Annotated in this window: 57 protein-coding genes and 1 tRNA gene (2 of these 58 cut by a window edge); 33 read left to right on the forward strand and 25 right to left on the reverse strand. The window is 52.5% G+C overall.

Annotation, left to right across the window (positions count from 1 at the left end; translation table 11 throughout):
- Positions 1 to 248 carry the 5' end (the start) of a bifunctional UDP-N-acetylglucosamine diphosphorylase/glucosamine-1-phosphate N-acetyltransferase GlmU gene (glmU, locus tag N7326_RS04725; protein ID WP_263088247.1) on the reverse strand. 1207 nt of this gene lie to the left of the window's left edge, so the window shows 248 of its 1455 coding nt (coding positions 1–248); its start codon is at positions 246 to 248; the stop codon falls past the left edge of the window.
- Between the two features lie 405 nt (positions 249 to 653).
- Here glmU and N7326_RS04730 point away from each other — a divergent pair, with 405 nt between their 5' ends.
- Both N7326_RS04730 and mfd read left to right on the forward strand, forming a co-directional pair.
- The gene (locus N7326_RS04730) at positions 654 to 1268 is read left to right on the forward strand and encodes a TetR/AcrR family transcriptional regulator (protein ID WP_259078451.1); all 615 of its coding nucleotides are present in this window, start codon (positions 654 to 656) and stop codon (positions 1266 to 1268) included.
- 51 nt (positions 1269 to 1319) lie between these two features.
- Positions 1320 to 5093, forward strand: coding sequence for a transcription-repair coupling factor (mfd, locus tag N7326_RS04735; RefSeq protein WP_263088248.1), 3774 nt, complete (start codon positions 1320 to 1322; stop codon positions 5091 to 5093).
- Between the two features lie 88 nt (positions 5094 to 5181).
- On the opposite strand, the gene N7326_RS04740 is transcribed toward mfd, so the two are convergent.
- Positions 5182 to 6660 (reverse strand): amino acid permease, encoded by a 1479-nt coding sequence (locus tag N7326_RS04740; RefSeq protein ID WP_263088249.1) that lies wholly within the window; start codon positions 6658 to 6660, stop codon positions 5182 to 5184.
- 246 nt (positions 6661 to 6906) lie between these two features.
- On the opposite strand from N7326_RS04740, the gene N7326_RS04745 reads away from it, so the two are divergent.
- From N7326_RS04745 to N7326_RS04760, 4 genes are all read left to right on the forward strand, one after another.
- Entirely contained in the window at positions 6907 to 7347 is a 441-nt protein-coding gene (locus tag N7326_RS04745) for a YbjN domain-containing protein (RefSeq protein ID WP_259078241.1), read from the forward strand.
- Between the two features lie 2 nt (positions 7348 to 7349).
- Positions 7350 to 7811, forward strand: a complete 462-nt coding sequence (locus N7326_RS04750; protein ID WP_263088250.1) for a YbjN domain-containing protein — start codon at positions 7350 to 7352, stop codon at positions 7809 to 7811.
- A 148-nt stretch (positions 7812 to 7959) separates the two neighbouring features.
- Positions 7960 to 10455, forward strand: a complete 2496-nt coding sequence (locus tag N7326_RS04755; RefSeq protein WP_263088251.1) for a hypothetical protein — start codon at positions 7960 to 7962, stop codon at positions 10453 to 10455.
- A gap of 73 nt (positions 10456 to 10528) precedes the next feature.
- Positions 10529 to 11164, forward strand: coding sequence for a MazG nucleotide pyrophosphohydrolase domain-containing protein (locus N7326_RS04760; protein WP_259078236.1), 636 nt, complete (start codon positions 10529 to 10531; stop codon positions 11162 to 11164).
- Positions 11165 to 11191: 27 nt separating this feature from the next.
- Here N7326_RS04760 and N7326_RS04765 read toward each other — a convergent pair whose 3' ends face one another.
- Positions 11192 to 11644, reverse strand: a complete 453-nt coding sequence (locus tag N7326_RS04765; protein WP_259078235.1) for a hypothetical protein — start codon at positions 11642 to 11644, stop codon at positions 11192 to 11194.
- A gap of 166 nt (positions 11645 to 11810) precedes the next feature.
- On the opposite strand from N7326_RS04765, the gene N7326_RS04770 reads away from it, so the two are divergent.
- The 10 genes from N7326_RS04770 to N7326_RS04815 all read left to right on the forward strand — a co-directional run bounded on the left by N7326_RS04770 (position 11811) and on the right by N7326_RS04815 (position 19091).
- Positions 11811 to 12599: a lytic transglycosylase domain-containing protein gene (locus N7326_RS04770; protein WP_259158274.1), complete on the forward strand. Its 789-nt coding sequence runs from the start codon at positions 11811 to 11813 to the stop codon at positions 12597 to 12599.
- A 48-nt stretch (positions 12600 to 12647) separates the two neighbouring features.
- Positions 12648 to 12773, forward strand: a complete 126-nt coding sequence (locus N7326_RS04775) for a hypothetical protein (protein WP_259078232.1) — start codon at positions 12648 to 12650, stop codon at positions 12771 to 12773.
- 131 nt (positions 12774 to 12904) lie between these two features.
- A complete protein-coding gene (gene eno / locus N7326_RS04780) occupies positions 12905 to 14182 on the forward strand; it encodes a phosphopyruvate hydratase (protein ID WP_259078230.1) in 1278 nt (425 codons plus the stop codon).
- Positions 14183 to 14339: 157 nt separating this feature from the next.
- A complete protein-coding gene (locus N7326_RS04785) occupies positions 14340 to 14879 on the forward strand; it encodes an FtsB family cell division protein (protein ID WP_263088252.1) in 540 nt (179 codons plus the stop codon).
- Positions 14880 to 14913: 34 nt separating this feature from the next.
- Complete coding sequence (locus N7326_RS04790) at positions 14914 to 15474, forward strand: DUF501 domain-containing protein (protein WP_259078228.1); 561 nt, start codon at positions 14914 to 14916, stop codon at positions 15472 to 15474.
- Entirely contained in the window at positions 15471 to 16436 is a 966-nt protein-coding gene (locus N7326_RS04795; protein WP_263088253.1) for a Ppx/GppA phosphatase family protein, read from the forward strand. The genes N7326_RS04790 and N7326_RS04795 overlap by 4 nt, the downstream gene beginning before the upstream one ends.
- Positions 16437 to 16508: 72 nt before the next feature.
- Positions 16509 to 16582, forward strand: a tRNA-Leu gene (locus tag N7326_RS04800).
- 267 nt (positions 16583 to 16849) lie between these two features.
- Positions 16850 to 17071 (forward strand): hypothetical protein, encoded by a 222-nt coding sequence (locus N7326_RS04805; RefSeq protein ID WP_259078226.1) that lies wholly within the window; start codon positions 16850 to 16852, stop codon positions 17069 to 17071.
- A 104-nt stretch (positions 17072 to 17175) separates the two neighbouring features.
- Positions 17176 to 18159, forward strand: a complete 984-nt coding sequence (locus N7326_RS04810) for a helix-turn-helix transcriptional regulator (protein WP_259078225.1) — start codon at positions 17176 to 17178, stop codon at positions 18157 to 18159.
- 119 nt (positions 18160 to 18278) lie between these two features.
- The gene (locus N7326_RS04815; RefSeq protein WP_259289436.1) at positions 18279 to 19091 is read left to right on the forward strand and encodes a Bax inhibitor-1/YccA family protein; all 813 of its coding nucleotides are present in this window, start codon (positions 18279 to 18281) and stop codon (positions 19089 to 19091) included.
- 53 nt (positions 19092 to 19144) lie between these two features.
- On the opposite strand, the gene N7326_RS04820 is transcribed toward N7326_RS04815, so the two are convergent.
- The 3 genes from N7326_RS04820 to N7326_RS04830 all read right to left on the reverse strand — a co-directional run bounded on the left by N7326_RS04820 (position 19145) and on the right by N7326_RS04830 (position 20720).
- Positions 19145 to 19621, reverse strand: coding sequence for a hypothetical protein (locus N7326_RS04820; protein ID WP_263088254.1), 477 nt, complete (start codon positions 19619 to 19621; stop codon positions 19145 to 19147).
- Positions 19622 to 19629: 8 nt separating this feature from the next.
- Complete coding sequence (gene greA, locus N7326_RS04825; RefSeq protein ID WP_259078220.1) at positions 19630 to 20151, reverse strand: transcription elongation factor GreA; 522 nt, start codon at positions 20149 to 20151, stop codon at positions 19630 to 19632.
- 146 nt (positions 20152 to 20297) lie between these two features.
- Positions 20298 to 20720, reverse strand: a complete 423-nt coding sequence (locus tag N7326_RS04830; protein ID WP_259078449.1) for a DUF4307 domain-containing protein — start codon at positions 20718 to 20720, stop codon at positions 20298 to 20300.
- Positions 20721 to 20989: 269 nt separating this feature from the next.
- On the opposite strand from N7326_RS04830, the gene mca reads away from it, so the two are divergent.
- The 4 genes from mca to N7326_RS04850 all read left to right on the forward strand — a co-directional run bounded on the left by mca (position 20990) and on the right by N7326_RS04850 (position 23746).
- Positions 20990 to 21868 carry a mycothiol conjugate amidase Mca gene (mca, locus tag N7326_RS04835; protein ID WP_259289437.1) on the forward strand — a complete coding sequence of 293 codons (879 nt, stop codon included), beginning with the start codon at positions 20990 to 20992 and terminating at the stop codon, positions 21866 to 21868.
- Between the two features lie 279 nt (positions 21869 to 22147).
- Entirely contained in the window at positions 22148 to 22423 is a 276-nt protein-coding gene (locus N7326_RS04840) for a hypothetical protein (protein ID WP_259078217.1), read from the forward strand.
- A gap of 5 nt (positions 22424 to 22428) precedes the next feature.
- Positions 22429 to 23202, forward strand: a complete 774-nt coding sequence (locus N7326_RS04845) for an isoprenyl transferase (RefSeq protein ID WP_259078215.1) — start codon at positions 22429 to 22431, stop codon at positions 23200 to 23202.
- Positions 23203 to 23242: 40 nt separating this feature from the next.
- Positions 23243 to 23746 (forward strand): flavodoxin domain-containing protein, encoded by a 504-nt coding sequence (locus tag N7326_RS04850; RefSeq protein ID WP_259078213.1) that lies wholly within the window; start codon positions 23243 to 23245, stop codon positions 23744 to 23746.
- Here the strand turns inward: N7326_RS04850 and coaA are convergent.
- Positions 23743 to 24669, reverse strand: coding sequence for a type I pantothenate kinase (gene coaA, locus N7326_RS04855; protein WP_259078211.1), 927 nt, complete (start codon positions 24667 to 24669; stop codon positions 23743 to 23745). The genes N7326_RS04850 and coaA overlap by 4 nt on opposite strands.
- Positions 24670 to 24886: 217 nt before the next feature.
- Between coaA and glyA the strand changes: the two genes are divergently transcribed.
- The 3 genes from glyA (at position 24887) to N7326_RS04870 (ending at position 28968) form a co-directional block, all read left to right on the forward strand.
- A complete protein-coding gene (glyA, locus tag N7326_RS04860) occupies positions 24887 to 26170 on the forward strand; it encodes a serine hydroxymethyltransferase (protein ID WP_259078209.1) in 1284 nt (427 codons plus the stop codon).
- A 100-nt stretch (positions 26171 to 26270) separates the two neighbouring features.
- Positions 26271 to 28265, forward strand: coding sequence for an aminodeoxychorismate synthase component I (gene pabB, locus N7326_RS04865; RefSeq protein WP_259078207.1), 1995 nt, complete (start codon positions 26271 to 26273; stop codon positions 28263 to 28265).
- Entirely contained in the window at positions 28255 to 28968 is a 714-nt protein-coding gene (locus N7326_RS04870) for an aminotransferase class IV (protein ID WP_259078205.1), read from the forward strand. Before pabB ends, N7326_RS04870 begins: the two co-directional genes overlap by 11 nt.
- Positions 28969 to 28970: 2 nt before the next feature.
- Here the strand turns inward: N7326_RS04870 and N7326_RS04875 are convergent, their stop codons facing one another.
- Positions 28971 to 29291: a DUF5997 family protein gene (locus N7326_RS04875; protein ID WP_259078203.1), complete on the reverse strand. Its 321-nt coding sequence runs from the start codon at positions 29289 to 29291 to the stop codon at positions 28971 to 28973.
- A 62-nt stretch (positions 29292 to 29353) separates the two neighbouring features.
- Here N7326_RS04875 and N7326_RS04880 point away from each other — a divergent pair, with 62 nt between their 5' ends.
- Positions 29354 to 30010: a LysR family transcriptional regulator substrate-binding protein gene (locus N7326_RS04880; protein ID WP_259078201.1), complete on the forward strand. Its 657-nt coding sequence runs from the start codon at positions 29354 to 29356 to the stop codon at positions 30008 to 30010.
- A 6-nt stretch (positions 30011 to 30016) separates the two neighbouring features.
- On the opposite strand, the gene N7326_RS04885 is transcribed toward N7326_RS04880, so the two are convergent.
- Positions 30017 to 31414 carry a class II fumarate hydratase gene (locus tag N7326_RS04885; RefSeq protein WP_259078199.1) on the reverse strand — a complete coding sequence of 466 codons (1398 nt, stop codon included), beginning with the start codon at positions 31412 to 31414 and terminating at the stop codon, positions 30017 to 30019.
- Positions 31415 to 31613: 199 nt separating this feature from the next.
- Positions 31614 to 32633 (reverse strand): class II fructose-bisphosphatase, encoded by a 1020-nt coding sequence (gene glpX, locus N7326_RS04890; RefSeq protein WP_263088255.1) that lies wholly within the window; start codon positions 32631 to 32633, stop codon positions 31614 to 31616.
- A gap of 229 nt (positions 32634 to 32862) precedes the next feature.
- Between glpX and N7326_RS04895 the strand changes: the two genes are divergently transcribed.
- On the forward strand, positions 32863 to 33435 hold the full coding sequence (locus N7326_RS04895; RefSeq protein ID WP_263088256.1) for a DUF4245 domain-containing protein: 573 nt from the start codon (positions 32863 to 32865) through the stop codon (positions 33433 to 33435).
- On the opposite strand, the gene N7326_RS04900 is transcribed toward N7326_RS04895, so the two are convergent.
- The gene (locus N7326_RS04900; protein ID WP_259078192.1) at positions 33432 to 33686 is read right to left on the reverse strand and encodes an exodeoxyribonuclease VII small subunit; all 255 of its coding nucleotides are present in this window, start codon (positions 33684 to 33686) and stop codon (positions 33432 to 33434) included. The two genes, N7326_RS04895 and N7326_RS04900, sit on opposite strands and share 4 nt — an antisense overlap.
- Positions 33687 to 33706: 20 nt before the next feature.
- A complete protein-coding gene (xseA, locus tag N7326_RS04905; protein WP_396124738.1) occupies positions 33707 to 34933 on the reverse strand; it encodes an exodeoxyribonuclease VII large subunit in 1227 nt (408 codons plus the stop codon).
- Between the two features lie 40 nt (positions 34934 to 34973).
- On the opposite strand from xseA, the gene N7326_RS04910 reads away from it, so the two are divergent.
- The gene (locus tag N7326_RS04910) at positions 34974 to 35930 is read left to right on the forward strand and encodes a 4-hydroxy-3-methylbut-2-enyl diphosphate reductase (protein ID WP_259078190.1); all 957 of its coding nucleotides are present in this window, start codon (positions 34974 to 34976) and stop codon (positions 35928 to 35930) included.
- 25 nt (positions 35931 to 35955) lie between these two features.
- Here N7326_RS04910 and N7326_RS04915 read toward each other — a convergent pair whose 3' ends face one another.
- The 4 genes from N7326_RS04915 to N7326_RS04930 all read right to left on the reverse strand — a co-directional run bounded on the left by N7326_RS04915 (position 35956) and on the right by N7326_RS04930 (position 39884).
- A complete protein-coding gene (locus N7326_RS04915) occupies positions 35956 to 36735 on the reverse strand; it encodes a DUF6542 domain-containing protein (protein WP_263088257.1) in 780 nt (259 codons plus the stop codon).
- Positions 36736 to 36752: 17 nt separating this feature from the next.
- Positions 36753 to 37964, reverse strand: coding sequence for an AI-2E family transporter (locus tag N7326_RS04920; RefSeq protein WP_263088258.1), 1212 nt, complete (start codon positions 37962 to 37964; stop codon positions 36753 to 36755).
- Between the two features lie 96 nt (positions 37965 to 38060).
- Complete coding sequence (gene metS, locus N7326_RS04925; protein ID WP_259078184.1) at positions 38061 to 38240, reverse strand: methionine/alanine import NSS transporter subunit MetS; 180 nt, start codon at positions 38238 to 38240, stop codon at positions 38061 to 38063.
- Positions 38241 to 38258: 18 nt separating this feature from the next.
- Complete coding sequence (locus N7326_RS04930) at positions 38259 to 39884, reverse strand: sodium-dependent transporter (protein WP_263088259.1); 1626 nt, start codon at positions 39882 to 39884, stop codon at positions 38259 to 38261.
- A gap of 270 nt (positions 39885 to 40154) precedes the next feature.
- On the opposite strand from N7326_RS04930, the gene ychF reads away from it, so the two are divergent.
- Together ychF and N7326_RS04940 are read left to right on the forward strand one after the other, a co-directional pair.
- Positions 40155 to 41237, forward strand: coding sequence for a redox-regulated ATPase YchF (gene ychF / locus N7326_RS04935; RefSeq protein ID WP_259078181.1), 1083 nt, complete (start codon positions 40155 to 40157; stop codon positions 41235 to 41237).
- Between the two features lie 445 nt (positions 41238 to 41682).
- Entirely contained in the window at positions 41683 to 42543 is an 861-nt protein-coding gene (locus tag N7326_RS04940; protein WP_263088260.1) for an SDR family NAD(P)-dependent oxidoreductase, read from the forward strand.
- A gap of 499 nt (positions 42544 to 43042) precedes the next feature.
- On the opposite strand, the gene N7326_RS04945 is transcribed toward N7326_RS04940, so the two are convergent.
- Positions 43043 to 43450, reverse strand: a complete 408-nt coding sequence (locus N7326_RS04945) for a DoxX family protein (protein WP_259289441.1) — start codon at positions 43448 to 43450, stop codon at positions 43043 to 43045.
- Between the two features lie 79 nt (positions 43451 to 43529).
- On the opposite strand from N7326_RS04945, the gene N7326_RS04950 reads away from it, so the two are divergent.
- Together N7326_RS04950 and phoU are read left to right on the forward strand one after the other, a co-directional pair.
- Entirely contained in the window at positions 43530 to 44384 is an 855-nt protein-coding gene (locus tag N7326_RS04950; RefSeq protein ID WP_259078170.1) for an alpha/beta hydrolase, read from the forward strand.
- Positions 44385 to 44441: 57 nt separating this feature from the next.
- On the forward strand, positions 44442 to 45170 hold the full coding sequence (gene phoU / locus N7326_RS04955) for a phosphate signaling complex protein PhoU (protein WP_263088261.1): 729 nt from the start codon (positions 44442 to 44444) through the stop codon (positions 45168 to 45170).
- A 70-nt stretch (positions 45171 to 45240) separates the two neighbouring features.
- Here phoU and pstB read toward each other — a convergent pair whose 3' ends face one another.
- The 4 genes from pstB to pstS form a co-directional block, all read right to left on the reverse strand.
- Positions 45241 to 46017: a phosphate ABC transporter ATP-binding protein PstB gene (gene pstB, locus N7326_RS04960; protein WP_259078166.1), complete on the reverse strand. Its 777-nt coding sequence runs from the start codon at positions 46015 to 46017 to the stop codon at positions 45241 to 45243.
- Between the two features lie 36 nt (positions 46018 to 46053).
- Positions 46054 to 46953 carry a phosphate ABC transporter permease PstA gene (gene pstA / locus N7326_RS04965; protein ID WP_263088262.1) on the reverse strand — a complete coding sequence of 300 codons (900 nt, stop codon included), beginning with the start codon at positions 46951 to 46953 and terminating at the stop codon, positions 46054 to 46056.
- Between the two features lie 17 nt (positions 46954 to 46970).
- Positions 46971 to 47963 carry a phosphate ABC transporter permease subunit PstC gene (gene pstC, locus N7326_RS04970; protein ID WP_259078446.1) on the reverse strand — a complete coding sequence of 331 codons (993 nt, stop codon included), beginning with the start codon at positions 47961 to 47963 and terminating at the stop codon, positions 46971 to 46973.
- A 118-nt stretch (positions 47964 to 48081) separates the two neighbouring features.
- Positions 48082 to 49200 carry a phosphate ABC transporter substrate-binding protein PstS gene (gene pstS / locus N7326_RS04975; RefSeq protein WP_263088263.1) on the reverse strand — a complete coding sequence of 373 codons (1119 nt, stop codon included), beginning with the start codon at positions 49198 to 49200 and terminating at the stop codon, positions 48082 to 48084.
- A gap of 1605 nt (positions 49201 to 50805) precedes the next feature.
- Here pstS and N7326_RS04980 point away from each other — a divergent pair.
- Together N7326_RS04980 and N7326_RS04985 are read left to right on the forward strand one after the other, a co-directional pair.
- Positions 50806 to 50967: a hypothetical protein gene (locus N7326_RS04980; protein ID WP_259078160.1), complete on the forward strand. Its 162-nt coding sequence runs from the start codon at positions 50806 to 50808 to the stop codon at positions 50965 to 50967.
- An 18-nt stretch (positions 50968 to 50985) separates the two neighbouring features.
- A complete protein-coding gene (locus N7326_RS04985; protein WP_263088264.1) occupies positions 50986 to 51549 on the forward strand; it encodes a hypothetical protein in 564 nt (187 codons plus the stop codon).
- Positions 51550 to 51582: 33 nt separating this feature from the next.
- Here N7326_RS04985 and N7326_RS04990 read toward each other — a convergent pair whose 3' ends face one another.
- The 3 genes from N7326_RS04990 to N7326_RS05000 all read right to left on the reverse strand — a co-directional run bounded on the left by N7326_RS04990 (position 51583) and on the right by N7326_RS05000 (position 56353).
- Positions 51583 to 52716, reverse strand: a complete 1134-nt coding sequence (locus N7326_RS04990) for a hypothetical protein (RefSeq protein ID WP_259078156.1) — start codon at positions 52714 to 52716, stop codon at positions 51583 to 51585.
- 78 nt (positions 52717 to 52794) lie between these two features.
- Complete coding sequence (locus N7326_RS04995; RefSeq protein WP_259078155.1) at positions 52795 to 55341, reverse strand: fibronectin type III domain-containing protein; 2547 nt, start codon at positions 55339 to 55341, stop codon at positions 52795 to 52797.
- 64 nt (positions 55342 to 55405) lie between these two features.
- On the reverse strand, positions 55406 to 56353 hold the full coding sequence (locus N7326_RS05000; RefSeq protein ID WP_259078153.1) for a DUF808 domain-containing protein: 948 nt from the start codon (positions 56351 to 56353) through the stop codon (positions 55406 to 55408).
- A gap of 275 nt (positions 56354 to 56628) precedes the next feature.
- Between N7326_RS05000 and N7326_RS05005 the strand changes: the two genes are divergently transcribed.
- The gene (locus N7326_RS05005) at positions 56629 to 57210 is read left to right on the forward strand and encodes an ECF transporter S component (protein ID WP_259078151.1); all 582 of its coding nucleotides are present in this window, start codon (positions 56629 to 56631) and stop codon (positions 57208 to 57210) included.
- Between the two features lie 10 nt (positions 57211 to 57220).
- Here N7326_RS05005 and N7326_RS05010 read toward each other — a convergent pair whose 3' ends face one another.
- A protein-coding gene (locus tag N7326_RS05010; protein WP_259078148.1) for a chloride channel protein crosses the window boundary here: on the reverse strand, positions 57221 to 57224 show its final stretch. The gene runs 1124 nt beyond the window's last position; the window shows 4 of its 1128 coding nt (coding positions 1125–1128); its start codon lies off the right edge, out of view; the stop codon is at positions 57221 to 57223.

A 57224-nucleotide genomic window follows, 5' to 3' on the forward strand; every position in this document is an offset into this window, starting at 1 on the left:
CCTTTTTGCTCCTCCTGAATAGCCTGGACAACATCGATACCGATTGCATCAATGGCGGGGCCGACCTGGTCGCGACAGTGGCCAATGACGGCAACAATATAATCTGGGTCGATTCCAGCAGCGGCGTGGAGGGAGTGACTGAGTAAGCTGCGCCCGCCAATCGTATGCAACGTTTTTTGTAGCTTGGACTTCATTCGAGTTCCAGCGCCTGCAGCTAGAACGATGACGGCGGTTTTATGCGCATTCACTTTCGAGGTACTCCTTTGAGGAAAATAGCGAATATGTCTATGGTGCCACTGTAGTCGGGTCGGACTGGCTTCGGTAAGATTCACACTCTGCTGATCCTCTACCGGTTGACCAAAAACCTCAGCTCTAGCTTGCGTGCCTGAGTGGAGACTTTTCCCTGCTCAAAGAACCAGGAGAGATAATTGGCACTCCGGGCTCAAGCTATGTATAATGAGGAAGTCCAATCGCGACATTGTTTGGATTTTTCCCTGTGGTGTAATCGGCAACACTACGGTTTTTGGTACCGTCATTCGAGGTTCGAGTCCTTGCAGGGAAGCATTATTATCCCCACCCCTTGGTAGTATCAGGGGTGGGGATATTGTTTTCGGTGTCCCATCCTCGAAGGGTTAAAGACTGCCATGACACGTATGACCGGAAAAGAACGCCGAGAACAACTCATTGCGGTTGGGCGCAGTACTTTCGCCGAGCGCGGTTACGAAGGCACCGCAGTCGAAGAATTAGCGGCGCGCGCCGGGGTCTCTAAACCCGTCATCTATGAGCACTTCGGAGGAAAAGAAGGTCTCTACGCAGTTGTCATTGACCGCGAAATGACGAGGCTGGAGACGGTGATCACTCAGGCCCTTACCTCAGGCACATCTCGCCAACGCATCGAGCAAGCAACCTTGGCCCTACTGAGTTACGTAGACGCTGAGACCGATGGTTTTCAAATCCTCGTGCGCGATATGCGTCCGGGCTCACAACGCAGTTATTCGACGTTGCTCAACGATGCGGTCAGCCAAGTGTCCCATATCCTGGGGCGAGCCTTCGAACGCAATAACCTCCACCCCGAATTAGCCACACTCTATGGTCAAGCCTTAGTTGGAACGGTCAGCATGACAGCTCAATGGTGGCTCGATCAGCGTAGCGGCGACAACGCTCTTGCCAAGGAAGACGTGGCCGCGCATATTGTTAATTTATGTTGGAATGGACTTGCCGGCATTGAGCGAGATCCGCATCTGGGCATTCTAGAATCGAGGCAATAGGGATCGGCTAGACTCTTCTAGGTTGAGTTTAATCTAGGGGAGAGAATATTAATGTCGAGCCAACCGCTCATGCTGTCCGGCCTACTCAAAGTAGCTGCAACTGATCCTAAGCTGAAGGGCTTACGTTCATCAATTGGGGAGAAGTCCCTGCACATAACGGGGATCACCCAGGCACGCCCGTGGGCGATTGGAACCATTGCTCAAGACGTTCCTACCCTCGTCATCGCGGCAACTGGGCGGCAGGCGGAAGATATCCACGCCGAATTAGTGGCCATGTACGGTGACAAAGTGGGATTCTTCCCCGCGTGGGAAACTCTCCCTCATGAGAGATTGAGCCCCGCCAGTGATGTTGCGGGCAGACGCGCACAGGTGCTCGAGAACCTCGATACTTATAAGATCATTGTCACCCCTGCACGCGGTGCTTGCCAGCCGATTGTCCGATCCGTCGCGGGGCGCGAGGCTCTCATTCTCGAAAGTGGAAAAGAATATGACCTCAATGAGGTTGTGGAAGGTCTAGTATTCCGTGCGTATGCACCCGTTGACCTGGTGGCCAAGCGAGGGGAATTCGCGGTACGCGGTGGTATCGTAGATATTTTTCCCACCACCATGGACAATCCTGTGCGCGTGGAATTTTGGGGTGATGAGATCTCGGAGATGAAACCCTTTTCTCCAGCAGATCAGCGCAGTTACCTCGATGGCGATATCACTTCGCTGGAGATCTACACTGCCCGGGAATTGCCCATTACAGACGAGATTGCCCAGCGAGCCCAGGAACTTGGCAGGACCTTTGAATCTCACCCCATCCTGCAAGATCTCCTTGTGAAGATTGCCGATAAGATGCCCTCCGATGGCATGGAAGCTCTGATCCCAGCTCTGGTGGAGTCGCCTCTGGTTACCCTTGCCGAGATGATGCCCCAAGGCACCCACGTCGTGGTTCTAGACCCCGAGAAAGCGCGATCGAGGATCGCAGATTTGCAATCCACCGATAAGGAATTTCTCCTCGCCAGTTGGGAAGCTGCCGCCATGGGGGCAGATGGTCCGATTTCGGTGCCGGAGCTCGATCTCGAGGGATCTACATACCGCAGTTACGAGGCGCTAGAGATAGCCGCGCATCAAGCTGGACATGCGTGGTGGACATGTGCTCCTCAGGGCATGTTTGAAGCGGCAGAAACGCAGACCCTAGAGCTCAATTTCGAGCAGGGTCCAACCCCGCGCGGCGATGCTGATCAGATCGCCGAGATGATGACAAAATTACGTGCCCATACGATTGGTGGTGGGCGGGCCGCCTTTATTGCACCAGCAGAAGGGGCGATCAAACGGATGGTCGCCCGCTTTAAAGAGAATGGTATTGCTCATAGGGTTGCCAGCCCCGGGTGGGAACCGAATCCCGGAGAAATAACCCTCTACCAGGCTTTAAGCCATGCTGGTTTGGTTTTTCCTCGAGTGCGTAAGCATCGCGATGCTGAGGCTTTACCGTTAGTGGTGATTACCGAAACCGATCTCACAGGTAATAGAGTCGGTGATATCGCTGGTCAACGTCATAAGCGCACCAAAAAGCGGCACCGGGTGGATCCGCTGGCGCTCACGGTGGGGGATTATGTTGTTCACGAAACTCATGGCATAGGTCGATTTCTCACCATGACAGAGCGAACCGTGGTGGTCGGGGACGAAACCTCCAGGCGCGAGTATATTGTGCTCGAATACGCGTCGTCGAAACGCGGGCAGCCAGCCGATCAACTTTATGTTCCCATGGATTCCCTCGACCTGCTCAGCAAATACGTCGGTGGAGAGAAACCCAGCTTATCGAAGATGGGGGGTGCGGACTGGAAAAATACCAAGAAAAAAGCACGCAATGCGGTGCGAGAGATCGCTGGCGAGCTTGTAGAGTTATACGCCAAACGCCAGGCATCACCGGGTCATGCTTTCGCCCCCGATAGCCCGTGGCAGCGTGAAATGGAAGATAACTTCCCCTTTGCGGAAACCGAGGATCAGCTACTCGCCATTGAATCAGTGAAGAACGACATGGAAAAAGCTGTACCCATGGATCGCGTGATTGTTGGCGATGTCGGCTATGGCAAAACCGAGGTAGCGGTACGCGCGGCCTTCAAGGCGGTGCAAGATGGCAAACAGGTGGCTGTGTTGGTTCCCACAACCTTGCTTGCCCAACAACATCTGAGCACTTTTGCCGAACGAATGGCAGGATTTCCCGTAACTGTGCGAGGGCTATCGAGATTTACCTCAGCATCAGAATCGCGCGAGATCATCCAGGGCCTTGCCGACGGCGGAGTCGATATCGTCATCGGAACCCACCGACTGCTGCAAACGGGTGTGCAGTGGAAAAATCTCGGCCTCGTTATTGTCGACGAAGAGCAGCGCTTTGGCGTGGAACACAAAGAACATATCAAGGCGATGCGGGCGCACGTGGATATGCTGACGATGTCGGCCACCCCGATCCCACGCACCCTCGAAATGTCGATGGCGGGCATTCGAGAAATGTCGACGATTTTAACGCCACCGCAGGACCGCTATCCCATTTTGACCTACGTAGGCCAATATGAGCACAAACAAGTAGCAGCTGCCATCCGGCGCGAACTCTTGCGCGATGGTCAAATTTTCTTCGTGCATAACAAGGTCGCCGATATCGAAAAACGAGCTCAGGAATTGCGAGACTTAGTTCCAGAAGCTCGTGTGGTGGTCGCTCATGGGCAAATGAATGAGGAGCTCCTCGAGCGGACTGTCCAAGGTTTTTGGGATCGTGAATACGATGTTTTGGTATGCACGACCATTGTAGAAACTGGGCTCGATATTGCTAATGCCAATACCTTGATTGTAGAAAATGCACACCATATGGGCCTTTCGCAGCTCCATCAATTGCGTGGACGTGTGGGACGTTCACGATCGCGGGGTTATGCCTATTTCTTGTACCCCAAAGGAGCAATCTTGACCGAGACCTCCTATGATCGCCTCGCAACTATCGCCCAAAATAATGATTTGGGAGCTGGTATGGCAGTGGCTATGAAAGATCTCGAAATGCGTGGTGCCGGCAATATTCTTGGAGCTGAACAATCAGGCCATATTGCCGGAGTTGGTTTCGACCTTTATATTCGACTCGTAGGCGAAGCTGTGGAAGCGTATCGAGCTCTAGCCTCCGGAGAGGTGGTAGACGCCTCCGACCAAGGCCCTAAGGAAATTCGCATTGACCTCCCCGTGGATGCTCATATCCCCGAGGAGTATATTGACGTGGAGCGGCTGCGATTAGAGCTCTACCGATCGCTAGCAGCAAGCGCTAATGAAGCGGATTTAGGCGCCGTTATGGAAGAGATGACCGACCGTTTTGGGGCGCTGCCAGATCCGGTCAAACGGCTCATAGCGGTGGCGCGCCTACGCCATATATGTCGTTCGCTCGGGATCGGTGAGATGATCATGCAGGGAAATAGGGTCAAAATTCATCCCGTGCAGTTAGCTGATTCGAAACAACTCCGCCTCAAGCGCCTCTACCCAGGAGCGACACACCGCCCGGCAGCCCAAGCTATTACGGTGCCTCTGCCTAAGGCGGGGCCGAAGTTCACTGATCCACCCCTGCGTGATCTCCCACTGGTGCAGTGGTGCGCTGATTTCTTGGCGGCCATGTGGGATAGTCAACGCATCGATGTCTCGAATGGGCATCAGCTGGCAGGAGAGATTATATCTGTTGTGGAAGAACCTCACTCTAAGGTCTCAACTCCTAGCCGCCCCAGCACTCGAGTAGCGGGTCGACGGCGCCTATCAGATATGGATGATGACGAACGCCGCGAGGAAAGGCGGCGCCGCTACCGGCTGCGGTAGAAACGTTTCCGCACCCACGATTCGCTTTACCCCTGCTCTGCGAACCTTAAAGCGAAAACCACACCGCGATTTACGGTGTGGTTTTTCCCTATAGGCTCAAAGAGCCAGTGTAGAGCCCTATTATTGCTGCGATTGAAAAGATAACAAGAATCCCAACCACTCCTATTTCGAAAGAATTGAAAATCTTCTTTCTGTAGTGCCATCGAGTCCAGATATAGGGAATAAGACCTGGAAGGACCGCTAATGCCCCAAAAAGGACAAATACTGGATCCGCAGCGTAAACCAACCAAAGAGAATACGTTAGGGCAAGTATCCCAACCCCTAAATGCCTACGATTAAGTTGTGCTGAGATTTGCACTGTGTCATATCCAATTGAGGGCACGAGATCGTCTTCGCTAAAGCCGCGCCCACGCACCGCCAATAAAATGAGGTAGAACGAGGAAAAAATATAGGGAACTAGGTAGAGCACCGTAGCCAACTGCACCATGAAAATATAGGTCGTCTCATTGAGATAGAACACAATGATGCAGATCTGAATAACGGCGGTGCAGATCAGTTGCGCCAACCATGGGGCCCCCTGGTTAGTCAGAGAACCAATCTTACGCGGCAGCAGCCTATCATAAGCCATCATGGCAAGTGGTTCAGCACAGAGCATCTGCCAAGAAATATATGCTCCCAAGACTGAAAGACATAGACCGACGGAAATCAGCGCGCCGCCCCACGGTCCCACCACAGCTTCGAGAACTCCCGCCATTGAATTATCGGGTAGGGCCGCAAGTTCCTCTTGGCTGAGAACACCAAAAGAGAGAGTTGCTACGGTGACGAGGAGTAAAAGAACTGTAAAAAATCCAATGACTGTGGCGCGGCCGACATCAGCGCGAGAGTGCGCCTGCTTGGAATAGACCGAGGCCCCCTCGACACCAATAAACACCCACACTGTAAAGAGCATGATCCCCTGAACCTGCTCAAATACCGATCCAGCTGCAGCGTGGCCCCAAAAATCAACAGTGAATGTGTCCCAGCTAAAACCGAGGAAAAGTACGAGGATAATAAAAGCGAGAATGGGAAGTAATTTGGCCACAGTAGTGACCCCATTCATTATCTTTGCCTGTTGGATACCGCGAGCTAGAACTGCAAAGACTATCCACGTCATCGCAGAGACACATATAGCCTGGAAGAGCCTATTATCGCTGCTGAAGACCGGAAAATAGTGTCCCAGCGTACCAAAAAATAAAGTGGCATAACCTACCTGGGCGATTACTGAGCCTAGCCAATAGCCCCAGCCCGACGTGAAGCCTATATAATTTCCCAGCCCAGCACGTACGTAGGCATAGACACCAGAATCGAGGTGCGGTTTGCGATAAGCCAAGATGTGGAAAACAAAAGCTACCGAAAGCATACCGATGCCGGCGATTATCCAGCCGATGAGCATTGCGCCTGGACCCGCCACAGAGGCGATATTTTGGGGTAAAGCAAAAATCCCCGAACCTACAGTCGATCCAACAATGATGGCAACGAGCGCCCAGAGTCGAACGGTATTAGGTTGCCGCTGCTCAGATTTATTCACCGCGCTGAGTCTAGTACATACCTATTCCACAAACGAAAAAGTTTCAGGCGAATTAACACGCTTGGGTGCAGCTCATAGCGCTGATGAGAGAGCTGAACTTTGAGATTCAGGCCGCAATCTTAAATAATTCCTCTACACTTAGTTGACAGGTCTAGAGGGTGCTCGGTTGAAGAGAGGGCGGAATCAAGTCCTTCATATCATATCTGGACTAATCCTAATTTAAAACAATGAAGGAGCTTAAATTTTATGGCTTTAGCACAATATAATCACCAGCGGCTGGAGGCCGCTCTCGAACGAGCTAATCTGCTCTTCGACCAACAAGAAGGGTTTATCGGAGTCGGCTTCGATGAAGGCTGGTTCGGCTTCGATATTCTCGGTGAGAGTCAAATCTTGCGCTGCTTCGGACGTTGGTTCGGTGAGGCGAAGGAACCTCATGATATCGCCACGCTACGCGAACTAGCCGCGCACCTTAACTCTGATAGCTATCTGTTTAAGCACTATCCCCTTGAACTCGACAACGGTGTCACAGTATTGCAGTTTGAGCACTGTCTACCGATCACAGCTGGGATTAGTGATGAACAGATAGATTCCTTTATTGACGCAATGTTCACTGCAGGCCACAGCGTATTCACTAATGCCGCTAAGGAACTGCCCAGCTTGGCACCTGCTACGGGTGAGGAGAAATAATAATGGCTTGGTTTAAAAAGACTGAAGAGACTACTCCCGTTACCAAAGATCGACTCGAACAGTGGTTTAGTTCCATAGGATACTCGATGAGCTGGGAAGACGACACTGCATATGCCATTTTCGACGGTTTCTATACTCGTTTCGATGTCGGTCATGATGCTCTGACAACGGTAGGCGTCCACTACCCTGAATTGCCTATCCCGCCAGAGCGTATCGATGAACTCACATCTTTTGTCGAAACGCGCAATCGAGAAGGTAGCCTCGGCATTTGCTACCTCAAAGAAAACGAGGGCCACGTAGACTTCGTGTCCGATCACTCTTTCATTACGGTGAAAGGCGCCTCGGACGAGCAAATAGATGAGTGGATTGACGCCGGCATCTCCGCTCAGCTCGGTCATGCCATGGCTTTATGTGAACAATTTGGTATACAGCCACCGGTGGAACCGCCCAGTGATGACGCCTAAGGGCGCTTAGAGTTTTCTCAAAAAGGATAGAGTGCTTCCTAGGTGATCTCATACTGTGGTCACAGCCTTAACGTGTAGGAGTTGAGGGGGAAGCACTCTTTTTTAAAAAATAACCAAGCAAAGTGCGACCTTAAATAGAAAGTAGTATATGAGCAGTCAATTTGAAACCGATGAACTCCGCGACCTGATGGAGCGCGCCTATGCTGCTCCTTATGGTAAGTCATGTTCGTCTTTGTGGGCTGAGGCAGTTCAGCTAGCTCACGATGAGGGGCGCTGCGAAGAGGAATTCGAGTGCTATGTCCATCTAGCATCATCCCTTGGACAAGGTGGGGAGATCACTCGCATGATTGCCCCGTTTTTGTGGGTGGATAAGACACGCAAGGTTCATCCAGAGTACTTCACCCCGGATCTTGCAGAATCATTTGCATGGTCGTATAAATACCTCATGTCGGCAGTGCGTGCAGTGCCGACGATTAGCGCCCAGCAATGCCTAGACAGCTTGGCCGAGATGAAAAAGCTCTACCTTGACATGGGAGACCCGCTCAAGGCGTATTATATGCGCGAATACTACCTATACAAAGAGCTAGGTATGGATGAGCAAGCGGAAGAATCCTTCAGCCAGTGGCAGGCTGCTGAGGGGAGTGAACTCTCCGACTGCGCTGGCTGCGATCCCTCGCACTTGGTGGGCTACCACGAATTAAACGGTGACTATGAATCAGCAGTGAAGGTAGGCGAGAGAGCTTTGGCTGGGGAAGAGGAAACCTGCCCTTCCCAGCCAGAGTCGCTCTATACCGAACTGCTCATACCGTGGTTAATGACCGGTAGAGACGATAAGGCATGGCGTGCCCATACCCGCAGTATGCAGCGCTTTAGTTACGACAAGCACTTTCTCTCCGATTTTGCAGTCCACATCAACTACTTAGTGATCTCAGGTCTCGCTAATCGGCCGGAACGATTAAAGCGCGGTTTAGAATATTTCATCCGTTTCTTGCCATGGTGGCTAGAAGCGGAATCTCCCGCGGAGTTACTTCTTCTCTCACGCTCATTCGCTGGGCTATTACGCCATATCCCCCAACAAGATGTCGCTCTCGGGGTAGATCTTCCTGGCAGTTTACTGCCATGGGTAAAAGCCCCCGATATTAAGGATCCCACTATTGCAGATGCAGCGCAGTGGTGCACTGATATCGCTGTGACCCTAGCCCAAGAATTCGATGAAAGACCCGGTATCGTGCGTCCCCACCACGTGGAGGCAACGCGCGAGATCATCTTCTCCCCACCTCGTATTGATCCCCTTCCTGATCCCGTCGTCCACGATGCAGCAGGCGGCTTCACAACGGTAGACACTGTTGACTACCGGGTAGATACCGGCAATTTTTCGGATATGGAACGACTGACGGTCGCTGCTGAGGAATCGGAGGAGCAGCCTCTCACGCTCATTTCTCTACACGGAGACTGGAAAGAATTAAGTGACGAGGAACTGGACGCACGTCATGAGGTTCTGCAGACACAATTACCAACCATTTATACTATGGTGCAGGCCGAAAAGCACAAGCGTGGCCTTACGTGGCCGGAGCAGCTTGATACCGAAACTGACCCAGCTCGGAAACTTCTTGCGAACGCTATTACCAGTTTTAACGAGCGCGATTTCCGTTCCGCGGCAATCCAGGCTGACGAGGCTATGCGCACCCCAACTGCTGAGCCTATCGGAGTGCGTCTGACTGGTATGTCCCTGCTAGGCGCTGCAGCCATGCACGCTGGATATGCCAGCGAGGCGATTGAACCACTGCGTCACTGGTTGAATCTGGTGGCCGCTTATGAATTAAGTTGGCAGCGAGAAGCAGCCGCAACAGCGCTTGCCGATGCCCTCATCGCCACCAAGCAATACTCGGAGGCCGCCGAGGTTATTTCGATGACGCTCGACGCCCTCAGCGATCGACCTGCTGTCAAACTTCGCGCCATGCTCGTAACCAGCCTAACTGCGCTCGACCTAGCGCGGGCTGCCTGCAGCGCTGCTTTCGACTTAGCGAAGAATAGCGAAGATCGCGAGGTCATCGTTGATGCCTATCAAAAAGCCTTCCAGAGCGCTTATCAAGAGCGCGAATTTGACGTAGCGATTTCTATCGCTGATGAAATCGCTCAGATCTCCCGCGTTAGCTATCGTGATAATCCAACAGATGACAACGCAGCGCAACTCGACTCCGCCCTGGTCCGATCCATCTTCGCACGCACTTCAGCACCTGGCACTCTTGACGATGCGGAATTTGCCGTGGTTGAATCGCTCACCGAGGAGCGACGCGATATAGCGAAGCAGAGAAACGACGATGAGCGTCGACTGGCAGGGGCTCTCGCTGATATCAACGAGGACCTTGCCCTAGGTGCGGTACGGTCAGCGCGCTCCATGGATTTTACTCTCCATATGGAAAATGCCCTTGAAAGTTTCGCGGAGTATCGGTTCTTCCCGGAGGCTGCACGCTGTGCGCTGACACTTGGCGAAGTCGCCGCGGGGGAGCAACGGTGGGTGGAGGCCCGGGCTCGGCTGCAGGAGGCCCGAACGTTTATGGATCAGACAGCAGTTGTCCCAAGCGCCCTGCGTTCACGTGAAAAAGGCCTGGAAGAATTTCTTAATCAGACCTTAGACGACTAGAAGCGCTTGTCCGCTAGCCCACGTATACCCACCATATAAGGGGTGTCGGCCATACGTGGGCTAGCATGATCTCATGACTCAAGCCCATCTCACTGTGCTCATCCTCGACCCGCGCTGGCCCACTATGGTCCCTCTTAATATCCTCAAAGGCCTTCGAGGGTCGATTGAAGTGACCGAGGATATTCCAGAGCAGCTGCTTTCCTTGCTCAAAGATCTAATACCCGCTGGGCCTGAGATACTTCTAGTGAGCAGCCAGCCCAACCATCCTGCGGTCAAAACCTTTATGGATCAGGATGCTGTATTAATCTGCGCTCCCTCGCTGGAGGATCCTGTTGATCAAGCTGTACAGACAATGAGACGAGCTTTGGAGATAGGAGAGTGGGAGAGAGCCCAAACTCATCGTTCTCTGATTCCTTACCTGCGTGAAGAGACGGCCGAAGTCATCGAGGCCATTGAATCAGAATCCGGGGATGACCAGATTCGAAACGAGTTATCGGATGTGCTTTTGCAGGTTTTTTTCCACGCCGAAATAGCCGCCCGACGCGGAGCTTTTGACTTCGCCGATATAGCGTCAAGCTTTACGGCGAAAATGCGTCGGCGCGCACCTTATCTTTTCGATGGAACCACTGAGACCATTCCTACCGAAAAGCAGCAGGACATATGGCAAAAGGCAAAGCTAATGGAAAGTGAAAAACAGGCGCAACCATAGGGTTACGCCTGCTTCTTCATCGTTGATCTATGAGCTCAGTAAAGATAAGGCCGAAGAGCCCAGGGAACTGGTGGAATTCGAGGAGCCCGAATCAGACGAACCTGAGTTGGACGACGCTGAAGGGGCATCCGGAGAGACAATTTCACACGTCAGTGCGCGGTTGAGCACTGGCTCGAGAGCGATAGCGCGGATCTTGGAGGGAACATTAGTATTCGTAGCCTCTTTGTAAAGGACGTCTGAAAGCTGCTGTCGAGTCATGCCAGGTTTGACGTTGTCACCGAGCATGGAACCTAGCAGTGAGCACGGGGTATTGGAGACGAAGAAATCCACTGCCTTCTGGCTCACAGTGCCGAAGGAATCGAGAGCTTTAATAGCGGTGAGAATGGTTCCTAAACCAGCAGCATTGGCGGCTGGGACCGTAATGCCAGAGCTCAAGAGGGCAGTGCCGGCTACAGCAACAATGGCGCGACGAATACGCATATTTACGTGTCCTTCCAGTAAAAATAAATTACGACAGAGCAACAATAATAGAAAAACCACCTACTGCATAGATATATAAGGGTCGGGGGTAATTGGTAGGGGATCGTTCGAGCCGGCGCGTTGGAGGAAATTCTGCTCACCACAAAGATTGCTAGAATCACACCCCATGAGCGGTGGAGTAAAAATTGTGTCGGGTTGCGCGGTGGGTGTCCTGCTTGCTGTGATCACGGTGATAGCAGTAGTCGGATGGAGCCTGTCCTTCCTCGACCAGGGGCCAGCGGTGAGGCAGTTAGCACCTATCCCTGAGAATATTCCACCAGCCAGAGGCCAAGAGGTTCCCCTCATTGATGTCAACGCGCCGGGACGCACCTCGGATAAACTGCGCTTTTGGGCCGATCCAATTTCGGCCGAGACAGGGGTATCCTCGGCCGCTTTGCGTGCCTATGGCAATGCGGAACTCATCGCGGCGCAATCGTGGCCCGAGTGCCATCTGTCGTGGACGACACTTGCAGGAATCGGTTATGTCGAAACTAGGCACGGAACCTACTCAGGACAGCTCTTCAACTCGCGTGATATAGATGAAGACGGTAACGTTTTGCCTCCCATTCTCGGGGTCCAACTTGATGGATCGCCCGGATTCGCCGAGATCCGCGATACCGATCAAGGACAACTAGACGGAGATTCGGAATATGATCGAGCTATTGGTCCCATGCAGTTTATTCCAACCTCATGGCAACGATACGGGCGTGACGCCTCGGGGGATGGGGTGGCGGATCCCAATAATATCGACGACGCCGCTCTAGGAGCAGCCAACCTACTGTGCTCTCAGGGCGACCTAGCCACGCCAGAGGGGTGGACTCGTGCAGTTTTGTCCTATAACAGCTCGCAAGCCTATCTGATTAAAGTACGCAACGCCGCTAATTCCTATGCGCTCTCACAACCAGCGATGCGGTAGAGAGCACTTTCAACCAAGCAGAACGAACTGTTCGTGTGAAGATCGTTGATGTGCAGAAACTCACAACCTAATCTCGACGGCCATCAAGGATCGACACCGACACTTGATATTGCTCGGAAAACGCTGTTCAGCGCCGGTTTCTACGACAAGGTGGGGGAGGAATATCTAGGCTAAAAACCACAAAACCAAACATGCTCTCACAGAAAGCCAAGGCGGACACTTAAAAAAAGTGCGTTTGTTATATAAGCTCGTAAGACGAGTCCTCATACGAGAACACTTACCTTTAACCACAGAGGAGTTTTACAGTGGCTGATATTATGCATGTATTTGCACGCGAAATTCTTGACTCACGCGGTAACCCTACCGTTGAAGTTGAGGCTTTCCTCGACGATGGCGCTCACGGCGTCGCCGGCGTTCCATCAGGCGCCTCCACCGGCGTCCACGAGGCACACGAATTGCGCGACGGTGGCGACCGCTACCTCGGCAAGGGAGTTTTGCAGGCAGTAAAGAACGTCAACGAAAAGATCGCCGATGCTATCGCAGGTATCCCAGCCGATGACCAGCGTCTGATCGACCAGGCCATGATCGAGCTCGACGGTTCTGAGAACAAGAAGAACCTCGGTGCAAACGCTATCTTGGGTGTATCTATGGCCGCTGCTCACGCGGCAGCCGAGTCAGCTGGTCTACCCCTCTATCGCTATATCGGTGGACCGAACGCACACGTCTTGCCAGTTCCGATGATGAATATTGTCAATGGCGGCGCACACGCTGACTCCGGTGTGGACGTTCAGGAATTCATGATCGCTCCTATTGGCGCTGAATCCTTCTCCGAAGCACTGCGCATGGGTGCGGAAGTGTACCACTCCCTCAAGTCCGTTATTAAGTCCAAGGGGCTTTCTACTGGCCTTGGCGACGAGGGCGGCTTTGCTCCTTCGGTTGAGTCCACCCGTGCCGCTCTTGACCTCATTGTAGAAGCCATTGAGAAGGCTGGCCTGAAGCCAGGTGCCGATATCGCTTTGGCCCTAGACGTTGCATCCTCGGAGTTCTACAAGGATGGTAAGTACCACTTCGAAGGTGGCGAGCACACCGCAGAAGAGATGGCCAAGGTTTACGAGGAACTCGTTGACGCTTATCCAATCGTATCTATCGAGGATCCTCTTCAGGAAGACGACTGGGAGGGTTATACCAACCTCACCGCTAAGATTGGTGACAAGGTACAGCTCGTGGGCGACGATTTCTTCGTTACCAACCCAGCTCGCCTCAAGGAAGGCATCGAGAAGAAGGCCTGCAACGCGCTCCTGGTTAAGGTTAACCAGATCGGTACTTTGACTGAGACCTTCGATGCCGTTGAGATGGCTCACCGCAATGGTTACCGTTGCATGATGTCTCACCGCTCCGGTGAGACCGAGGACACCACCATTGCTGATCTTGCTGTGGCGTTGGGCTGCGGTCAGATTAAGACCGGTGCTCCTGCTCGTTCTGAGCGGGTGGCGAAGTACAACCAGTTACTGCGCATTGAGCAGGAACTCGAGGGTGCAGCAGTTTATGCTGGGCGCTCTGCATTCCCACGTTTCCAGGGCTAGGGTCTAGGCTAGAAGTTAGCCGTTTCCCCTCCCTTATTGACTAACTGAACTCGCACCTTCAAACGTGAAGGTGCGAGTTCAGTTTATTTCTACGGGTACCACCCCCCGTGCGGCTTTAGATACCTGTGGGCGTGAAGGTGCTAAAATTTAGAATCCTATGCAACGTAAAAATAGAGCTGTTCCGGTTCTCAACCGTGAGAAAGAAATAAGGGCTACACGTCCGAAGCGCACACCCGTGCGGCTCGGTCTTGAAGCCTATGCAGCCATAATTGCTGCCGTTGCTTTCGTCATAGTCATTATCTACGTACCGGTGCGCGATTATATGGAGCAGCGCTCTGAGATAGACCGCTTAGAGGTCTCGATTTCTCAGCTCACCAAGCAAAAAGATAAGCTCCAAGACGATCTGAACCATTATCAATCCGAGGAGTATATTCGCGAGCAAGCACGAATTCGATTAGGGGTCATTGCCCCTGGCGAACGTGCCTTCCGGATCATCGACCCTGGCCTTGAGAACTCCCGTCATACGCAAGCAGTTAGCCCGAAAAATGAAGAAATTCGTATTTGGTACGAGACCCTCTGGGATTCAGTGACTGTGATCCCCGAGGAGGATGAACAGCCGTCGCGAGAAAATAAGCTTCCTCTTTTGAGCGATCTGCAGGCTCCCGTCCCATCGGCTCCCGAGGAGGGTGAAAGATAGGTGAGAGGGCGGGCATAGTCTAAAATCTTCAGATATGAGTGTCGACGAAAAAGATCTAGCTGCCGTAGCCCGCCAACTTGGTCGCAGTCCGCGTGGAGTCGTTGAAATATCCTATCGATGCCCGGACGGTGCACCTGGCGTCGTGATGACGCGTCCTCGCTTAGAGGATGGAACGCCTTTTCCCACTCTCTACTATCTGACAGACCCGCGGTTAACGGCCGAAGCATCCCGCTTGGAGGTCGCTCATATTATGAAATGGATGACTGAGCGTCTATCCAAAGATCACGAGCTCGCGGCGGACTATCGAAGAGCCCACGAGTATTTCCTTGATAAGCGCAATAGCTTAGAGGACCTAGGAACCGAGTTCTCTGGTGGGGGAATGCCAGATCGAGTAAAATGCCTTCACGTTCTTATCGCCTATGCCCTGGCTGAAGGACCGCAACATGTCCAACTGGGGACCGAGGCCGTCGCCATTGCTGCCCAACACGCTAACCTGCGCGGAACCGCTATTCCTGAAGACTGGCCTACGGTTGATGATTTAGGTATCGATATGGAGCACTTCGACTTCACTCATGCTGAGGCGCCACGCGCATGACTAGATATGCAGCGATTGATTGTGGGACGAACTCCCTACGGCTTCTTATTGTAGAGTGCACCCGGGATGGCGACATCAAAGAAATAGCGCGTCAGATGGAAATCGTCCGCCTGGGAGCCGCAGTGGATGCGACAGGTGAATTTGATCCAGCAGCAATCGAGCGAGCACGTCTCGTACTCGCTCGCTATGTCGATATTATGCGCGCCGAGAGGGTTGCCGATATCCGTATGGTGGCGACATCTGCGACCCGGGATGCAAAAAATCGCGAGGTTTTCTTTGATATGACGCGTACTGAGCTCGCTCCAATTAGGGAGGGAGCGGTTGCGGAGGTTATTAGTGGGGACGACGAGGCACAACTTTCTTTTGCCGGGGCCGTGGCCGATCTGAACCCTGATCGAGGACCCTTCTGCGTCATCGACTTAGGCGGTGGCTCCACCGAATTTGTAGTCGGTTATCCTCATGGCAAGATTCTCGGTTCTTACTCGGCACAAATGGGGTGTGTGCGGCTGAGCGAGCGCATCCTTCACACGGATCCTCCAACTGACAAGGAACAGCTTCAGGCCGCAGAGTATATTTCCCGACAGCTACGTGACGTGCAAAACGCAGTACCTATTTCCCAGGCTCGCACATTTGTCGGGTGCGCCGGCACGTTTACCACACTCGCTGCCTTGGCACTGGGTTTAGAGACCTATGATGCTACGAAAATTCATAACACAACGCTAAGATTTCCCGCCTTAATAGTGTTGAATAAGGAGCTCATCGGGCTCAGTAGTGCTGAGCGGCGCATGAATCCTGTGATTCATCCAGGACGAGCGGATGTTCTCGCCGCTGGGGGATTAGTAGTCAATGCCATAATCGACATGATCGCCTATATCACCAATATTTCACAGATCACCATTAGTGAAAAGGATATTTTAGACGGGATCATTCTGGGCATGATCTCTTCAAAGAGTTCCCCATAAAACACCGTGTTCGCGCTGGTGAGATCTTCATTTAGAAAATAACGGGTATCTACATTAAGATAATTACTCGTTGCCCCCATAGCCCAATCGGCAGAGGCGGTTGACTTAAAATCAATACAGTGTGGGTTCGAGTCCCACTGGGGGCACAGATAAAGACCTTGCGAGAAATCGCAAGGTCTTTATCTTTTAGTTGAGAAGCAGTGGAATCTAGCCCCTAAAGTGGGTGGAATTCAAACACGCCGACGAATTTACTCATCGCCTAAATGGCAGCTTAGAAGGATATTTAGTAACTCACAGCAATTTGACAGCTTGGGTCGACCCCTTCTTCAGATAAGCCCCATAGGTTGCTTATTAAGTAATTTGCACACGCAACCATACGCAACGAGGACATAATCTTTTTAAGGAGCACCCTGATGGCAACCACCACCATGCAGCACACAGATTCAACAGACCTTTTTGTCACGCGCGACGTTGACGATACTGTGGTCTATCACCTTCGTCAATGTAACCCTTATGATCTCAACAGCTCCTACTATGTGCGCGAGAATCAATCGACCGGAGGACGCGCTTTTGTGGAAATGAGTATGCGGCATGGTTGTGGCTATGCGTATGCTCAGCGACGCGCTCGCGCCTAAGATACCCTTATAAATCAAACTTTTGGTGGTGTGGGCCTAGCTTTTAGCCGGTGTGACCTTTACAATGGGCTCACTGGCTTTTTGCTTAGGCTAACCTAATGGGAATGAGCGCAATTGTGATCAAAGATACCACCAAAACACGTACGACCACTTTCATGTGGTGCCGCATCGGGCAAGCCATTATTAAGGCACCCGACCGGATGCTTCATATTGTCGCGGGCGATCTCGTCATCGCTCCGGAAAGTGCGACGGTCATCGATAGCGCCGAGGCGAGCATTATCTCGTTCAAATTTACTGATATGCTCCCCGGGCCTACTCGAAAAATCTCTCTGGGTCCGGACTGGGATCGACGCATAATAGCTGAATATGCCAGAGCCCGGCTCGGGGAGAAGCATTGCAGTGAGGGATTCCTTACAACTCTTCATCAACCCCGTTTTCAATGTCCTCCGCTGCCTGTAGAACAGGCCGCACGCCGTGTTGCTAGCGAATTATTAGCGCAACCGAGCTGCACGACCTCACTTGAGGTATTTGCCCAATCCCACCGCATCAGTGCTCGAACTCTCCAGCGACAATTTCTCAAATCCACAGGATTACCATTTTCCGAATGGCGAGCCGCATGTCGGGTAGCCAGTGCTGCCGATCTCATAAGTCGGGGGATGAGTATTAAACTCGCCTCCCAGCATGTAGGATTCTCGGCCACGAGTAGTCTGACACGAGCTTTTAAGCGCCACACAGGTCAGACGCCCGCGAGTTTTCTCAATCTTAAATCTGTTCATGTTCCACTCAGCGATCCTCTGACCGTTTTCGCACGCGCTCGAACTGATCTCGTCCTGTGGCTTGCTCATGGATCCGCCACCGTAACCACACCAGGCTACTGTCGGTTTCTGGCGCAAGGAGAGACAGTGACAATTCTCTCCGGAACTCATACTCGCCTGGATATCGCCTCTGGGTCAATCGCATTGCCGGTCAGCCCGCGTTTCAACGAACATGCCGTAGATGCTCTTTCTCGAGCTTTGGATACTCAAGGCGATACTTTCCTTGAGGGGTTGACAGATAGCAGTGACCAAGAGGCACTAACCCCCGCATAAAAGAGGCGCGGGAACTATTGTTAGTGCGGTCACGTTAGAAGGATGTACCTGGTCTTGGGGATAATTGATCCGCAGGACTATATAAGTAGAAAAGTAGCGAAAGGACAGTGTTACTACCTATGCGTAGCAGCAATCCAGTGCTCGCCTCTCTCCCCGCAAAAGGACAGGCGACGAATTATTACGGAGACTACCAGCAGGCCCCGACGGGTCTAGACGGTTTTGCTCCCGCGCCAGTTAGCACTGAGCGTCCTATGACTGTCGACGATGTGGTGACCAAGACTGGAATCGTTTTGGCGATTATTGTGGCGCTAGCCGCTGTTAACTTTGGCATTGCGCTGGTAAGTCCAGCCCTTAGCATGGGACTTACGGCAGTTGGTGCCATAGGCGGTCTGGTCACTGTTCTTATTGCCACGTTCGGCAAAAAGTTTGGATCTGCACCAGTGGCTTTGGTCTATGCAGCCTTCGAAGGACTTTTCGTTGGAGGTATTTCGGTTCTATTCTCTGGTTTCCTCGTGGGAGGAAATAACGCTGGGGCTATGATCGGTCAAGCCGTTCTGGGAACCCTAGGCGTCTTCCTGGGCATGCTCTATGCGTATAAGACTGGCGCCGTTAAGGTGACCCCGCGATTTACCAAGATTCTCACTGGGGCTATGATCGGTGTTCTGGTACTGGCGCTCGGTAACTTCATGCTCGCCATCTTGGGCGTGTCCAATGTATTGCGTGATGGTGGACCGATTGCCATTATCTTCTCCCTCGTGTGTATCGGTCTTGCTGCCATGAGCTTCCTACAGGACTTTGATGTCGCCGAGAAACTTATCCGTCAGGGAGCACCATCAAAGATGGCGTGGGGTGTGGCTCTCGGATTAGCTGTGACCTTGGTCTGGCTCTACACCGAAATCTTGCGGCTGCTGAGCTATTTCTCAAATCGTTAAAACCAAATAGAAATCCGGTTGCACACCACGTGATGGGGTGTAACCGGTTTTTTTTAACCCGTAAGCTGATAGAACAGCAGGGCTATATCGTCAACAAATACCTGACTAAAAGCCCATCCTTGCTGCGTATCAATAGGGTCAGAGAGCACTATGCTAACGCTACTGCCATCGCGCAGATTGCCTGAGCCTATCGCTGTGTCTTTAGCCCACCGGGTCCATGTGATCGAAGTGATGCTGTTCGATGAAGTACAGCTTAATTTTATGCTGCGGGGTTGAATGAGAGCTGGTCCGAGGCAATCAATATAGCCAGGTTTGTTCTGCTGGGGATGGAAACCACTATCTACCTGATTGATGAGCCGATCAAGGGGATCTTTTGCTACGGGTCGTACTAGGGGGATAGTGCTATCGAGAGACGATAGCACTTTCAACGGTAGCTTCGGGGGGTCTGGTTGCGGGGTGGAGCACGCGCTGACGGATAAGAAAACGGTTAGATATCCGCAGATACCTAACCGTTGTAGAGAAGTTCTCATAAAGAATATTAGGCCTGGCGCGGAGTCGAGGCCTTTGTGGAGTCATAAGGCTCTGCAGATACGAGAGTCACGCTGAGGGTTGACCCACTAGGAGCAGTGTATTCGCGAGTTTCTCCTTCTTGAGCACCGATAAGTGCGGCTCCGAGAGGGGACTGTTCGGAGTAGGTTTCCAGATCTTTATTATCGGAGGCGGCAGCACGAGTACCGATGAGGAAAGTCTCTTTATCATTTTCATCACCGTTATAATAAACGTGTACAACCGAACCGACGGCGGCTACACCTTCGACAACGGCGGAACGCTCGGTAGTGGAATTCGCGAGGATTTCGGAGATCTGCTTGATGCGAGCCTCTTCCTGATCCTGCATTTCGCGAGCGGCATCATAGCCGGCGTTTTCTTTGAGATCGCCCTCCTCGCGGCGCTCGTTGATCTCCGCAGCCACAATAGGGCGGTGCGCGATCAGGGCATTGAGCTCTTCCTCGAGCTTGGCCTTAGTTTCCGGAGTGATATATTGCTTCTGCTGCTCTGCCATGTCACACGAACCTTTGCATAGTGATAAATAGAGACGCCCCAACTCCCAAAAATTTGAGGAGCGATGCGGGGCCTAGGATTTCTGTAGTCTAAGTAGTCGGAGGAGATTCTACCAAATATTGACGCGGAATAGTGCTGTCGCGAGTATTAGGGTGCTTTCTGCTCTAAGTAGAATGGAATAGAGTCACTGCAGCCATAGGCGGCTCCTGCTACTGCGCGCTCGCGCGTGGGAATATTGATATTCCACCGAGCGATATTTTGCCCACCAGCGGGAACAAATACTTCGCGCCGGCCCACCTCGGCCATATCAAAGTTGAGTGCCGTCACAATGCAGTAGGCGGGTTGGGAGGTATCTTTACGGGTGATATCAGCGATGACAGTTATATTCTCATCATTAATGGGCTCGGCGTTGACAAATTGAATCGTGATTGGTTGCGATTGTGCAGTCTGGAGGTATTTGGCGAAAGCGACTGCGAAGCCGATAACTAAAACCAAAATGGCAATAGCCATGAGCTTCCCTGTCATCGACGATTGCGATTCCTTGGGCTCGGCGGCATATCTACTGCGCATGGTCACAGCTAAATTCTCCTTCACCACGGCTGTGATCAAGGTTAGGATTTAGGATCCAGCCGTCCGTGGTTAACAAATCCGGGGTTAGCTCATAGTGTAGACGTTTTCGTTGCAGAAGCCGTCATTATCCATAGGCGTATAGCCAAATACGTATATAATTGGGGACTTGTCAACTTCTACCTGATAGATAAAATAGGTGGATTGGTCTCCTCTATGACAATCTTGGAGGGACTAACTCACCAGAAAAAGTATAGTAAAAAGGACAACCGATGACCCATTGCCTTCCTAAAATTCTTGCCATCCATGCCCATCCTGATGACGAATCGAGTAAAGGGGCTGCCACGATGGCCCGTTATATCTCGGAAGGACACGAGGTATTGGTGGTGAGCTGCACGGGCGGCGAGCGCGGAGATATTCTTAATCCAGCGATGGATCGGCCTGGAATTAAAGAAAATATTCGCGAAGTCCGAAAGGACGAAATGGCGAAAGCGGCCGCGGTTTTAGGGGTTGAGCATCGTTGGTTGGGCTACGAAGATTCTGGTCTCCCTCAGGGCGATCCATTGCCGCCTCTCCCAGAGGGCTGCTTTGCGCTCGTCGACTCCGATGAGATAACTCAAAAGCTTGTAAAAATTATTCGTGAATTTAAACCTGAAGTGATTTTGACCTATGACGAAAACGGCGGCTATCCGCACCCCGATCACCTGAAAGTGCATGAAGTCTCGCTCATGGCCTGGGAATATGCTGGAAACCCCCAATATCACCCCGAGCTTGGAGCCCCCTTTACCCCCCTGAAGCTGTACTATACACACGGCTTTGTAGTTCAACGCCTGCAGCTTTTCCACGAGCTTGCCTCGCGTGACGGGGCCCAAAGCCCCTATGGTGACATTTTGGAGCACTTTAAAGAAAACGGAGCCGACCTCATGAAGCGCGTGACCACACGAGTGGAGTGCAGCGATTTCTTCGATGCTCGCGATGCCGCACTGCGCGCTCATGCGACTCAGATCGATCCGGATGGTCTCTTCTTTTTTACCCCTGTGGACGTGCAACGCGAATACTGGCCGACCGAAGAATTCGAGTTGGCATTTAGCCGTGTGCCCAGTTCGCTTCCCGAAACCGATCTATTCGCTGGACTTGATAGTCAAAACTAACTATAAAGAGAGCCCTTGGCAATAAGTTATGGCCCGGAATCATCAACGTGACAGGATTCATGTCTGATGCTCCCAACGCGGTGAGCTGCGGCGGAGAGGGACCTCTCGCACTCGTTTGAGAGCTGCATTGAGATGAGGATACCCACCACGGGCGGGTGTGCGGATATACTTAATGCTCGATAGGGTAGTGGCGGGCAGTTAAATCGCTGAAGATAGCATTAGTTGCGGTGCCTCACACTAAGTGTCTCAATACCAGCACAGACTTTGGGAGTATATCCGGTGGATTTTTCATCTGTGATCTTTTTAGCGCAGCAGGGTCCAGGACCCGTCGGCAGCGAATTTGGCAAGGCATCACCAATCGGCTGGTTCGTTTTGGTAGCTCTAGTCGTCGCGGTGCTATTCATCGGTTGGGCTTTTCATCGACGCTACTCACGCCTGAATCGACGCCGGCTTTTTGCTGAGGAACACCAAATTGATCCATTTGATGCTGGCGCTCTGGATCGAGCGATGGCAGAAGCCGGCCTTCTTGACCAGCGCAAAAAGCATTGGTTCTAGGGTCGATGAGATTTTCTCTCCCCTCGCTCCTTTATCCTCTATACGAACGCCGCCTCCTGTGTGAAATCGCCGATGTGGAACAACCAAGCCATGTCGCCATCATGTGCGATGGAAACAGACGGTGGGCGCGGGAAGCCGGCTTCATTGATGTCAGCCAAGGGCATCGAGTGGGCGCTAAGAAGATTGGTGAGCTAGTGTCCTGGTGCAAGGGAACCAAAATCAAATCGGTTACTGTCTACCTCCTATCGACTGAAAATCTGGAGCGCAGCCCTGATGAATTGCAGTTACTGCTCGATATCATTGGCGATGTTGTCGATGAGCTAGCCGCCCCGCAGCGTGACTGTGTCGTTCGCCTGGTGGGACACCTCGACTTACTGCCAGAGCATATTGCAGCGCGGTTGCAAAAAGCATCTCATAAAACTTTGGAACACTGTGGGGTTACAGTGAATGTGGCCGTGGGTTATGGTGGGCGCCAAGAGATTGTGGATGCGGTCCGCGCTGTGATCGCAGATGCCGCCACCCAGGGAATATCCGCAGCTGAGATGGCTCGACAGATTAGTGCTGAATCCATTTCCTCTCACCTGTATACCTCAGGCCAGCCTGATCCTGACCTGGTTATCAGAACTTCCGGTGAACAACGTTTATCTGGTTTTATGCTGTGGCAGTCCGCGTATTCCGAGATTTGGTTCACCGATACCTATTGGCCTGCCTTCCGACGGCTCGACTTTTTAAGAGCATTGCGTGACTACTCCAAACGCTCTCGCCGCTTCGGAAAATAACATTCTTTAAGTAGACAACACTCGAAGGAGTGAGCAGCTCTTGACCACACCCGTAGCCCATATCCGCTATGACTCCCAATACGGATCCAGCAGGGATTACGCCGAGGAATTAGCTCAGCGTTTGAGTACCCATGCTCACACCTTAGATGCAGCCGTGCCGAAAGACGGCCAGCCGGTCGTCTTCTTCAGTTTTATTCACGGGCCGGTGATCCCCGCCGTGGAGGGGGCCGCGGCTTTAGGCGAGTACCAGCCCCCGATTGCGCTCGCTGTGGTCGGTATGTCTCCCGTTGACTATGCGCGGGAAAAAGACAGCCTGGCACGTCTCGCCCCGCATTATCAACGTTTTTACCTTCCCGGTAGGCTGATCTATTCTCAACTTTCCACCAAGCACAAAACTATGATGCGAGCTCTAGCAGCAGGCATTGCTCTCAAACCCCTGAGGAACCCGGCCGAGCAAAATATATTGGATACCTTTGGACGTGATATCGATCTAGTTAACTTCGCGGAGTTAGACCCCATCGAACAGTGGATCAATTCTTTCTAGACTTTGCGCATGCGCACGTGCTGCACACTGTGGTCGGCGCCCTTGACCAACACCAGTGAAGCCCTCGCACGGGTAGGCAGAATATTCTCTACCAGGTTGGGCAGGTTAATCGTTTGCCAGATACTGCGGGCTTGAGCGGTGGCTTCCTCATCGCCAAGATCAGCAAAATGCCGAAAGTGGGAGTCAGGCTCTTTAAACGAGGAATAGCGCAGCTCCAGGAAACGATTGATATACCATTGTTCGATGTCCCCGCTCTCCGCGTCCACATAGACAGAAAAGTCGAATAGGTCGGATATTGCTAGGTTCGGACTCGGCTGTAAAACGTTGAGCCCCTCCACAATAAGAATATCGGGACGTGAAACTACGTGGTAGGTCTCGGGTACTCGGTCGTAGAGAGTATGCGAATAAACCGGTGCATGCACAGGTGCCTTGCCCGCTTTCACATCACTCACAAAACGCAAGAGCGCGCGTTGATCATAGGTTTCGGGGTAGCCCTTGCGTTCCATGAGACCGCGCCGCCTTAGCTCACGGGCTGGATAAAGGAATCCATCGGTAGTGACAAGATCTACATGTGGGTGGTTGGGCCAGCGTTGCAGGAGAACTTGCAATAATCGCGCAGTCGTCGATTTGCCGACGGCTACCGACCCTGCGATACCAATGACGAAAGGGACGTGTTCTGGACCTTCGCCGAGAAAGGTATGGGTAGCTGCGTGCAACCCTTGGCGTGCTGCAACCTGCAGGTGGATCAAACGAGAGATGGGAAGGTAGACTTCGGCGACTTCTTCGATATCGAGGTTTTCTCCGATGCCTCGAAGTTGCTCAACCTCGTGTTCGCTGAGAACTTGGGGAAAAGACTTTCTCAGGTATCGCCAGGATTCGCGATCGAATTCCAGATAGGGACTACCTATTTTTGCGCGGGACATAAACCTAAATTGTGCCAACCACAGCATAAGAAGGGCAAACTGGTTGAAACTAAAAATACGAAGCGCTCCCGTCGCAGGGGAACGTGAGTATATTCTTAGATCTGAGCCTTAAAGATCCCCAACCCTTTCTATCACTGACCGCTGGTACCCTGAATTCTTAGGTTGGATCACGATAAAGAAGAGCTCAATTGAAAGAGAAAGGTTCCATAAAGCCCTCATGTCTAATGATATTCGCTACCAATCCCTTGCTGAATTAGATCCAGATATTGCCGAGGCGATTTCGGGAGAGCTCTCGAGACAGCGCTCCACCCTCGAAATGATTGCCTCAGAGAATTTTGTTCCCCGTGCCGTGCTGCAGGCGCAAGGTTCTGTCTTTACTAACAAATATGCCGAAGGATATCCAGGTCGCCGTTATTACGGTGGCTGCGAGCACGCCGATGTCGTGGAAGATCTAGCCCGATCACGAGCTAAGGACCTTTTTGGTGCAGAATTTGCCAATGTCCAGCCCCACGCGGGTGCCCAGGCCAATGCCGCGGTGCTCATGGCGCTCGCTCAGCCAGGGGATAAGATCATGGGTCTGTCCTTAGCGCACGGTGGTCACCTCACCCACGGCATGAAGCTCAATTTTTCCGGCAGATTCTATGAGGTTGCAGCCTATGGGGTCGATCCGCACACATTCCGAGTGGATATGGATCAAGTACGCGATATGGCCCTCAAGGAGCGACCTCAGGTTCTCATCGCCGGTTGGTCTGCGTATCCGCGACATCTCGATTTTGCCGCCTTCAGGGATATCGCCGATGAAGTAGGGGCCAAATTATGGGTCGATATGGCGCATTTTGCTGGGCTCGTTGCAGCAGGCGTTCACCCGAGCCCCGTGCCCTATGCCGACGTGGTGTCCACGACAGTACACAAGACTTTGGGCGGACCCCGCTCCGGTATTATTTTAGCCAAACAGGACTACGCCAAGGCTCTAAATTCCAGCGTCTTCCCGGGACAGCAGGGCGGCCCTTTGGTGCACGCGATTGCCGCAAAAGCGGTAGCCATGAAGATTGCGGCCACTTCTGAATTCGCCGAGCGCCAACATCGCACGCTCGATGGTGCCAAAGTTCTAGCCGAACGCCTGATGCAAAACGATTGCACCCGTGCGGGAGTCGATGTATTAACCGGTGGAACCGATGTCCACCTTGCACTTGTGGATCTGCGCAATTCTCAGCTCAATGGGCAAGAAGCCGAGGATCTGCTGCATGAAGCGGGAATTACCGTCAACCGCAATGCCGTCCCATTCGATCCGCGCCCACCGATGGTAACTTCCGGCCTGCGCATTGGTACCCCGGCCCTAGCTACGCGCGGCTTCGACCACGACGCCTTTGCGGAGGTAGCAGACATCATCGCAGCGGCTCTAACCGGATCGGAAAATCTCACAAACCTACGCGAGCGAGTTGATGCTCTCACGAAGAAATTCCCCCTCTATCCAGGTCTAGAGGATTGGAAGATGTTTTAAAAATCTCTGAAAATCCGAGCCCCGTTGCCTAGAGAAAGTTAAACCTCGGGCAGCGGGGCTTTATTGTCAAAACCCGTGGACCTCGTCTACCTTAGCTGATGTGCATATCATTATCGTCGATCACCAAGATTCATTTACCTATAACGTGCACACGTATATCCTGGATATTCTCCCCAGCGCCCGTGTCGATGTCATTGATTTTCGAGATATGACGGTGGCGCTGGCAGATACGGCAGATGCCATCATTCTCTCGCCTGGTCCTGGAGCAGTCGAGAACTCGCAAGATATTGGCAATAGCCTCGAGATTATCCGCCACAGTATAACCCCATTACTTGGTGTCTGTCTGGGGCACCAAGCGCTAGGCTTCGCCTACGGAGCCCAGTCAATACTGGCCCCCACGCCCATGCACGGCCGCACGAGCTGGATCAAGCATGATGGCCAAGACCTCTTTGCCGGTTTAACATCCCCTTTGGAAGTAGTTCGCTATCACTCCAGAGCCATCACTAATATTCCTGCTGAATTTGACATCACAGCGCGCGCCGATGACACCACGATCATGGCAATCAGGCATCGCAGCAAACCCCAATGGGGTGTCCAATTCCACCCCGAATCCATTGGGGGTTTCGACGGACACCGCTTGATCGAGAATTTTCTCAATCTCGCGAAAAACCATAAAAATTCCTCATCTCAATGCATGGTCGCACACCCCGCCCCACCAAAGCCCATAGCCAAAGTACACTCAGGCTATCGGGTAGAGGTTAAGACTATCGAGGGCTGCGTGGATCCTCTCAACATAACAGCTGATCCTGTGTATCTTCTCGATTCCACCGATCCGCACCACCGTGATGGTCGCTGGAGTTATCTCGGTATCAAGGGCGGTCCTTTCGCCCGAGAAGTCCAAGGGTGGGGTGCTGCCCGAAATCCCGGAGGGCTGGGTAATATCGAGCTTTTGGAAGATGCTCTGATTCACGCAGACACCTCCGCGGTCAGAGACCTAGAACTTAGCTTTAGCCTCGGCTTCGTGGGCTATTTTGGCTACGAGGTTCATGACGCGCTCAATCCCGAGGATCATCCAGCAGCCCTGCACTTTGTACTCAGTGACAGAGCTCTAGCGTTTGACCATCGAAGTAAGAAAACTCATATCCTCTATCTCATCAAAGAGGGTGCAGCCAAGGCGAATCTCGCTCAGCACCACTGGGCACGCAGAATGGCGCAGACAGTGAGCGCTACATCACCTCATTATTTTCCAACGAGCATAGGAAAACTCACAGCCTGGCATTCGGAAGTTGAATACCTAGCTGCCATTCAGCGTGCCCAAGAGTATATTGCGGCGGGAGATTCCTATGAGGTGTGTTTGACTACGCAACTTACGGCAACTATCGATAGTTTCGACCCGAGGAGTTGTTATGCACAATTTCGCAACCGCACTCCGCTAGGAGCTTGGCTCAATTTTTCCAACACCCAAGTAATGTCAAGTTCGCCTGAGCGATTCCTCCACTGCGATCAAGATGGCGTGATAGAGTCTCGCCCCATCAAAGGGACAAGGGCTCGCAGCTACGACCCGCGGGAGGATCAAGCCCTTAGAAACGATTTACTGTCTCACCCAAAAGACCGTGCCGAAAATCTTATGATTGTGGATCTAGTACGCAATGACCTCGCTCGCATTGCCCAGCCCGGGACGGTAGTAGCGGCTCCTCTTTTTGAAGTGGAGAGTTTCGCGAGTACCCATCAGCTCGTGAGCACTGTGCGCGCACAGCGCGCGCCGGGAGTGGGTATCTCTGAGATTATGCGAGCGATGTTTCCAGGCGGTTCGATGACGGGCGCACCTAAAGAGCGAACAATGCGCATTATCTCAGAACTGGAGAAGGGGCCACGCGGTATTTATTCGGGTGCGCTGGGCTATTTTAGCTGCGACGGCCAGTTTGATCTCTCCATGGTGATTCGAACTTTAGTTATCTCAGGTGGCCAGGCGCGCTATGGAGTGGGAGGGGCGATTGTTGCCCAGTCTGATCCCGTAGCGGAATATGCTGAGATTATGACCAAAGCCCGACCCCTAACCGACAGTGTGGCGCAGGATTTCCCTCGTGGACATTGATCTGTTGGTATTCGATCCCGCTCAGGGATTCGTTCCTACCTCCCACAAAGTATCTGGGCGCGTTATCATAGATTCCTTCCCTGTGGAGCTCGGCCGCACATCCCATCTCGATCTGCACCTTGAGCGTTTTTCTCAGGCCTGCGGAATTTGTGTTCCAAGGAAGATCCTCGAGGCCGCACTCAGTGATATTATGTGGGGATTTCCCCGCCTCGAATACGAGGTAAAGACTGGCCAGATATTCCTCAGGTTACGATCCATGCGGCCAATTCGTACGGAGACCTCACTCTTTAGTGTCACCGACACCCGTGAGCGACCTGAGATAAAGGGGTGGGACCTTGGTCTCATTGATTCCTTGAGGGCTGGAGGCTACGGGTGCGACGATATTCTCTTCCTCAATCCGGACGGCTTGGTTAAAGAGGCCGGATATGCGGTTGTTGCTTGGTGGGAAGGAGAACAGCTTTGTAGCCCGCGGAGCGAGCTGGGCATCGTGAATTCCACGACGTTGAAAAGAACTGCTACCCACATACCTATAATCCGCAAGGATATAACTGTGGCGACGCTCGCTAAGCACGTCGCCATGGTCGGGTCAGCTCTTCATGGATGGACAGCCCTGAGCAGCATCGTGAACGACGAGGCTCAGACCTTGATCCTCCCGCAGAATGTCAACCTGCTCGAGCGAGCAAATAGAGCGTGGGGAGCTTAAACCTAGTGTGAATCGCGGTTTTCCGCGAGGTTAGTTCGTTCGGTGCGCAGCCACTCCGGCTGGTTATTGAGCAAGTCCTTAATCTCGGCAGTAGTTAAGGGCTTATCCATGTCATTGCGCTTCAGAGCGGCGATGGTGATACCCAGTTTCTGAGCCACCACTGGGCGAGGATGCGGCCCAGTGCGGCGTAACTCTTCCAACCAATGAGGGGCTTCCTCTTGCAAAGCCACAAATTCTTCGTGACTGAGCGCAGTATGTTGGAACTCCTCTGGGGCGGCGGGCAAGTAGATGCCTAGCTTCTTAGCGGCTGTCTGGGGCTTCATATAAATCCCAGACGGTTTGCGTGCAGATTCTTCATTCACGTAGTAGACGGTACCATTATTTCATGCTCACCTTAAGTTTTATCACTGGAACCGAACCCGATAAGTGGTTTCGACGCTTCCGAGATCGCACCTCTCAGACCGAGCTTAAGGTTCACGCCAGCGATGATCCGCTTGCCGAGTTAATCAGGGGTGAGGTTGTCTTAGCGCTCACTCGGATTCCAGATTCGCGTCTCGATGACACCTACCATGTGGTCCGCTTGTACCAAGAGCAAGTAGGAGTGGCATTCCCCAGTGACCATCCTTTAAATCTTTTAGACGCAGTCACGCCAGCGGAACTAGACGGCGAAATTGTTCATACCCGGTATACCGAAGCCCTCAAAATCGAGGAGATTCGTACGCACCTACACACTGTGGCAGCCAATGTAGGTGTGGTTATTGCTCCGCGTCCTATGCTCAAAGCTCTCAGCGGGGCACGAGTAGCACATCGTCCATTAATCGAGAGTGAAACTCCCCCCACCACCATCGCCTTAGTATGGTTGAAATCCGAAGACAGTGACGATATTCAGGATTTTGTAGGCATTGCTAAAGGGAGAACGAGTAACTCCTCGCGGCATACGCAGCCACAACGATCCGCCCAACAAAAAGCTCGAGATAAAGCAAAGCGCCGCTTGGCGTCGAAACGCGTGCCAGTAAAGCACAACAAGCGGCGCAGCCGATAGCGGAGATTAGTGATCGCGGTCAGTATTGGCCATCGCCAAAACGTCGAGGCGTTTATCGAGTTCTTCCTCGGTCAGTTTTTCTCCGTCAACAAAGCCTAGATCGATAACGGTCTGCCGAATCGTCTTGCCTTCCTTGAGTGCGGTCTTTGCCACCTTCGCGGCATTTTCATAGCCGATAGCGGAGTTCAGCGGGGTCACAATAGACGGGGAGGACTCAGCAAGTGTCTTCATGCGCTCGACATTGGGCTCGATTCCATCCACTAGTCGAGTAGCAAACTGGCGCGCAGTATTAGCGAGCAGGCGAGCCGACTCTAAGACGTTGCGTGCCATCACCGGGATGAATACGTTGAGCTCAAAGTGCCCCTGGGAGCCACCAAATGCTACAGCTGCGTCATTGCCAATGACTTGCGCTGCCACCTGGGTAGCAGTTTCGCAGAGCACTGGATTCACCTTGCCAGGCATGATGGAAGAACCTGGTTGGAGATCAGGAAGGTGAATCTCACCGAGACCAGTCAGTGGGCCGGAGCCCATGAGACGGATATCGTTAGCGATCTTGTTTAAAGAAACGGCGATCGTGCGCATAGCTCCTGAGAATTCCACCAACCCATCGCGGGCTGCCTGCGCCTCGAAGTGGTTAACACACTCTTTCAGCTCCTCAACTCCAGTGAGCTTGACTAGTTCAGCGGTGACTTTTGCGCCGAAATCAGCGGGAGTATTCAAGCCGGTGCCGGTAGCGGTACCACCAATAGGAAGTTCGCCCAAGCGTGGGAGGCAAGCCTCAACGCGCTCGATACCAGCCTCAATTTGGCGGGCATACCCGCTGAACTCCTGGCCTAGGGTCACAGGGACCGCGTCCATGAGGTGAGTACGGCCAGACTTAACAACGCTCTCCCATTCTTTAGCTTTAGCGGCAAGAGAGGCGTGCAGTACCTTCAGGCCTGGAATAAGGTCGCGCACCGCAGCCTCAGTCGCGGCAATATGGGTAGCAGTGGGGAAGGTGTCGTTGGAGGACTGGCCCATATTCACATGATCGTTGGGGTGGACTTCGACACCATTGAGATGCGCAATGGAGGCAATGACCTCGTTGGTATTCATATTCGATGAGGTACCCGAACCGGTTTGGAATACATCGATGGGGAATTCAGCGTCGTGCTTCCCCTCGGCAATTTCCTTAGCAGCCGCGATGATGGCCTCAGCTTGCTCGGTAGGGAGCAAACCACGGTCTTTATTGACCTGGGCGCAGGCCGCTTTAAGTAAGCCGAGGGCCCGGATTTGAGCGGACTCAAGGCCGCGACCAGAGATAGGGAAATTCTCCACAGCACGCTGGGTTTGGGCTCGCCATAGAGCCTTAACGGGAACCTTCACTTCACCCATAGTGTCGTGTTCGATGCGGAATTCAGTCATATACGTTTCCAACCTTTTAAATATGTGAAAGTAAAAGAACTTTCTGCGGAAAATTGGGTCGACTGGGCACTCGGCGTGGCAGGCGCACGAGCAATCCCAGCGCTTAACCTAGTATGGCTCAAAAACGAGGGCAGCGGGAGTTAAAGCGCTCAAGAAGGCCTAGCTTCGTGGCATGAATCACCTCACCAACCCTTTCCCGCTATCTGAGGTGGGCGTGATAATCCACAGCGGAATACTCCTGTAGTTTTGCAAGCTGATGCACGGATTCGATATAGCGCACCGTGCCACTGCGCGAACGCATCACCAGTGAGCGCGTTGTGGCGCCGTTTCGGCGATAGCTCACTCCGCGCAGCATATCTCCATTAGTCAGGCCGGTGGCAACGAAATAGCAGTTATCTCCACGGACTAGGTCATCGGTTCCCAACACCCGATTAAGATCGTGGCCCGCTGCTCGAGCGCGGCTGCGCTCGGCGTCGTTCTGGGGGGCGAGAATCCCTTGAATTTCTCCACCCATGCATTTCATCGCGCAGGCGGTAATAATTCCCTCGGGGGTTCCGCCAACACCCATCATTATATCGACCGAACGACGCATCTGAGCCGCGGCGACGGCGCCCGCAACATCGCCGTCTCTGATTAAACGCACCTTAGCTCCAGCCTCCCGAATATCTCTTATAAGCTCGGCGTGTCGGGGGCGGTCGAGGACCACCACGGTGACATCGGATTTATTAATTCCCTTTGCTCGCGCTACTGCGGAAATATTGGTGGTGACCGGGGCATTAATATCAATGGCTCCAACACAGTCCGGGCCTACTGCGATTTTTTTCATATAGAAGACTGCCGACGGATCATACATCGTGCCGCGCTCGGCAGCAGCGAGAACCGATATAGCATTGGGGCGCCCCTCTGCCATGAGCGTGGTGCCGTCGACAGGGTCGATGGCGATATCAACCTCAGGGCCTTCGCCGGTGCCTACTTTTTCGCCGTTAAAGAGCATGGGGGCGTGATCTTTTTCCCCTTCTCCAATAACAATGACTCCTTTCATGGGGACAGAATTTAAAAGGGTTCGCATGGCGTCCACCGCGGCTCGATCACCGTTATTCTTCTCGCCCCGTCCCACCCAGCGTCCTGCTGCTAACGCTGCGGCTTCCGTCACCCGAACAAGATCGAGAGCTAGATTGCGGTCGGGTGTATGTACTTCGTTGCTCGAGGTATAAGTCACAGTATCTCCTTGTAGGTCAGGGGCGTGGAGGCTATCAACACTTGTCCAGGGAGGGGGACCCTCTTGCGTCAATCCCACATTTTAATCCCTAGACATTCACCATTGTGACACCATTTAGTGGGTATTTGCTATGGGTTTACCCTCAACGAGGGGTTCCTGTATGAATAGGGGAGGGTGCAGAGTGTAGATAGGCTTTGCAACCGGTATGCCAACTGACATACTCATACACATGGCTGAAGAGAAACCACGGATCTACCAATCGGGCCGCGACATCACGCTTTCACTTGGGGCGATCCTCATCGTCATGGTCGTTGCGGTTGCGCCAACTGGCATGTGCTCGACCACCGTTGGTGCTCCTGAATTTGGGCCCGTGAAAGAAGTGGATGCGCGCGCCTTTTTAAGCCTTGAGTCTCGGGCTATGCCTTATCCCCTCCGCTTGCCTCAAGCTCCCCAAGACTGGGTTGCTAATTCTGCCAGACGCTCGAGTATCGATGGGCAGCCGGCAACTGTCGTGGGTTGGGTAGTTGCCGAGAGTGGATATATTAAAATGACCCAGACGGGTCTGCCGGCTGACATAGCAATCGCAGAATACGATAATAATCCCCGTGAGTTAGTCGCTCGCTATCAGATTCAGGGCACGCCCGTGAAGCTGTACGAATCTCCTGACAAGGGGGTTCGCGCGGTGCGCTTGATCGACTTGGGTAATGTCCGCATTCTCTTCTCAGGAGCCGCCAACGATCAAGAATTCGACACGATTATCGCGGGGACAATCCTCACGGATCCTGTCATCTCTGAAGGTTAATCCTGGCTGTTTTCCTGCTGGCCAGTGACCTCCGCAACCTTCGAGGCAGCACGGCTGAGTTGCTCTTCACAGTAACGGGCTAGAGCCTCGCCACGTTCCCAGTACCGTAGTGATTCATCCAAACTCATTTGACCTAATTCTAAGATCTTGACAATCTCGATGAGTTCGTTGCGGGCGTGCTCGTAAGGCAGGGATTCTATCGGTGCGAAGTCTGCTTGTCCTTGGCCGCTGCCAATTGTCTCGTGGGGCATGGTTTTCCTTTTCTTTGTGGTTAGTCTGCGGGCTTATTCTGCATGGCTGCCGCGGTAATTGACCCATCATTCACGCGGATGCGCAGCTGCGAACCCGGGGGAGACTGCTGGATTGAAGTTACTACCTCTGGTGGTGTTCCATCCCGGGGTAATACCTGCACAACAGCATAACCGCGCTCAAGCGTAGCTGCAGGGCCTAAAGTCGAGACCTGCTTGCGCAACATTAGCATCTCTTTGTTAAGGCCATCGATATAGCGGTGAATGGTGCCATCCAACTGGGTTGCAATAAGTGAAAGATCCCGAACATGCTGGTCCACGAGGCTCATCGGTCGAGCCAATACAGGTCGCATCCGCAGATCTCTCAGGGCCCGTGATTCTTTATATACCCAGCCACGCAACGCCTGCGAGCTACGGTAACGAAGCTCCTTAATCAGCTCGCGTTCGGCCACCACATCAGGAACTACCCTCTTGGCCGCATCAGTGGGAGTAGCGGCCCGCAAATCCGCAATATCGTCGAGTACGGGGCGATCCGGTTCATGCCCAATTGCCGACACCACCGGAGTGTGGGTGGCCACCACCTGACGCTGTAAGGCTTCCTCAGAGAAGGGGAGCAAATCTTCAACAGATCCACCGCCACGCGCGATAATAATGACGTCAACATCGGGATGCTCGTCAAGAGTTTTCAGGGCTGCAATAATCTCAGGGACCGCCCGTGCGCCTTGCACGGCGGTATTGATAACCTCAAATTCTACTTCGGGCCACCGTAGCCGTGCTACCGAGAGGACATCGCGTTCGGCAGCTGAGCCGCGACCGGTTATCAAACCGATGCGTCGCGGCAGAAAAGGAAGTGGTTTCTTACGCGTTGGATCGCTGAGGCCTTCGGCTGCCAATTGTTGTCGTAATTTTTCAATACGGGCAAGCATAGCTCCGAGACCAAGGTGTTCGATCTTGGTTATATGAAGTGAAAAGCTGCCGCGACCTTCGTAAAATTGCGGTCGACCGAAACAAACGATTCTGTCACCATCGTGGATTGTGGCTAATAGCTCGTGCGGACACGTGACCGACACACTGGCCTCAACTTCGACATCGCGCAGGGTGAGATATCCATAGCGCCAGCGAGGGTTGGCTTTGAGTTGAGTGACTTGGCCCTCAACCCAAATTGTTCCTAGGCGTTCGATCCAACCTTTAACTTTATTGTTAAATTCCCTGACTGGCCACGCGTTTTCCGGAGAGTGTGCTGCGTCCACGATAGAATTCGACCCCCTATGTGTATTAAGCTCGTAGATTATGACATCAACTAAGAAAGTGCTCCTGGCCGCACCGCGCGGTTATTGTGCAGGAGTAGACCGCGCGGTTGAGACAGTCGAGCGTGCTCTCGACAAGTATGGCGCACCAGTGTATGTGCGTAAAGAAATCGTACACAACCGCTACGTCGTAGATACGCTCGCTGAACGGGGCGCCATCTTTGTTGATGAAACTTTTGAGGTCCCCGACGGAGCTTATCTGGTGTTCTCAGCCCACGGAGTTAGCCCCGAGGTGCATCGGGAAGCCGCGGAGCTTAACCTTACAACTCTCGACGCCACGTGCCCGCTCGTGACCAAGGTGCACAACGAGGTTAAACGATTTGCCCGAGATGGCTATCATATCCTCTTTGTCGGACACGAAGGCCACGAAGAAGTCGAAGGCACTGTAGGAGAGGCTCCGGGTGTCACACACCTCGTGGATGGCCTCGGCGGGGTATCCACCCTTCCCGAGTTCTTGGCCGATAAGGAAAAGCTGATCTGGCTATCCCAAACTACCTTGTCAGTTACCGAAACCATGGAAATTGTGGATCTGCTGCACCAGAAGTATCCGCAGCTCATCGATCCCCCTAGCGATGACATATGTTACGCAACCCAAAATCGTCAGGTTGCCGTCAAAGCGATTGGTGCTCGCGCTGATCTTTTCATTGTGGTGGGATCGCAAAATTCCTCAAATTCCAAACGGCTCGTGGAAGTAGCGCTACAAGCGGGCGCGAAGGCCGCCTATCTTGTTGATTACGCCCATCAAATTGACCCAGCGTGGTTCAACGGTGTGGATACAGTGGGGATTTCCTCCGGAGCATCCGTTCCCGAGATCTTAGTCGATGGGGTGCTGGAGCTTTTGGCTAAAAACGGCTATAACGACGTTGAAGAAGTTCGGACCGCGGCTGAAAAGATCGTCTTCGCCCTTCCGCGCGACCTGCGACCAGCACGAACCTCATAAAACCTTTCCAGCTGGGAGGTTTTTGCTAGCTATACAAATCGTCATCGAGGGAGCCAAGTCGAGGCAGGGTACGCTTATCTAGACGCGGGTTGGGAGTCGCCTGAGCCTGCTCGCTAGCCGCTGGCTGCGGCGGAGACGCTTCAGGCGGCCGCACCGAACGAACGGGTCGTAAAGCATAGGTCTGAGGTTTACGCGATTCTGGGTCACGTTCAAGGACCGATGGGGGGCGTGATCGCGCATTGCGGCGCAATAATTCTTCTACCGTCACAGTGCCTCTATCAGAGCTGCGTCGCACCCGCGAACGAGCCTGGCTAGCTTGCATTGTGGTGCGGGCGTTGGCCGCCCTAGTTTCTTGAAAGGTCTTCTTCACTCGGCGCTCAATAACTCGAGTGCGGCGGCGCAAGAGGCTTACTCGCAAAACCGCGATGAATCCAGATAGAAGGGTGGCGGTGAGGAGTGCGGGGAAGTGTTGCATGAGGGGGTAAAAGACCGAGATAATCTCTGTAGTACTGAGATTTTGGGCTGGTTGGTTATCAGTCACGATGAGCCATCCCGCTATAGCGCTCGAGGTGGCAAAGCACACGGGTACACAACTCACTATTATAAAGAGGGCTTTCGGAATGGTGAGGATAGTAACCAGCAGAGCGCTGAAGGTGAAAATAGCTAGAAAGGGCACCCCGAGAGTTCCCGTTACTAAGGTTGCTCCGACTGCGGTCAGAGAGCCAGCGACGAGGCCGAGTAGCGCGATCTTTAAGGAAAAGCCATAAAAGGGCGCGGAAGACGATTTGCTGGTAGCGGTAGACACAAATAATTATCCTACTATCAGTTTCCGCGACTAAAGATGTCCGCCACTTTTTTGGGCGCCAAACTTACATAGGAACAAATATAACGAGCGATATTCTCGCTGTCACCGAAATCGTCAACCGCAGGGTTGCTCCCTGCCGAATCCTGCTGCGGCGCTACGTATTCACCTGTTCGCTGGGCAATTTTTTCGTTGAGGTAGCGCATAAGAACCGCCACCATGGCAGCTACAGGTACAGCCAAGAAAGCGCCCATCATGCCAAATTGGCTACCGCCGATTGTGATGGAGACGAGGACTACCACCGGGTGCAGATTCATCGCTCGCGAGTGTAAAAGAGGTGCCAGTATATTCGACTCAACCTGCTGAACTACGAGCACAATTGCGAGAGCTATCAGGGCTTCGGTAAAACCCAAGGACACTAGAGCAACTAGAACCGAGAGGGCACCTGCGACAAATGCTCCCACTATGGGAATGAAGCCAGCAACGAAAGTGAGAACTGCGAGCGCCAGCGCCATGGGTACCCCGAGTATTGCGAGACCCAAACCGATAAAAACTGCATCGACGAGAGAGACGATTGCTTGAGCGCGGATAAATCCACCTAAGGTAGCCCAGCAACGGTGGAGAACTTCAGTGAGGTGGAGGCCGATACGCGGGCCGACGATCCCAGATAACCACGGGAGAAAAAGGTCGCCGTCCTTGAGGAAAAAGAACGTAAGCACCACGATTATGCCAATTGTTATCAGTGCAGAGGAGGCGAAGCCGAGTCCAGAAAATAATAGGCCGCCTTCCTGGAGCCAGTTAACCGCCCGATTAATGAGGGCACTCAGATCTTCGGCATCCAAATTAAAAGGCGGGCCCTGTAACCACAGCTGGAGTCTCTGGATTCCTTCGAAAGCTTGGTAATAGAGAGTTTGAGACTGACGGCCTACCTGTGGGGCCATAATCCTAAGGAGAACACCGATGGCGGTAAAAGATCCCACTATGGTGAGAAAAGCTGCTAAACCTGGGTGAACCCCGAGTTTTCGGAGAACGACGAACGGTGGATATAGAACTGTACACACAATGAGCGCCAGTGCGATGGGAAGGACCCCACGCCACGTTTGCCACAATACAATCCCCACTAAGTAAGTGGCAGCAACGATAATCATGAGTCTTAGACACCACGCCGCCAGGATTTTAATGCCACTTGCGATAACCGTGGCGCGATCGGGATACGGGGGAGGGGTGCTCACATTGACAATCTTTCCACATTTTCTCTACGGATAGCGCAAGGGCCGGCTCGACTCGATGTCGAACCGGCCCTTGCGTGTATTGAAAGCTGAGGTCTACTAAGCGGAGTCCTGTCGAATCTCCTGAGCTAGCAAGACATCGTCGGTGGCAAATTCAGCGGTGCCAAAATCACCTGAAACTTCGTCGGGGTGGCGTTGTAGGTGGATGAGGGTAGCAGCAAAGCCTCCCCAAATAACGACCATAAACAAGACCATCATAAAAATTGCGATACCAGTCATGTAAATCAGCACTCCTTTCTATTTGTACTGTTCGATTGCAAAACCAGCCACGCGGGATTCACGGGGATCGAATTGTTTGGGGATCTGCGGAATGCGGTTGAGTTCTGGTGCAATTCCGAAATCTGAGCCTGGAGGGCCGTCGAGTGGGAGCTTGCTGGGCCAGGTGATAAAGCTCATTGCTATTGATGCCACAAATATGAAACCTAAAATGCCCCAGCCGTAGAGAGCCACCTGAGTAGTCGTATAACCGCCATATGGTTCCTTAATGAGATCAAGGAGCTCTTTGGCCAGAGTATAGCTCAAAACAATCGCGGTGAGATTTACGATGCTGATTCGCCAAAGGACACCAACTTTAAAGGACGAAACCACATTGAGGTGTGCTGAAACTTCGTCGATTCGCCGCAGGATCCAGTCGTAGCACACGATGATAATCAGCGCGATGAGGACGATGCCAATATTATTGGTGAATTTATCCATAATGTCGAGGTGGATTAAGCCACCGGTGGTGGAGAAAAGCAGCACCGACAACGTGGCCATGACGATGCCAACGCTGAGAGCGGCACGCTTACGTGGCATATTGAGCTTATCTTTGACTGCAGAAACAACAACCTCGAAAAGAGAGAAGAGGGAAGTGAATCCAGCGATGGTTAGAGATCCGAAGAAAAGTACCCCAAACAGACCACCCAAAGGCATCTCATTGATAATGGTGGGGAAGGCAATGAAGGCCAGGCCGATACCACCCGAGGCCGTATCTTCAACGGAAACACCTTGCTGCACAGCCATAAATCCCAATGCAGCAAATACTCCGATGCCGGCAAGCACTTCGAATGAAGAGTTGGCAAAGGCTGTAACCAAGCCGGTACCCGTTAGATTGGTACGAGGCTTGAGGTAGGAGGAGTACGTGAGCATAATGCCGAAGGAAACCGAGAGAGAGAAGAAGATCTGCCCATAGGCGGCGATCCACACGCTGGCGTCTCCAAGGGCTTCCCACTGAGGAGTGAAGAAGGTGTTGAGGCCGTTAGAAGCCCCGTCTAAGAAGAGAGCCCGCACGACCACAACGATGAAAAGGACCGTGAGTAGTGGCATGAAGATCTTAGAGATGCGGCCGATTCCTGAATCGACTCCCATGGCAAGCACAATAATGGCGGCGATCCATACGAAGGCGAGTGCGATGACGATTTCTCCAACATAGTCGAAGGAGAATGTCGCAGAGGCATCCATGCGAAGGAATGACTCGAAGAAATAGGTATTCGGATCATCTCCCCAGACGCGGTTGAAGGACTTCACCGTGTAGAGGCCGGCCCACGCGATAATGGCGGCATAATAAATCGTGATGAAAAAGCAAATTCCTACTTGGATCCATCCGATTGGCTCGCTCCACTTTTTGATGCGCCTGAACACCAGAGGTGCGGAGCCGCGGTAGCGGTGGCCGAGGGCATAGTCGAGGAAAAGGAGGGGAATACCCGCGGTAAGTAGCGCGATGATATAGGGGACAAGGAATGCCCCACCGCCGTTTTCGAATGCTACGTAGGGAAATCGCCAAATATTACCCAGTCCAACGGCTGAGCCAATCGCAGCCAGGATGAACACCCAGCGTGTGGAGAAGGTCTCCCTCCTTTGGCTGGTATCTGCTTCTGTTGCCATGAGAAGAACGCCTTTCTGTGGTAGTGATCATTACCGCTGGTGGCGGCAACGACTGTGAAGCAAAAAAGAAGTGTCCCTCGCGCTTTTTGAATAGCCCTAAGGGTGCATACCTTTTTAATAATCAAGAAAACAGTCCTTGCAGAAAGGTTTTCTATCGGTAGAAAGAAACTCTAGCGCAGCGATTTTAGAAAATAGGAATTACTATCCCATATAGTGGGATATGGGGGTGTGGTATGGGGTTATTTTTCTCAGGTGATACCATTAGCAATCGTGAGCTTAACTTTAGGAATTGTAGGACTGCCCAACGTGGGTAAGTCGACGCTATTTAATGCCCTGACCCGCAACGATGTTCTGGCTGCGAATTATCCCTTTGCAACTATCGAGCCCAATATCGGATTGGTTGAATTGCCAGATGAGCGTCTGAAGCGCCTCGCCGAAATTTTCGGATCCGAGCGCATCTTGCCCGCTACCGTTTCCTTTGTTGACATTGCTGGCATTGTCAAGGGAGCTTCTGAAGGCGAAGGAATGGGGAATGCATTCTTAGCCAATATCCGCGAAGCCGACGCTATCTGCCAGGTTGTGCGCGCTTTTGCCGATGATAACGTCATCCATGTCGACGGCAAGGTCGACCCGTCTTCGGATATTGACGTTATTAATACTGAACTCATCTTGGCGGACCTGCAGACTATCGAAAAGGCCTTGCCACGCCTGGAAAAAGAAGCCAAGAAAAATAAAGATTTGGCCGACCATGTGGCAGCTACCAAAACCGCGCAAAGCATCCTTGAAGATGGGCGTACCCTGTTTAGTGCCTCTAAAGCCGGCGAGGTTGATCTAGCTTTGGTCCGTGATCTGCATCTTATGACGGCAAAGCCGTTTCTCTACGTCTTCAACTCCGATGAGGACGTTCTGAGCAATGATAAGCGCAAAGAAGAACTACGAGCCATGGTAGCCCCAGCAGATTGTGTTTTCTTGGATGCTAAAACAGAAACCGACCTGCTTGAACTCGATGACGATGAAGCTTTAGAGCTACTCGAGTCCGTTGGGCAGACCGAGCCGGGCTTACACTCTTTAGCCAAGGCAGGTTTCGCCACCCTTGGGCTGCAAACTTATCTTACTGCGGGCCCCAAGGAATCGCGTGCATGGACCATCCACAGGGGGGACACAGCTCCCAAGGCTGCCGGTGTCATTCACTCCGACTTCGAGCGTGGCTTTATCAAAGCCGAGGTCGTTTCTTTCGATGACCTCGATGCAGCGGGGTCTATGGTTGAAGCACGTGCTCGGGGGAAGGTTCGCATCGAGGGCAAAGAATACATCATGGCTGATGGTGACGTCGTGGAGTTTCGCCACTCCTAGAAACACCCAGGCTTGAAACCTTTTATAATAATTAGTGAATATTATGGTGCCAGCAGCTCATCCGTGGGGCTAATGTCTAGCCGGCATAGCGCACCTGCCTGCTCCAGGCGTTAGGAAGCGCCGTTTAATGACATCAACAGTCTATGGTTTTTAAGCTGAGTAATTGACTGTCCCGGTGTTTTTGTTCTCCTAACGGGTTCGTGGATGGGTGAGTGGTGTACTATCAACGCGGTTCCTCGTAGACAAGCGGTATCCTCCGCCAATAGATCCCAGTGCGGAGGAATGACGCGTTATTTTAAGTCTTCAGTGCTAGCTGCGGTCAGAGTCCTCAGACCTCCGCTTCCGGCTTTTTAGTATGATTTCACAGAGTGGTTCGAACCTATGCTGCCACGGAGAAGGGCAATGACGGGTACCGTTGGTCATAAACCTAGCTTAAGGAACCACTATGAAAAATCGTGTTCAACCAATTGAACTACCCGATCAAACCGGCAGTACCTGGCTGGTCACCGGCGCCACAAATGGAGTGGGACAAGAAGTGGCACGGGCGGCACGCAAAGCCGGAGCGCGTTTAATTATCACCGCCCGGGATCGTGGTCGCGGCCTGGCGGCACAGAGAGAGCTTGATGCCATCCGCCTCATAAATCTTGATTTAGCTGATCTCGAAAGTATCCGAGCGGCTGCTGCCTCTGTGGATGAGCCTATTGACGTGCTAATCAACTGCGCTGGTGTGGTTACTCCCAAAAGAGAAGAGACTGTCGACGGTTTTGAAATGATGATGGGGACGAATTTTCTCGGCCCCTTCGCGTTTACCAACCTCATCGCTGGGCACGTTAAACGCCGGGTTGTCATCGTGGGCTCGGAAGCCCATCAAAAAGCTCGGCTCGATTTAGGTGATCTGCAATTTACCAACGGGTGGTGGCCTTTAGCCGCCTATAGCCGATCGAAATTGGCGGATATGCTTTGGGGTTTGGAGCTTTCTCGCCGATTCGGCCCCGTTGATATAACTGTAGCTCACCCTGGGTGGGCAATGACCAATCTGCAAAATGCTTTCTCGGCTCCTGTTAACGCCGCGATTACTGCGGTTTCAAGCCTTGTCGCCCAATCTGCGGCTGATGGGGCGCAATCGGTCTTATGGGCAGCCGTCGCAGATATACCCTCGGGGAGCTATGTTGGCCCAGACGGTTTCGGGGCACTGCGAGGTAACCCCACCCTAATCGGACGGGCCGCCCTGGCCTCAGATCCCTATCTATCCCGTAAATTATGGGATAGTGCTGTTGAACTTACAGCTACCGACCTCCCCTCCTAATAGAGAACCGGAGGTCGCGCCGGAATCCCTCGGCCGCGCGGTTTACAATGCGGTGTCGTCGAAGATTTGCAGAGGCTAGACCATATGCGCCAAGCTTTTCGGCTTTTCAGCATAGCCGCATTGCGCTTCTCATTGCCGTGCGGACTGAGGGGAATGTTACTGCTTCGGCCAGCTCTGACCCACGTAAAAGAAGGTCGATCTGCGGTGCACTAGACCAGTGGTCACCTCACTGTCGGATGCTGAGAGATGCGTACACGACCGCTCTGAGGCCTTGTTTAGACTGATAATTGTCACCGCACTAGACGGGTCAGGATTCTACTGCTTCGGGGTCTAAGCCGAGCTTATTATATTTAACCAGGTTGAGGCATAGCCCCTTTAGGTAACCTCGCCGCATAGTGGTCCGTAGCTTCGGCGAATCTGAGCTCCCGCTTGGCCCCTTTGATAACCGGCAGAAGGCCAAGACTTATATCATTGACGGATAGGGGGACTTGTGCACAACTTAAACGCGATCTCTCCTGCCAAACCAGTTACCGGCGTAGAGAGCCGCGAGAACAAATATGGGCTGGAAGAACAGGCGAGCAAGCCGCTTGGCATCGGTGTCGAGTCCGAAAGCATCGATACTGCCGGTGTATTGAGAAAGATTGCCAGTAAAGACCGCGATGAAAAAGACTATGAGCGCGGCGGTTATGGGGCGCCGGTACCGTGGTAAAGCAATGAGCAGAGCGCCAAAACCGATCTCAATAATCCCGGACCCAACAACTACGGGATCTGCTGGAAAAGGTACCCACGGTGGAACCAGAGCTTGAAATTCTTCGCGTGCAAACGTGAGGTGCGCGACGCCGGCGAAAGCCATAAATCCACCCAGGGATAGTCGGGTGAGATGTTGGCCAAATTCAGAGATGTGCATGAACTAATTATAGGCGACAATCCATCCAGGGCTATACCCCTTCGGGGGGTGGTAACCAGACACCTGATAGAATAGTGATATGGAAAATACAACATTCACACTCCCCACGCGTGACGGTCTGTCATTATTTGGGTATATATGGCTTCCCGAAGTGGCCCCAAAGGCGATTGTGCAGATACAGCATGGTCTTGCCGAGCATGCAGGGCGCTACGAGCGATTCGCTCGAGCCCTCACTTCTGAGGGTTATGCGGTCTATGCGGCTGATGCTCGCGGTTCAGGTAAAAGCGCCGCCGGAGAATACGGTGACTTTGGACCGGACGGCTGGTCTGGATGGGTCGACGATGTCTTTCGATTGACTACGTTTATCAAGCAGTCTCACCCCGGACTTCCGCTGATTATCTTCGGGCATTCCATGGGTTCTTTTGCTACCCAGCAATTCCTCCTCGACCATTCTGAGTTAGCGGACGCAGTGATATTAAGCGGTACAACTGATGCTGCCGGGATCGTCTCCGCCCTTACTTCCGGTGGAGAGGCGGATCTTGCGGCCTTCAACGCACCCTTCGAGCACCGCACCGGTTTTGAGTGGCTGTCACGAGATCCCGCCGAGGTTGATGCCTATGTGGCGGACCCGGCGAACGGTTGGTCAGCGCCTCCCCCCAAGGGGATCGAACACCTAGCGGTCGCATCTGAGGTCGAGCGGGTACAGGCTATCAAAAAAACGCTGCCTATCCTCGTCATTAGCGGAGATCACGATCCGGTCGCCGGCCCTCAGGCCCTAGGTCCGCAAGCTGTTGCCGCACGTTACCAGCACGTAGGCCTCAATGATGTCGAATTGAAACTGTACCCTGAGGCACGCCACGAGATCCTTAATGAAATTAATCGCGACGAAGTCACGGCCGATATTATCGATTTTATCTCTCGCCATAATCTCTAAATTTTTGGGCTAAATTACCCGTGCATTTCGGGAAAGCATCACGTAGACTTAGGGCTTATGCGTACTGTTTACAGAGAGAAAATTCGCAATTTATCCCATGATATGATTCTCATGTGCGATCAGATTAATCATATGATTCGCGCAGCTACACAAGCACTTATTCACAACGATCTAGAGAAGGCTCAAGATGTGAAGAGATCCGCAGTGGATCTTGAGCAACTGAGAATCTCTTGTGAGAATACTTCCTTCGAACTACTTGCGAGGGAAGCGCCGGTGGCCCGAGATCTACGCCAGGTGGTCTCGGGCATTTATATCTGCCAAGACTTGGCTCGCATGGGTGCACTGAGTAGCCATATTGCAGGGATCGCGCTAAGAGCTCAGCCTCAAGCGGCCATCGATGAGACTATGGCGCCCTATTTCGAGGAGATAGGGCGGTTGTGCGATGAAATGACCCAGTCCACGCACGAAGTTCTCGTTTCACGTGATGCAGATCGAGCCGTGCAGATGGGGCGTGACGATCAAGCTATTGATGATATCTACGAGAGTATAAATCGAATTATCTCCAGCGGTGATCGAGAGCTCGGACACAGGCAGATAGTAAATATGACTCTACTGAGTCGGTACTACGAGCGCTTCGGAGATCACTGTGTATCGGTGGGTGCACGAATGGTTTATATGGCGACCGGATACAAGCTTGAGGAGTATTTGGATATGCGTGATCTTGATGAGAAAGAAAGGGTATTGCAGGCACGCTTCCGTAATATTGCTAGTACATTTGATGACTAGTTAGAGGATATTTGTAGAAAGTTAAATGCTCTCATTCCGTCATAAGAATGAGAGCATTTATTTATTCGTTTTAACCGAAGCGTCCGGTGATATAATCTTCGGTTTCTTTTTGCGTTGGTTTTTCAAAGAGTTGCTTAGTTTCGCCAACTTCTACTAAACGTCCAGGCTTTCCCGTTGCTTCGAGAGAGAAGAAAGCGGTTTGGTCCGAGACGCGTGCTGCCTGCTGCATATTGTGGGTGACGATCACGATTGTAAACTGCTCTTTAAGCTCATGAATGAGATCCTCAACTGCCAGGGTCGATATAGGGTCGAGGGCGGAGCATGGCTCATCCATGAGCAGCACCTCGGGTTCGACAGCTATGGCGCGCGCGATACACAGGCGCTGTTGTTGCCCACCCGAAAGTCCAGAGCCAGGCTTATCCAGGCGATCTTTGACTTCGTCCCATAGGTTGGCACCTCTGAGTGATTTTTCGGCTACTTCCTTCAAGCGTGCCTTGTTCTTAACCCCTGATAGCCGCAGTCCTGCGACCACATTGTCTTCGATTGACATAGTGGGAAATGGATTCGGTCGCTGGAAAACCATACCAATAGTATTTCGGACTGAGACGGGATCGACCTGAGGGGCGTATATATTCTCGCCGTCAAGAAGCACTTCGCCCGTTACGTAGGCGCCAGGGATGACTTCATGCATCCGGTTCAACGAGCGCAGTACTGTTGACTTACCACAGCCGGAAGGGCCGATAAAAGCGGTAACTGACTGCGGGGGAACATGGAGATTAACATTTTGGACAGCGTGAAAGTCACCGTAAAAAATGTCAACATCTTTGAGATCTAGGCGCTTAGCCATAGAGAGACAACCTTCCTTGAGAAATATAGTGTGTGGCTAAGCCTTGACAGAAAAGCGGCTAGCTATAATGCGTGCAACGATATTGATCGTGGCAATGATGAGAACCAGGGTGAGAGCGGCGCCCCACATATTTTGTACCGACGCTCCCGTGTTACCAGCTCCATATTCGCCCAAAATATAGAGCGGGAGAGAGGATTGAGAAGAACCAAAGGGGTTGTATTTAATGATGCGGGACGCCGCAACCAGGATGAGCATGGGAGCTGATTCGCCCATGACGCGAGCTATAGCAAGCATGACGCCCGTAACAATTCCAGACAATGCAGTTGGGAGAACGATCTTTACAATAGTTTTCCATTTAGGAACTCCGAGAGCATAAGACGCTTCACGCAACTCATTAGGTACTACTCGCAGCATTTCCTCGGTATTGCGAATCACGATGGGCAGCATGAGGAGAACTAAAGCCAGCGATACGGCAAATCCCGAACGGTTCATGCCAAACATCACGACCCACATGGAGTAGATAAACAGGGAAGCAATAATTGATGGCACACCAGAAAGAATGTCCACCATAAAAGTTGTCATCTTGCCCAGTCGCGAATTCCCAGCGTATTCCACGAGGTATATAGCCACAAAAATTCCAAGCGGTACCGTCATAATTGCGGTCACGAGAGCCTGGACTATCGTGCCTATGATGGCGTGGGCTACGCCGCCAGAAGCTGAGCCAAGGGTTACGCCCATTTGGGAGCGAGTCCACCATTGGGTGCTCAGCAGACTTGGGGTGCCGCGCACGATGAGTTCGAATAAAACCCACATCAGCGGTATAAGTGCGAGAACCATACTGGTGTATATCACCGTCGTGGCAACCTTATCTGCGAATTTACGGCTGCCTTTGATTTCTGTAAAAACCATCGATGGGGTGGAAGTTGAGGTAGTCATAGTATTCTCAGCACTCCTTAGTACTTCTTCTTGGCAGCCATACGGGCGGCGGTGTTGACCACGAAGGTGAGGACGAACAGCACGAGCCCTGCTGACATATAGGCGCCCGCTTTGAGATTATCGTTGAACTCAGGTGCAGCATTGGCAATTAAGGTGGCGAAGGTAGCTCCACCATCGAAAAGTGAGCCATTGAAATCTGCTGACGGAGACATCACCATATAGAGCGCCATAGTTTCACCCAGCGCTCGCCCAAGGCCGAGCATGGAGCCAGATATAAAGCCCGATTTGCCGAAGGGTAACACGGCTAGCCGCACAGTTTCCCAGCGGGTTGCGCCTAAAGCCAAGGCTGCCTCAATATTCCCTCGCGGCGTTTGTACGAAAACCTCTCGGGTTGTCGCTGCGATCACAGGCAAAATCATAATCGCCAGGACGATGCCGCCGGTGAAAATATTGCGTCCGGTATCAAAGGAGGGCGAGTTGGGATAGACGGCAAATAATGGTATGAAGCTGAGGCGGGTACTAAGACTTTCGTAGAAGGATCCTAGAGCTGGCCCGAGAGCCATAAAACCCCACAGACCGTACACAATGGACGGTACTGCTGCCAAAAGATCTACCAGGAACCCTAAGGGGCGCACTAGACGCTTAGGGGCGTAGGACGTGAGGAATATTGCAATTCCCAGCGCCACAGGCATGGCGAGCAAGAGTGCCACGAGGGACACCATGACGGTGACGAGGAAGAGATTGGGGATCCCAAAGTGCATAGCGCTGACATCGCTGAGATCCCAACGCTGATTGAATAAGAAGAAATTTTCCTCATTACGGGCTAAGGATGGAACAGCCCGCAGCATGAGAAAAATTCCGATGGCAAAAATAGTCAACGAGACCAATATCGAGGAACCGTTGGAGAGGATCTGAAATACGCGGTCGCCAGGTCGGATGACTGAAGATCTTGGGGCTGGCTCGGCAGGATCCTGCTGTGGGGGAGCGATCTGCGCAGCCGAAGTTTTCATCGAGATGGATTTTTCTTGAGTAGAAGTCGAAAGGGGCATAGGTGCTTTCCTTGATATGAACTGATCTGCCCGGTGCGGACACGATAGTCCGCACCGGGAATTCAGTCTGGGGGAACAGCTATTGGATAGCCTCTACGGCAGCTGCGAGCTTGGTCTTGAATTCTCCCTGAACCGGGATATAGCCCGCGTCTTCCAGCGCTTGGCCCTGACCTTGGTCAAGCACGACAGTGAGGAAGTTCTTTACAAGGTCGCGATCGTGTGATTGATCGTCGGGGTATGTGGAGCAGACGATCTCGTAGGTGGTGAGCACCAGCGGATAGGCGCCAGGTTCGTTCATAGCGAAGAGGGTCTTCGCATCGACAACCATATCGTGGCCGTCACCCTTGAACTCCACGGAGTCGAGTGCCTTACCGACAGTGTCCTTGTTGAGTTCTACTGCTCCGGAGCCGAAGTCCATCTTCGCCACTCCCAAGTTTTTGGATTTTGCGTAGCCTGATTCCACATAGGTGATGGCACCTTCGACAGCCGAAACCTCATCAGTTACACCCGAGGACTTATTGGCACCTTGGCCAACTCCTTGCGGGAATTGCTTAGAAGGCTCGTGAGGCCATGCAGCATCCGCGGTGGCGCTTAAGAATTTCATGAAGTTGTCGGAGGTACCAGACTCGTCGGCGCGGAAGACGACCGTAATACCGGTGTCAGGAAGGGCGACGTCTGGGTTAAGTGCAGCAATTTTAGGGTCGTTCCACTTGGTTATGGCTCCATCGAAGATTTCTGCAACTAAGGTAGGCGAAAGTGTTATATCGACTCCTGGAAGGTTGTAGGCAATGGCTACCGGCCCGATGGCCATAGGCAGGTGCCAGGCGTCGTTGCCACCGCAACGGGTGCGAGCTTCTTCAATTTGGTTGATGCCTTTTTTATTGTCTTGGAGTGGCGAATCAGAGCCGGCGAAAGCCACCACGCTAGCCAAGAACTGTTTTTGACCTGCGCCGGACCCCGTCGGGTTGTAGGAGAGAGCGGAACCGGTGGCCTCAAAGAGTGGAGCCCACACACGCATGGCATTGTCCTGTGAAGAGGCGCCCTCGCCTTTGAGCTCCCCTGTGGTTTCGTTAAGACCCTGCACCTGAACTGCATCCTCGCCGCCTGCTCCGCCTTCGGAGCAAGCAGTTAAGCCAAGGCTTGCTGCGAGAGAAGCAGCGGCGATAGTAAGAGCCTTGCGGCGTGTAGTAGAGAACAAAACAACCTCCGATAAGAGTGGATGACATTTATGCAACGATGATCGTCGTTCGGGGCTATCGGCTGGGTTTTGTCGATCGGAAAACACGGGTGGACTGCCAGCTCAAGGCAGATATAGACCTTAAGCTGAGACCTAGCTAAGAAAACGTTGGTCTCTTCCAATGGTTAAAACAAACAAAAATTTGATTATCCACTATAAAAGCGGTAGTGTCAGGAGTAGTCAGGATCTTTTAGCAATGCTGGTAGCGACTTAAAGCCCGCGCTATTACTTGGCGGTATAGCGGGAAATGAAAGATAAGTCGCGGACAGGTCTGCGAAAAGGGTCTGAACTTCTGCTGATGCTACTTGTCCTCTAGTGATGTCCAATCGACCTTGGCGGGTGTGATAGCTGAACATCCTCAGGCTAGCACAGCTTAAATCAGCTAAGCCGGGGGTAGAGCCCCTGGCTTTGCTTTGTGCCCGAGTGGAGCTGCTAATCCATATAAGATGCGGTCTCTGTGAGAGGGCTCACTTTAAGAGTTAGCTAAGATTTCCCAACCTTTATTGAGTTGATCCGTACTGCTTAAATATGTGTTGAGCTGTAAATTTCCCCCTTTCGGCTATGTGGCTTGGAAAAGTAGACGGGCTTAGTGGAATAACGAGGCTAAAACAACCAACACTGTAAAATTGTGATATATATTACTTTTTTGAGTGGGGGTGGAAAATTATCTCCTAACCCACCGATTTATAGGTAGCCCCACGAGTGCCCAAGCCTACGCAAGCAGATCTAATACGCCTCGAATGAAGCGTAGTTCCATCAAGAGTGCCGCCGATTCTGGAAAAAGTACTTACACAAGCTCTGCCCCCTTACTCAAGGGTACTTATACGTGCCTCCAAGCCGTGTGTGCAATGGCACGAATTTTCCCTTACCTCCACCAAGTCTTCTTTAAGGGGGCACAACGAAGAGGGAAGCACAATCACATCAGAATTTTCGCACAACCTCATATTTCTATGTCGAACGCCCCGCGCATTGCGGCAGCTCGCTGATCCCGGAAAGCGATACGCGCGGGTGCCAACCGTATGCTGCCAGTGTGAACAGGTGTGCAGGCAATTTCCGGAGTCGGAGAAACGGTCTCTAGTGTGAAACCCCTAGTATGAGAGCCTTTGAGTTAAAACCTCAGGGTGAAAACAAGACCTCCTGCTTCGAGTATGCCCGAATGAAGAGCTATTGCCGGGGAGTGCCCGCGGCCATAACGGGGTGCACTTTAATACCTCGGTATCTTCACTTCGCAGCCTAATAGTCGTGGAGGCAGCCGGTGTCTTTCCTGGAGGTGCCAGCTCATGAAAAAAGTTATGGGAATTGCAGAACAATACGATCACTGACCCGATCTCAGAGAAATCCGCAAAATATATGGTGAGATCCAGACCGGACACAGACTTTTACCCTTGCGCAGTCCATCTGGCTACCCAAGGATTAGTGCCCTCCAGGCGCCCCTCATGGTTCGCGAATGGCTAAAAGCGACCTCATCACATTCCACCAGCTCTTCAGACAATCAAACTCTTCAAAGCTAACAAGATAGTGGAATGGCATATTGTAAAAGACGAAAGATCACAATTAAGGAGACCAATGTTCACTGAGCTACTACACAATCGATCTAGTGTGCGCGCCTTTCGTAACGAGCCAGTTGAGGACAAAGACATTGATATTATCCTCTCCGCAATGAGTAATACCGCGTCGAGCAACTATGGTATGCGCGCCTGTATGATCCGTATCTCCTCACAAGAGTAGAAGAGTGAAATTGCTGCTATGTCCGGTCAAGCTTTTATTGCTCAGTCACCGGAGCTGTGGATTTTTATTGCAGATGATTGCCGCAATCGTGAGAATGCCGAAAGTTTCGATGTAAAAATCCCCCAGGAGCGCCTCGATGTCGGTATTTTCCTCCAAGCTATGACCGATGCTTTACTGATGGCGCAAACCGCAGCGATCGCTATTGAATCGCTTGATATGGGCAGCGTCTTCCTCGGTAGTATTCTCAACGATCCCCGCAAAATTATCGAGATATGTCAGCTTCCCCCTCGAACCATGCCCGTTGTGGGATTGGCGTGGGGCCCATATGATCACCGCGAGGTTAAAAAACCCAAGCTAGGTCCGCAACTAAGGGTGTTCCACGATGCTTATACGCTAGCGGAAGACTATGGAGAACATCTCAGTGCTTTCAACGAGCTGGTCGAGCAGTACTATGCGCAGCGGTCGGGCCCGAGAGTGACGACGACTTTCTTTGAGCATATTACGCACATTTCTAGCACCTACAAACCGCAGCGCAACCAGTATTTTAAGATCGCTGAGGAAAGAGGATTTAGACTGCTATAAGAAAACCCCAGTACTAAGACTGGGGTGAAGAGTTTAGATCCGGATGCCGGCGTGCGGAGCAAACCAGCTAGCCACCGCTGCAAATAATCCAATGACAGCGGAGATAATAGCGACCACTATTCCAATTGTGGAATCTTTTTGGAGCTTGTCGTATTTTTTTTGCAACTGGGAAAGATCTTGGGTGTTTTTGCCGTCGAACTCCTGGCGCAGCTTCTCCAGGTCCGCCTTAGCCTCATTGAGTTTCTGCTGCGCTTGATTGCGATCATTCACAGCATTATTGAAGCGCTCTTGAGCTAGATCGAGATCTCTTTTCGCCCTATTGAGCTTGAGCTCGTTGTCGCGCAGGATGCGGTTGTATTCCGCCGCACTAGGAAGATCGCTCCCGAAGTGGTTTCCCATTACCTCCTTCAACGTCGCTTTTTGGAGCAGCAGGTTATCCGCCGAGGGGAAGTAATGATCGAAACCCTCAGCCTTGGTGCGCTGCGGAATCTGTTGATTAAAGTCGGCGCGGTGAATAATCGACATCACTGCGGGAGCGCCACTGGCACTCACTAAGTTAAAAGCACCTACTGCTTGGCCTACATAGCCTTTCCCTGGTACCCACGCTGGACCACCCGAGTCGCCGCCTTTGGTACCAAGATCGGCAGCGTAGGCTAAGTGATCGTCAATATGTAGCACTTTGCTGCAGAAAACATGGTCGAAAGTCGTGGCTCCAAATCGACAAATGTCGTCGCCCACGCTCGGTTGGTAATAGCGATCACCAGAGAATTTATTGCTTCCTGGAGTCACCTTATCGGAGAGATCAATATAGGCAATATCGTGGAAGAAGTAGTCGGCAGTTAATTTTCTTCGTTCGAGTTCGGACACCCGCGGATCGATCGTTGGATCCACGTCGTAGGGATGTTTTATCACGCCAATTTCGGTTCCAGTTGACGTGAAAACGAAAGAGTTATCTCTGGCGCAGTGACCTGCAGTCCAGATGCGCCGATTCTCTCTATCAACGAAGCCAACCGTGCAGGTGAATGTGGAGGGTCCCTCCTGGAGTTTAATGGCATCGCCCTGATTGATGATGGGCTTCGAGGCGGACACTTCTTGGGTGTGAGCAATTCCGGTGCTGAGCAGGGAGAAAGAGACAACAACTGATGCCAGTGCTCGAGAAAATCGCATGGAGGATACTTCCTTAAGGGACGAAAGATAAAGCGCGTCGCGCTTGGCGACGCGCTTTATAGGAACAGGTCGGATATGTTAGGGCAGCCGTAGGAAACCTTTGACAGTCTGAATGATCTGAGGGAAGAAATTGATCACAGCACCAATGATTGCTGCCAATGCAGTCAACGATCCGATGACACTAGCCGCAATAATCCCTGGGCTCGACCCTTCGGAGTTGTCGTCTGGGGTAGGTTCCGGAGCCGGTTGAGGATCGGGCTTCGGTGTGGGGGTAGGCGAAACTTCTGGATCCGGGGTTGCAGCAGAGCCGAAATCTACGGGAAGTGGGGTGCTGGAATCCAGGCTACGGTCAGTCTGGGAAAGCGCATGGGCTGCGAAGGTGTTGACCATATACGGAGCATCGCTTGAGGTTAGAACACCCTTTGGAATGATGAGATCAACGGTGAAACGTCCATCGCGCAATTGATCGACAGAAATATGTTGCGCTGTAATTTCGCCCTTGCGGTGAGCGGGAGTGCCTGGACGCCATGCGTTTTGGGGCTGGATTGTGACGTAGACGCCTTTAGCGGTGCCGTCGCCATAGAATCCAGAGCCATTTACGCGCACTACATTGTCCATGGTCGGATCAAGCGGCCGCTGATCGAAACTAATCTGTGGATTGGCTACCTCGGTTCCTTCGGTGCTCAATAGCTGCGTTGCACGGTACTTATCGCCCTTTTGGGTGCGTACGCGGTATTTCTTTCCTGGTTCTAGGGTGCCAGCCGATATGCGCAACTCATAGTTCAACTCGCCACCAGACACTGGAGCTGTGACTTTTAGCAGCGAGGTAGTGCCCTCGAGGTCAAGCACCTCAACATCGACCGAGTCCGTCTCAAAATAGCCACTGCCGTTAAGCCTGATCGTAGTGTCACGGGTGGCATTGATGCGATTATTAGAAAGCAGGAATTCAGGAGTGAATTCGATGGCCTTCTCAGTGATCTGGTGAGAATTAGAGACAGCACTGGCGGCGGAATCACCAGCAGCACTTTCGGCAATGATTGTTGCGGTCCAGGTGCCCTGGGTGAAACCATTGAATTCGAGCAAGGAATCTAATGGCTCAGCAGTCTTGGTGACTGTCTTAGTTCCATCGGTGAAGATGATACGGTATCCAGTAATCTTGGCCTGTCCAGCTTCACGGGGCCCATCGATCCAGCTGATCTTTAAAGATCCAGCTGCTCTCCCGTCACCGAGGATGACGCTCTGCACCGCACTAGGAACTGTTTTAACCTTAGAGCTGGCAATCTCTACTTCTGTCGATCGAGCTTCAGGCGAGTAAATCGCTTGGCCAGAAGAATCGCTCTGAATATTGCTGACTACCTTGGCGTAATAGCGACCGGCCTTGAGGCCTTCAAAAGAGGTCGACGTAATATTTTTACCCCGCGAGATGCTCTTGACCAATTCATTGGTCTCGGCGTTAAAGAGTTTGACTACGTATTCTCTAACGCGGTGATCCCTAGCAGGAGCCCATGAGACAGAAACTGAAGCATCCGAGGCTTCCGCGGTGACGTTGGTGACGGGTAGGGGGGTGAAAATGATCTCAATGGCTCGGTCAAGTCGCCGATCATTACGGAAATTCTCCGCAGTAATGCCGACAATATAACGGTCGCCCTTGGAGATATCGAAAGTATCGGCAGGAATTGTGATCTGTTTGGTGAACGTCCCATTCGTGATATCACTGGCTGACATCTTATAACTGAGTTGAGTGTCATCCTCGGTCAGCCAGGGGCGATATCCTGGCTCCCACTGCTTGGTATTCCACACCACCACATAGAAGCCTTTTTCCACAGCGCCGCCGGTTAGACCACTGCCGCTTAAAACAAAGGTGTTCTCTTTGGTGGGATCAATCAGTGGGGGGTTGAGGTTAAGGGATATATCACCTGGGTCAGCTGTGACAGTGATGCTATCGCTGGATTTGGCCGGCTCAGAGTCGCCAATTTCGTTATGGACCGCCACTGAGGCTGTATATGTGGTATTAAGTTTCAGGCCACCGATTTCAATTTCGTTAAGCTCGCCGTCAGCTTTGGCGGTGATCACTTGAGAGCCATCGTTCGGGATCAGTGTGACCATGCTGTGTTCCACTCGAGCGCCGCCATTGGAATTCCGTGACCACCAGACACGCGCTTTGGAGCCCTTGAGGAGTTCAATCTGCGGCTCATTGGGCTTCTGGGGCACCGTGATGTCGTGCGAAACCGTAAACTCCTCGGAGAAAATCGGGGTATCGGCGCCCGGGTTATTGGTCAAGGGCTCAACCTTCACCCTGTACGTGCCGGCAGGAACTTCCGTAAACACAGTCTGAGTGAATACACCGTGCTTGGGGGAAACAACTTCGCCAGATTTCGAAGGTAGAACGATAGTCGCGGTATAGCCTTTGGCCCCTGGGATAGCGTCCCAAAACACGCGGACAACTGGACCGTCAGCGAGCACGCGGGGGCGGCTTGCCTCGGGGGTTTCATTACTATCGCTTGGGCTTTCCACTGTGCTTTCGCTGGGAACTGCCTGAACTGCCTGGGCTACGGGCAGAGTGAAAAGGAGGCTGGAAGCGGTGGTTCCAGCGATAATGGCGCGACGCCATCCGACTGCAGACATAGATAAACCTTCCGACAGGACTATTTCAAATATAGGCTAGCCTACGCTCGTCTTTGAGAATTCACTAATTTCCAGATAAGCGCGGATTTGCGGAGTCCTTGGGAGGGTTGATGACTCTCTTGGAAGCCTTAAAAATTCCGACGATCAGCGTGCCTGCTACGAGACCGACAACCAAGGAAAAGAATGTATCGGTCAACCATGATACAAACCCACCCCATGCCAAGGCTTGATGGCTTAAGTGGTGGACAAAATCAATTGGAGCTGACCATCCTAGGTCAGAAAAGCCCGCAAGCAGGATATGTCCTCCAACCCACAGCATGGCGAACAGGCCCACGACAGAAATGATGTCGAGTACCTTGGGCATCCCCGCGACTAGCGCCCGGCCAGTGCGTTGGGCAAAAAGAGAATCCCTAGTCATGAGGCTAAGGCCGAGATCATCCATCTTCACAAGGAGGCTCACCGACCCGTAGACGCCGACGGTAACAGCAAGCGCTACGACTACGAGAATGGCTGCTTCTTTCCAGAGAGGTTGATCTGCGACCTCATTCAAACTAATGACCATAATTTCCGCTGAAAGGATGAGATCTGTGGTAATTGCACCGCGAACAAGAGCCTTTTCATCCTTGAGTGCGGCCTTTTCTTGATGATGCTCATGACCACTGATCATCTCTAGAAATTTCTCTGCTCCCTCAAAGCAAAGATAAAAACCACCGAGCATTAGAATGGGTACGAGGAGCCATGGCGCTAAGGTATTCAAGATCAGGGCGATCGGTAAAATAACAATGAGTTTGTTAAATAGCGACCCCTTGGTGATTCGCCAGATTATGGGAAGCTCCCTGGCAGGGCTGACACCCTCCACGAAGCGCGGAGTAACAGCGGTGTCGTCGATGACAAGACCTGCCGCCTTGGCGGAGGTCTTGGCTGCCGAGGCAGCAATATCATCCACACTCGAGGCGGCAGTTTTTGCGATGAGTGCGATATCGTCGAGAAGTGCAGCGAGTCCGCCAGCCATAAAATTGTCCTTATATATATGGGATTTGTGGTACTTACGTGGTTACTATAGCGAATCTAACTGCGCGGGCGGGTGGGGGTAGAGATAAGGTTGGCCACTTCTGATGAGTAGTCTTCATCGGTTTTATCCGTTAGTATCACTAGCTGTACGCCATAATAATGAGCGTATCCCGGGTGCTCTTTTCCGCCGCCAAACGGAGGAAGAGGTGCTGAGATCAAACCGATTGAACCTGATCTGTGTGTAATGCCAGCGTTAGGGAGAAAGAGAGACTAACCATGCTTAATTGGCGTGTTATTGATATTGTCATCGCGGCCGTTCTAGGTGTCGCAACTGGACTCATCTTCTGGGTCTGGAATTCCATCGGTTATGCCTGGTACGAGGCTGCCAACGCACTGACCCCTGGTTTCGGCGGAATTTCCGTGGGTATCTGGTTGATGGGTGGTGTCCTCGGTGGGTTGATCATTCGTAAGCCAGGCGCTGCGATTTTCGTTGAGGTACTGGCTGCCTGTGTATCTGCCGGCCTAGGTAACCAGTGGGGAATCGAGACCGTCTATTCGGGTCTCGCCCAAGGCATCGGAGCAGAACTCATCTTTGCCGCTTTTGTGTATAAGCGATTCGGCCTAGGGGTAGCTGCACTATCGGGTATTGGTGCGGCAGTTGGAGCCTTTATTCTAGAACTTTTCCTATCCGGAAACCTTGCCAAGACCTTCGAGTTCAACCTCATTTATTTGGCGTCCATGTCCGTTTCGGGTGCCATTCTCGCGGGCGTTCTGTCCTTCTATCTGGTCAAGGCCCTTGCTGCTACCGGAGCGCTGGATCGTTTCGCTGCAGGACGCGAACGCCAGAATCTCGTCTAGCTGTCCGCCATTAG

The organism is Corynebacterium sp. ES2794-CONJ1 (assembly GCF_025660615.1).
In the GTDB taxonomy this organism is placed as follows: Bacteria; Actinomycetota; Actinomycetes; order Mycobacteriales; family Mycobacteriaceae; genus Corynebacterium.

Coding starts and splice junctions, on each gene's coding strand:
- N7326_RS04950 (WP_259078170.1), top strand. CDS start 43,530: ATGGAAAATACAACATTCACACTCCCCACGCGTGACGGTCTGTCATTA.
- N7326_RS04805 (WP_259078226.1), top strand. CDS start 16,850: ATGGCAACCACCACCATGCAGCACACAGATTCAACAGACCTTTTTGTC.
- N7326_RS05005 (WP_259078151.1), top strand. CDS start 56,629: ATGCTTAATTGGCGTGTTATTGATATTGTCATCGCGGCCGTTCTAGGT.
- pstC (WP_259078446.1), bottom strand. CDS start 47,963: ATGAAAACTTCGGCTGCGCAGATCGCTCCCCCACAGCAGGATCCTGCC.
- N7326_RS04945 (WP_259289441.1), bottom strand. CDS start 43,450: ATGCACATCTCTGAATTTGGCCAACATCTCACCCGACTATCCCTGGGT.
- N7326_RS05000 (WP_259078153.1), bottom strand. CDS start 56,353: ATGGCTGGCGGACTCGCTGCACTTCTCGACGATATCGCACTCATCGCA.
- N7326_RS04730 (WP_259078451.1), top strand. CDS start 654: ATGACCGGAAAAGAACGCCGAGAACAACTCATTGCGGTTGGGCGCAGT.
- N7326_RS04845 (WP_259078215.1), top strand. CDS start 22,429: ATGAGATTTTCTCTCCCCTCGCTCCTTTATCCTCTATACGAACGCCGC.
- N7326_RS04770 (WP_259158274.1), top strand. CDS start 11,811: ATGAGCGGTGGAGTAAAAATTGTGTCGGGTTGCGCGGTGGGTGTCCTG.
- N7326_RS04790 (WP_259078228.1), top strand. CDS start 14,914: ATGAGTGTCGACGAAAAAGATCTAGCTGCCGTAGCCCGCCAACTTGGT.
- N7326_RS04760 (WP_259078236.1), top strand. CDS start 10,529: ATGACTCAAGCCCATCTCACTGTGCTCATCCTCGACCCGCGCTGGCCC.
- coaA (WP_259078211.1), bottom strand. CDS start 24,669: ATGTCCCGCGCAAAAATAGGTAGTCCCTATCTGGAATTCGATCGCGAA.
- N7326_RS04885 (WP_259078199.1), bottom strand. CDS start 31,414: ATGACTGAATTCCGCATCGAACACGACACTATGGGTGAAGTGAAGGTT.
- N7326_RS04985 (WP_263088264.1), top strand. CDS start 50,986: ATGTCCGGTCAAGCTTTTATTGCTCAGTCACCGGAGCTGTGGATTTTT.
- N7326_RS04775 (WP_259078232.1), top strand. CDS start 12,648: ATGTGCAGAAACTCACAACCTAATCTCGACGGCCATCAAGGATCGACA.
- N7326_RS04990 (WP_259078156.1), bottom strand. CDS start 52,716: ATGCGATTTTCTCGAGCACTGGCATCAGTTGTTGTCTCTTTCTCCCTG.
- N7326_RS04795 (WP_263088253.1), top strand. CDS start 15,471: ATGACTAGATATGCAGCGATTGATTGTGGGACGAACTCCCTACGGCTT.
- N7326_RS04995 (WP_259078155.1), bottom strand. CDS start 55,341: ATGTCTGCAGTCGGATGGCGTCGCGCCATTATCGCTGGAACCACCGCT.
- N7326_RS04765 (WP_259078235.1), bottom strand. CDS start 11,644: ATGCGTATTCGTCGCGCCATTGTTGCTGTAGCCGGCACTGCCCTCTTG.
- mca (WP_259289437.1), top strand. CDS start 20,990: ATGACCCATTGCCTTCCTAAAATTCTTGCCATCCATGCCCATCCTGAT.
- mfd (WP_263088248.1), top strand. CDS start 1,320: ATGTCGAGCCAACCGCTCATGCTGTCCGGCCTACTCAAAGTAGCTGCA.
- N7326_RS04880 (WP_259078201.1), top strand. CDS start 29,354: ATGCTCACCTTAAGTTTTATCACTGGAACCGAACCCGATAAGTGGTTT.
- N7326_RS04755 (WP_263088251.1), top strand. CDS start 7,960: ATGAGCAGTCAATTTGAAACCGATGAACTCCGCGACCTGATGGAGCGC.
- glyA (WP_259078209.1), top strand. CDS start 24,887: ATGTCTAATGATATTCGCTACCAATCCCTTGCTGAATTAGATCCAGAT.
- pstA (WP_263088262.1), bottom strand. CDS start 46,953: ATGACTACCTCAACTTCCACCCCATCGATGGTTTTTACAGAAATCAAA.
- N7326_RS04810 (WP_259078225.1), top strand. CDS start 17,176: ATGAGCGCAATTGTGATCAAAGATACCACCAAAACACGTACGACCACT.
- N7326_RS04930 (WP_263088259.1), bottom strand. CDS start 39,884: ATGGCAACAGAAGCAGATACCAGCCAAAGGAGGGAGACCTTCTCCACA.
- N7326_RS04900 (WP_259078192.1), bottom strand. CDS start 33,686: ATGCCCCACGAGACAATTGGCAGCGGCCAAGGACAAGCAGACTTCGCA.
- N7326_RS04875 (WP_259078203.1), bottom strand. CDS start 29,291: ATGAAGCCCCAGACAGCCGCTAAGAAGCTAGGCATCTACTTGCCCGCC.
- N7326_RS04980 (WP_259078160.1), top strand. CDS start 50,806: ATGTTCACTGAGCTACTACACAATCGATCTAGTGTGCGCGCCTTTCGT.
- N7326_RS04910 (WP_259078190.1), top strand. CDS start 34,974: ATGACATCAACTAAGAAAGTGCTCCTGGCCGCACCGCGCGGTTATTGT.
- N7326_RS04815 (WP_259289436.1), top strand. CDS start 18,279: ATGCGTAGCAGCAATCCAGTGCTCGCCTCTCTCCCCGCAAAAGGACAG.
- pstB (WP_259078166.1), bottom strand. CDS start 46,017: ATGGCTAAGCGCCTAGATCTCAAAGATGTTGACATTTTTTACGGTGAC.
- N7326_RS04830 (WP_259078449.1), bottom strand. CDS start 20,720: ATGCGCAGTAGATATGCCGCCGAGCCCAAGGAATCGCAATCGTCGATG.
- N7326_RS04750 (WP_263088250.1), top strand. CDS start 7,350: ATGGCTTGGTTTAAAAAGACTGAAGAGACTACTCCCGTTACCAAAGAT.
- metS (WP_259078184.1), bottom strand. CDS start 38,240: ATGACTGGTATCGCAATTTTTATGATGGTCTTGTTTATGGTCGTTATT.
- N7326_RS04895 (WP_263088256.1), top strand. CDS start 32,863: ATGGCTGAAGAGAAACCACGGATCTACCAATCGGGCCGCGACATCACG.
- phoU (WP_263088261.1), top strand. CDS start 44,442: ATGCGTACTGTTTACAGAGAGAAAATTCGCAATTTATCCCATGATATG.
- N7326_RS04940 (WP_263088260.1), top strand. CDS start 41,683: ATGAAAAATCGTGTTCAACCAATTGAACTACCCGATCAAACCGGCAGT.
- N7326_RS04745 (WP_259078241.1), top strand. CDS start 6,907: ATGGCTTTAGCACAATATAATCACCAGCGGCTGGAGGCCGCTCTCGAA.
- N7326_RS04820 (WP_263088254.1), bottom strand. CDS start 19,621: ATGAGAACTTCTCTACAACGGTTAGGTATCTGCGGATATCTAACCGTT.
- N7326_RS04785 (WP_263088252.1), top strand. CDS start 14,340: ATGCAACGTAAAAATAGAGCTGTTCCGGTTCTCAACCGTGAGAAAGAA.
- greA (WP_259078220.1), bottom strand. CDS start 20,151: ATGGCAGAGCAGCAGAAGCAATATATCACTCCGGAAACTAAGGCCAAG.